Below are 57,671 nucleotides of genomic sequence, written 5' to 3'. Positions count from 1 at the left end.
GCCAGCGTCGCTTCGATCTCGATTTCATCGGCGCCGAAGGCATGCACATCGACGTCGCTGGCCGGGTAGTTGCTTCGTTCCAGCTCCGCTTCAAGCAAGGCGAACACGGCGGTTTGCTGGGAGCGGCGGGCGATGACGTAGACGATATTGGTGACTTCCGCCGAGACCACGTCCAGTGGCTGACGGTTGATGTTGTTGACGATCGGCCGCAGCAAGGTGTTGGCGGCGAGGATGAACAGTGTGCCGAGCACGGCTTCGGCGAGCAGGTCGGCACCGGCACAGGCGCCGACCGCTGCGGAGGTCCACAGGGTCGCGGCGGTGTTGAGGCCACGCACGTTGCCCTCTTCGCGCATGATCACCCCGGCGCCGAGAAAACCGATGCCGGACACCACGTAGGCGACCACACGCACCGCGCCTTCGGCGCCGGCGAGACGGTTGGCCATATCGACGAAAATCGCTGCACCGACGGCGACCAGCACATTGGTGCGCAGGCCCGCAGTGCGTTGCCGGTACTGGCGCTCGAAGCCGATCAGACCGCCGAGAATGAACGCGGCGCTGAGGCTGACCAGGGTGTCGAGCAGCGAATCGAGGTTGAGGTTGTTGATGGCTTGCATAAAAAATCCTTGAAAACACGCGATCCCTGTAGGAGTGAGCCTGCTCGCGATAGCGGTGTGTCAGTCACCGCAATATTGACTGAAACACCGCTATCGCGAGCAGGCTCACTCCTACAGGGGGCAGCATTACTGCCAGCCGAACCGGCGGATGTAGAAACCTTTCACTGCCTGGGTCAGCGCCATGTACGCCAGCAGGATCACCGGCAGGAACACGAAGTACAGCGACGGCAGCGCTTGCAATTTGAAGTAGTGCGCCAGCGGCCCCATCGGCAGGAAGATGCCGACCGCCATGATGATCCCGGTCATCACCAGCAGCGGCAGGGCTGCACGGCTTTGCAGGAACGGAATCTTCGGCGTGCGGATCATGTGCACGATCAGCGTCTGGGTCAGCAACCCGACCACGAACCAGCCGGACTGGAACAGCGTCTGGTGATCCGGGGTGTTGGCATCGAATACGTACCACATCAAGGCGAACGTGGTGATGTCAAAGATCGAACTGATCGGGCCGAAGAACAGCATGAAGCGCCCGACATCGCCCGGCTGCCAGCGTTGTGGTTTTTTCAGCATGTCCTCGTCGACGTTATCGAACGGAATGGCAATCTGCGAAATGTCGTAGAGCAGGTTCTGCACCAGCAGGTGCATCGGCAGCATCGGCAGGAACGGAATGAACGCACTGGCGACCAGCACCGAGAAGACGTTGCCGAAGTTGGAACTGGCGGTCATCTTGATGTACTTGAGCATGTTGGCGAAGGTACGCCGCCCTTCGAGTACGCCCTCCTCCAGCACCATCAGGCTCTTTTCCAACAGGATGATGTCGGCCGCTTCCTTGGCGATATCCACTGCGCTGTCCACGGAAATGCCGATGTCGGCAGTGCGCAGCGCTGGCGCGTCGTTGATGCCGTCACCCATGAAGCCGACCACGTGGCCATTGCCTTTGAGGATGCGCACGATGCGCTCCTTGTGCGACGGCGTCAGTTTGGCGAAGACGTTGGTGGTTTCCACTGCCACTGCCAGTTCGGCGTCACTCATGCGCTCAACGTCATTGCCCAGCAGTAATCCCTGTTGCGCGAGACCGACTTCGCGGCAGATCTTCGCGGTCACCAGCTCGTTGTCGCCGGTCAGCACTTTCACCGCCACGCCATGTTCGGCCAGGGCCTTGAGCGCTGGCGCGGTGCTTTCCTTCGGTGGATCGAGGAACGCCACGTAACCGATCAGCGTCAATTCCTGCTCATCGGCCAGGCTGTAAACTTCACGACCCTCCGGCATCGAGCGGGCGGCCACCGCCACTACGCGCAAGCCTTCAGCGTTGAATGCTGCGGTGACCTGACGAATCCGGGTCAGCAATTCATCGCTCAAGGCTTCATCGACCTCGCCGTGACGCACACGGCTGCACACTGCCAACACTTCTTCCACGGCGCCTTTGCAGATCAGTTGATGGGGCTGGCCACGGCCTTCGACCACCACCGACATGCGCCGACGATTGAAGTCGAACGGGATCTCATCGACCTTGCGAAACGCCGTGCCGACTTTCAGTTCGCGGTGGATTTCCACGTGTTCCAGCACCGCGACATCCAGCAGGTTTTTCAGGCCGGTCTGGTAGTAGCTGTTGAGGTAAGCCATTTCCAGCACGTCGTCGGAATCGGCGCCCCAGACATCGACATTGCGCGCGAGGAAGATCTTGTCCTGGGTCAGCGTGCCGGTCTTGTCGGTGCACAGCACGTCCATCGCGCCGAAGTTCTGGATCGCGTCGAGGCGTTTGACGATGACTTTTTTCCGTGACAGAAACACCGCGCCTTTGGCCAGCGTCGAGGTGACGATCATCGGCAGCATTTCCGGGGTCAGGCCGACGGCAATCGACAGTGCGAACAGCAACGCTTCGGTCCAGTCACCCTTGGTGAAACCGTTGATGAACAGCACCAGCGGCGCCATGACGAACATGAAACGGATCAACAGCCAGCTGACTTTATTCACGCCTTGCTGGAATGAAGTGACCGCGCGATCAGTGGCGCCGACACGCTGCGCCAGCGCACCGAAATAGGTGCTGTTGCCAGTGGTGAGAATCACCGCCACCGCTGTGCCGGACACCACGTTGGTGCCCATGAACAGGATGTTGTCCAGTTCCAGCGGATTGCGCGTGTCGCGATCAGCCTGACGCGGAAACTTCTCTACCGGCATCGATTCGCCGGTCATCGCCGCTTGGCTGACGAACAGATCCTTGGCGCTGAGCACCCGGCAATCGGCGGGAATCATGTCACCGGCCGAGAGCACGATCAGATCGCCCGGCACCAGTTGTTTAATCGGCAATTCGCTGCGCGGCGCGTCACGGCGCATCACCGTCGCGGTGTTGCTGACCATGGCTTTCAGCGCGTCGGCGGCCTGGTTGGATTTGCTTTCCTGCCAGAAGCGCAGCAGCGTCGACAGCACCACCATGGAGAAAATCACCACGGCGGCCTTGAGGTCTTCGGTCAGCCACGAGATCACCGCCAACAGGGTCAGCAACAGGTTGAACGGGTTTTTGTAGCAGTGCCACAGGTGAATCCACCATGGCAGCGGCTGCTCGTGTTCGACTTCGTTGAGGCCGTATTGCGCACGCAGCGCATCGACTTCGAAATCGGTCAGACCATCGGAATACGTGCCGAGTGACGACAGCAATACACCGCTGTCGCAATGCGCGGCATCGACCAGAGTGTTGGCCAGCGTGGGCGGGACTTCACGGCTGACCGTGGTGTCGTTGATCGATTCCAGCAGCGCCAGGCGACGGAAGTGCCGGGCGATGTGGCGGGTCCGCAGGAAGCCTGCGAAAAATTCCTTGAGCGTAAGTTTCATGGCTGTTGCCCCTATGGTCAGCCGGGAAACCGTCAAGCAGGTACGGCCGCGCCTCGTCCGCCGGAAAAACCGGCACGGCAAGGCCTGGCGCGCCGGTCAGAAAAGACAGGCGTGTCGATAGGGCTGCGATCGCGACAGTGAAGTCGAAACCACGCTCTGTTCAGCGTCGATGAGAAGGACGTCTAGACATGACCACTGACGGGCCATGCACGGGATGCCGCTGCTCGCTTTTACGGCGAGACAACGACAGAGAAAGTCTGCGCGTTATCTTGCCGAGAATCTGCCGGTTACCGAGACCGGCCGACAACTGTCACTCGAACAAGTACCCACTGTGGGTCTCCGCTATTGATGAAAACGCGCGAAGCTTACGCCCCGATGTCTGCAGAGTAAACCCGCAAAAGGAGGTGTGTCGGGGAATGTGGCGGGTGTTCAGGAAGGGTTCAGGATTGTGAAACTCTGGTGTTTTCGAGAGCCCCATCGCGAGCAGGCTCACTCCTACATTGGTCCTGCGTACACAGAACATTGTAGGAGTGAGCCTGCTCGCGATAGCGGTGTATCAGGCGCCGCTGATCTTAGCTGGCGGTTGCTAACAACAGATCCGCCATCGACCGATGCCCACGGTTCTTGCCATGTTCATACAACGAACCGGCAATCTCGTCCGCGCGAATCGGCAGCACCGACAGCAACGTATCGCTCAGACCATGGCTGGCCTGGCAGAAGCCCTGCATGTAGAGGCCAGCCTTGCAGCGCTCGTCGGTGATCAGTTTGTAGTTGCGATCGACTTCGAAGTCACCCAGGTACTCTTCGAGCGGCGCCAGCAGTTTGCGGTGCATCTGCCGCTCGTAACCGGTGGCCAGTACCACGGCGTCGTAGTTGCGCACGGTGACTTCGCCAGTGGCGTTGTTGCGCACGGCCAGTTCGATACCGTTTTCGGTGGCGGTGGCTTTCTCGACGGTGGTCAGGGTGCGGAACGCGTGACGGGCAATCCCCGAGACCTTCTGACGATAGAAGATGCCGTAGATACGCTCGATCAGGTCGATGTCGACCACCGAGTAGTTGGTGTTGTGGTACTCGTTGACCAGACGCTCACGCTCGGCGCTGTTCTGCTGGAACACCAGATCGGTGAACTCCGGCGAGAACACTTCGTTGACGAACGGGCTGTCATCCGCCGGTTTCAGGGCCGAACCACGCAGGATCATGTCGACCTGCACCGACGGGAACGAATCGTTCAGATCGATGAAGGCTTCCGCCGCGCTCTGGCCGCCACCGATGATCGCGATGCTCATCGGCTGATTGTTCACGCACGGTTGCTTGGCCATTTGCGACAGGTATTGCGAATGGTGGAAGACGCGGGTGTCGCCCTTCAGCGCTTTGAACGCCTCCGGGATCCGCGGGGTGCCGCCAGCGCTGACGACAACCGAACGCGTGGTACGCACAAATTGCTGACCATCGCTGCCACGGGAAATCACCCGCAGCGCTTCAACCTGATGGTTGTGCAGCACCGGCTCGATGGTCAGCACTTCTTCGCCGTAACGGCTTTGTTCGGTGAACTGCGCGGCGACCCAGCGCAGGTAGTCGTTGTACTCCATGCGGCAAGGATAAAAGGTGCCGAGGTTGATGAAGTCGACCAGACGACCGTGGTACTTCAGATAGTTGACGAAGGAATACGGACTGGTCGGATTGCGCAGGGTCACCAGATCCTTGAGGAAGGAAATCTGCAACTCGCTCTGGGTCGACAGGGTGTTGCCGTGCCAGCTGTAGTTGGCCTGCTTGTCGAGGAACAGTACATCCAGCTCGCCGTGGGTCGGCCCGCGCTCTTGCAGAGCGATAGCCAGCGCCAGGTTCGAAGGGCCGAAACCGACGCCGATCAGGTCGTGAACGATGGGCGATGCAATTGCCTGAGTCATTTCCAGTGTCCTCTGGATGAACCCCTCAACAAGGGGCAAGGAGAGCCTAAGTGACCTGACTGGCCTTGAGCAGGACAGCAGGTCGTCTGTTGAGTAGGAACGAGGACAGTGAAATAAAATTTAACGCGGACGGCTCAATGGGCATCCCATTGCTTGATGCGCAGTCGGCAATGCTTCATGGCATTGACGATGTGCTTTTCCACCAGAGCCTTGGAAATGCCCAGCTGCTGAGCGATTTCCGGGTGTGACAGGCCTTCGATCTTGCGCAGCAGAAAACTTTCGCGACACAGCGGTGACAACTCGGCCAGCGCGCGCTGAAGCATCTCCAGGCGCTGGCCATGATCGAGGGTGCCGTGGGGCGACGGGGTGAAATAGCGCTCTTCATTATCGAGCACCTCGAGTGATTCGACCTGGCGCAAAGCGTTGCGGCGATGGTCGTCGATGACCAGATTGAGCGCGGTGCGGTAAAGAAAGGCCCGGGGTTGCTCGATCGGTGTGTCGCTGGAACGTTCCAGCACCCGCAGATAGGCGTCATGCACCACATCTTCGGCAACCTGACGGTTGCCAAGCTTGGCGTTCAGGAAACACACCAGCTCCCGATAGTAGTTTTCCAACATGACTCCCGGCCGCAAACCTGCGGGTTCTGTCCTTGAGCTCACTGAGTTACCGCTGCGCGAAACGCAGTAGCAAGATAGTGGCAACTTGAGGTGCGTAATTTATAGTAATTCTCATATAGATTTAAAGTGGTGTTTGTCGTTGACCGATAAATAGTCCTGCTCTATAGCTGTAACTTCGTGTGTCCGCAGTTAAATTCCCCTGCACTTCCATCGTTTACAGGACAGCTCCCCGTGTCTGTCGCACCTTGCGACAGCGTTCAGTGCTGCCCGAACCTGTGTGCCAGCCGAACGACGGGCCGATTTCCACTGGCCGGAACCCTGCATGAAACGTCCCCGCCCCGCCCGACGCGCCCTGCTCGTAGTCCTCTGTCTGATCCCCGTTGTTGGCTATGCCGCGTGGCAAATGATGCCGCCGGGCCGGGATAAATTCGCCACCGTGCAAGTGTCGCGCGGCGATATCGAAAGCAGCGTTACCGCGCTCGGCACCTTGCAACCACGCCGTTACGTGGACGTCGGTGCGCAGGCGTCCGGGCAGATCCGGAAAATCCATGTCGAAGTCGGCGACGTGGTCAAGGAAGGCCAGTTGCTGGTGGAGATCGACCCGTCGACGCAACGAGCCAAGCTCGACGCCGGGCGCTTCTCGATCGAAAACCTCAAGGCGCAATTGCAGGAACAACGTGCCCAGCACGAATTGGCGCAACAGAAGTATCAGCGCCAGCAGAATCTGGCGGCCGGCGGGGCAACCCGCGAGGAAGACGTGCAGACCGCCCGCGCCGAACTGAAAGCCACGCAAGCGCGCATCGACATGTTCCAGGCGCAGATCCGTCAGGCCGAAGCCAGCCTGCGCAGCGATCAGGCCGAGCTCGGCTACACACGGATCTATGCGCCCATGGCCGGCACCGTGGTCGCCCTCGATGCCCGCGAAGGCCAGACCCTCAACGCGCAACAGCAGACGCCGCTGATCCTGCGCATCGCCAAGCTGTCACCGATGACCGTTTGGGCCGAGGTTTCCGAGGCGGATATCGGCCATGTCAAACCGGGCATGACCGCTTATTTCACTACCCTCAGCGGCGGCAACCGGCGCTGGAGCAGCACCGTACGGCAAATCCTGCCGGTGCCGCCAAAACCGCTCGATCAGACCAGCCAGGGCGGTGGCAGCCCGGCCAGCAGCAGCAAAAGCGGCAGCGCCCGGGTCGTGCTGTACACGGTTTTGCTCGACGTCGATAACGCCGACAACGCGCTGATGGCGGAGATGACCACCCAGGTATTCTTCGTCGCCAATCAGGCCAGGGATGTCCTCACCGCCCCGGTGGCGGCCCTGCAAGGCAGCGACAAAGCCAACCAGCAGACCGCGCAGGTGGTTGCCGCCAACGGCAAAATCGAATCCCGCGAAGTGCGCACCGGTATCAGCGATCGGCTGAAGGTGCAGATTCTCGATGGCCTGAGTGAAGGTGATCACCTGCTGATCGGCCCGGCTGATGGCAACGGGGGTTAAATGCAAACGCCCCTGATCGACCTGCAGGACATCCGCAAATCCTACGGTGGCGGCGACGCGCCGGAAGTTCATGTGCTGCGCGGTATCGACCTGTCGATCCACGCCGGCGAATTCGTCGCGATTGTCGGTGCCTCCGGTTCCGGCAAATCGACGCTGATGAACATCCTTGGCTGCCTCGACCGACCGACGTCTGGCGAATACCGCTTCGCCGGGGAAAACGTCGCTGGCCTCGACAGCGACGAACTGGCGTGGCTGCGCCGCGAAGCCTTTGGTTTCGTGTTTCAGGGTTACCACCTGATTCCGTCCGGCTCGGCTCAGGAAAACGTCGAAATGCCGGCGATCTATGCCGGCACTCCGGCCGCCGAGCGCCACGCCCGCGCCGCCGCCCTGCTCGACCGCCTCGGCTTGGCATCACGCACCGGCAACCGCCCGCATCAGCTCTCCGGCGGTCAGCAACAACGGGTGTCGATTGCCCGCGCCTTGATGAACGGCGGCCACATCATTCTTGCCGATGAGCCAACCGGCGCCCTCGACAGCCACAGCGGCAAAGAGGTCATGGCGCTGCTCGACGAACTGGCCAGTCAGGGCCATGTGGTGATCCTCATCACCCACGATCGCGAAGTGGCGGCGCGCGCCAAACGCATCATCGAAATCAGCGACGGCCTGATCATCAGCGACAGCGCCAAAGACAACCCCGAAGCCCAGACCAGCGCCAACCCCGGCGCCTTGCAAGCGGTCGACTTGCGCAAGCGTCTGAGCGAAGGCGCCGAAGCCACCGGCGCGTGGAAAGGCGAGCTGGTGGATGCCTTGCACGCGGCGTGGCGCGTGATGTGGATCAACCGCTTCCGCACGGCGCTGACCCTGCTCGGCATCATCATCGGCGTGGCCTCGGTGGTGGTGATGCTCGCAGTCGGCGAAGGCAGCAAGCGTCAGGTCATGGCGCAAATGGGCGCGTTCGGCTCCAACATTCTTTATCTCAGCGGCTCGGCACCGAACCCGCGCACACCGGCAGGGATCATCACGCTGGACGATGTCCGCGCGGTGGCGAGCCTGCCGCAAGTGCAGCGGATCATGCCGGTCATCGGCGCCGAAGCCGGCGTGCGCTACGGCAATGTCGACCATTTGAGTTACGTCGGCGGCAATGACACCAACTTCCCGGCCATCTTCAACTGGCCGGTGGTTCAGGGCAGCTACTTCACCGAGAAGGACGAACAGAATGCCTCGGCCGTGGCCGTGATCGGCCACAAGGTCCGCAACAAATTGCTCAAGGACGTCGCCAACCCGATCGGCCAATACATCCTGATCGAAAACGTACCCTTCCAGGTCGTCGGCGTCTTGGCGGAAAAAGGCGCCAGCTCCGGCGATTCCGACAGTGACGACCGCATCGCCGTGCCTTACTCGGCGGCCAGCGTGCGCCTGTTCGGCACGCGTGACCCTGAATATGTAGCGATTGCCGCTGCCGATGCGCGCAAGGTCAAGCAAGCAGAGCACGCCATCGAACAACTGATGCTGCGCCTGCACAACGGCAAGAAGGACTTCGAGCTGACCAACAACGCCGCAATGATCCAGGCCGAAGCGCGCACGCAGAACACCCTGTCGCTGATGCTCGGTTCGATTGCCGCGATTTCGCTGCTGGTCGGCGGCATCGGCGTGATGAACATCATGCTGATGACCGTGCGCGAGCGGACTCGCGAAATCGGTATCCGCATGGCCACCGGTGCGCGTCAGCGCGATATTCTGCGCCAGTTCCTCACCGAAGCCGTGATGCTCTCGGTGGTCGGCGGCATCGCCGGGATCGCCCTGGCGCTGATCGTCGGCGGTGTATTGATCCTCAGCGAAGTCGCCGTGGCGTTTTCGTTGATCGCGGTGCTCGGCGCCTTCGGCTGCGCCCTTGTGACCGGTGTTGTCTTCGGCTTCATGCCGGCCCGCAAAGCTGCCCGGCTCGACCCGGTCACGGCCCTTACCAGTGAATGATCGACCTATGAAACCGCGCCTCAGTTTATTGACCGTGTGCCTGATCCTCAGTGCCTGCGGCAGTCCCGTGCAGCGCCCCGACAGTGGCGTGCAAGCGCCTGCTGCCTGGCAATCGCCGCACCACGCGAGCATCACTCGCAACAACCCGCAGTGGTGGACCCAGTTCGGCAGCCCGCAACTGGATCGCCTGATCGAACAGGCGCGCGTCGGCAGCTTCGATCTTGCCGCTGCGGTGGCCCGAGTGCGCCAAGCGCAGGCCAGCACAGTGATTGCCGGCGGCTCGTTGCTTCCAGAGGTCAAGGCCGGGCTCAATGCCAATCGGCAGAAACTGTTGCGCGGCAATGGCTACAGCCAGCTGGATGCCGACAGCAGCAACAAGGCTGTGGACTACTTCGATGCCAGTTTGAGCGCCACGTATGAGATCGATTTCTGGGGCGGCAAACGCGCCTCCCGCGACAGTGCGCAATTCACCTTGCAGGCCAGCGAGTTCGATCGGGCAACCGTCGAACTGACCCTGCTCAGCAGCGTCGCCAGCACTTATGCGCAAACCTTGTCATTGCGCGAGCAGAGCCGCATCGCCGAACTGAACCTGGCCAACGCAAAGAGCGTGTTGAAACTGGTGCAGACGCGCTTTGATTCGGGTTCGGCCACCGCACTGGAACTGGCGCAGCAGAAAAGCCTGGTCGCGGCCCAGCAACGGCAATTGCCGCTGGTGCAACAACAGGCGCAGGAAGCCTTGATCAGCCTCGCCGCCCTGCTCGGCCAACCGGTACAGCAGTTGGCGGCCAACCAGGAATCATTCGATCGCCTGCAATGGCCGGGGATTGCCAGTGGCGTGCCCAGCGATTTGCTCACCCGCCGCCCCGACATCGCCCGCGCTGAAGCGCAACTGGCCGCCGCCCGGGCCGACGTCAAAGTCGCCCGCGCCGCCATGCTGCCCGCCATCACCCTGACGGCGCAGATAGGCTCGGGGGCCAACCAGTTCGACGACTTGATCCGCAGCCCCTTCTACAACCTGACTGCCGGACTGCTCGCGCCGGTCTTCAACAACGGCCGCCTGAGCGCTGAGCGCGACAAGGCCACGGCGCGTCAGGAGGAACTGCTGCAGAGCTATCGCGGCGCGATCATCAACGGTTTTGCCGACGTCGAAAAAGCCCTCAACAGCATTCGCGGCCTCGATGAACAACGCCAGTGGCAGAGCGAAGAACTGAATCAGGCGCAGACCGCGTTCAACATTGCCCAGAGCCGTTATCAGGCGGGTGCCGAAGATTTGCTGACCGTGCTGGAAACCCAACGCACGCTGTATGCGGCGCAGGACCTGAACGTGCAACTGCGGCTGTCGCGGATGCAGGCGAGCATTGCCTTGTACAAGGCGCTTGGGGGTGGGTGGCAGGCTTTGTAATTGCGCAGCCTGTCAGGCCGTTTTCGCGAGCAGGCTCGCTCCCACATTTGACCGAGTTCCTTCAGCAGGAATGAGATCCAGTGTGGGAGCGAGCCTGCTCGCGAAGAACGATGACGCGGTCTCAAGCCGAAGTTTGTTTCGGCTTGAGATTGCGCGCATACCACGGTCGCTGCGGCACGCGGCGGAACAGATTGGCGAGTTTCTGTTCGTCTTCGCCGAAGGTGATGCGCAGCGCCAGCTTCATGGTTTCCGGATCCATCTCCACCGACCTTCCCACCTGCAAACCCGGCGTGGTGCTGCAACCGTGGGTGTCCGGCCCCAGCCACGGATCCGCGACTTCGACCCAGCGACCTGGGGCAAACCACTTGACGCCGTTAACCTCAAGGCGCGTGACCTGACCGGGATGGAAGCGCTCGTGCGCCCGATACCAATCCTCGACACGATCATCGATCCAGCCATGGAAATGCCAGAACACCGGATTCACATGGGAAGAGAACGGGTCGCCGAGAAAGTCGTTTTCCGGGGCGAACCAGCGCGCGGCGAAGTCGTCGAGATCCCGCGCCATAGGTACCGGCTGACCGTTGGAAGGGTCGCGCGGCACCGACGCCCAACGCATGTGCAGCCAGTCGTGCAGGCCCAACTCAACCTCTGAACCAAACTGACCCAAAGTGAGCTTCGACAAATATTGCGGATCGCGGTACTGCGATTCCCAGACTTCAAAATTGCTTTGATAGGTCTCGGCGGTTTTCAGATCGCTGACCCACTGGGTGTATTCGTCATCTTCGGCCGCCAGCCAGGTTGGCGGCAGCGCCGTGCCATCGTGGTTGTCGAAGTAGCGCGCGAAGCCCTGGCGGTCGCGGATCAGCTCCGGTTGCGGCAATGGGAAGAACTGCCACGACGGCAGATCCATCATCGAGCGCGCCGTGCCGAGCATGTGCCGGTGCATGAAAAAGAAGTCGATGCCGGAGCCGTTGCGATCCTTGTGCACACCGCGGGCGTCACGCTCCTTGTCACGCGGACCAGGCTGCCAGCCCAAGCCGCGTAACGCGTTTCGCTTGTCCTCGGACAGGGTGTGCCACTTGTCACGGGTGGCGTGCCAGACCTGATGGAACAGGCGATGTTCGGGCGACACCAGCCACGCCAGCAACGGCGCATTCAACGGGGTGCGCTGGCGCGCTTCGGGGAACAGGCATTTCACCGCGATAAAGCGATTATCCTCGGCCGGCAAGGCCAATGGCCGGTCAAGACGCTGCACCGTACCACTGAGGGTGCCGCTGCCGGCATTGCCGAAGTCAGCCCAGACTTCATCGAGGATCATGTTCAGTTCGTAATCGACGCGACCGTCAGTGCCGAGCAACCGCCAACTGAGTTTCGAGGCCTCTGCCCCGGCCAGATCGCCAAGAATTCGGTAACGAGGTGTTTCGTCACTGCGCAAACGCTCGGCGGTGTCGAGAAAGCCGTTCACGCCCCGGCCCTTCTGGCCGATGTCGAGAAACACTTCCAGCCCCTGCGCCGGCAAGCCATCCAGGCCGGCGTCAGGGCCAACGAAACGGATCTTCCAGACCCCGCGCAAGGCGTTGGCCAAGCGCTGCCCGGCCACGTCAGCGACATCGAAAGACGCCTCACCCGGAGTAATCGTCGGGTCAGGCTTCGTCCATTCACGGTGCCCGAAATAAGCCGCAGGCACGGCAGCGCCAGTCAACGCCAGGCCTGCCATGAACCATCGTCGAGAAATCCTCATTGCCCTACCTGTGTCAGCCATGAAGCAGGCTTTATCCAAGCTAGAACGTTTGCTGCGCGGGTAAATTTATGGGGGTTGCGATCTTTTAACCCGGCGACCTAAATTCCACGGCCATTCACTCGTTCTTCCCAGATAGCAAAGGCCTCTGCGCCTGCACCTCGACGGCGAACCTGACTGAGATGGCAATGACAAAACCACGTTCGAAAAAGGCTCTTTTCATTGGCCTGCCGCTGGCTCTGGCGATCAGTGCCGGCGCTGCTTTCGCGGTCTGGGATATCTGGTTCAAGGACAATCCCGGCTATCCGCACAAGGTCATGCAGCAGGCCGAAGCGCTGCACGAACACATGCTCTCGTTCGACAGTCACATCACCGTCACCCAGGATTTCGGCACCACCGGTAACGAAGTCGACAAGGACGGCAGTGGCCAGTTCGATCTGGTCAAAGCCAACCGTGGTCGCCTGTCCGGTGCGGCGCTGACGATTTTCGGCTGGCCGGAAATCTGGAACGGTGCCAACGCGCCGCACAAACCCACCGCCGGTTTCGTCGACGAAGCACGCAATCAGCAGGAAATCCGCTACAAGATCATTTCCGGCATGGTCCGCGACTTTCCCAACCAGGTCGGGATCGCCTACACCCCTGCCGATTTCCGCCGCCTGCACGGCGAAGGCAAGTTTGCGATTTTCATCAGCATGCTCAACGCCTACCCGCTCGGCCACGACCTCAACCTGCTGGATCTGTGGACGGCGCGGGGTATGCGCATGTTCGGCTTCAGCTACATCGGCAACAACGACTGGGCTGACTCGTCGCGGCCGCTGCCGTTTTTCAATGATTCGCCGGACGCCCTCGATGGCCTGTCGGATCTGGGCAAGCAAGCGGTCAAACGCCTCAACGACCTGGGCGTGATCATTGATGTCTCGCAGATGTCGACCAAGGCCCTGGAGCAGGTCGCGCAACTGAGCCGCACACCGTTGGTGGCGTCGCACTCGGCACCACGGGCGATGGTGGACATCCCGCGCAACCTCAGCGACAAGGAATTGCAGCTGATCAAGAACAGCGGTGGCGTGGTGCAGATCGTCGGCTTCTCGCAGTACCTGCGACCGCTGACCCAAGGCACCCAGGACAAGCTCAACGAACTGCGCAAACGCTACGACCTGCCGCCGCTGCCAAACCTGGCCATGGCGCTGATGCCGGGCGACCCGATCATCGCCGCATGGTCCGAGCAGAAGTTCGGCGAGTACGCCGGCCAGCTCTACGCCATCCTCGAAGAGGAACCGAAAGCCAGCCTCAAGGACTTGGGCGACGCCATCGATTACACGGTGCGCAAGATCGGCATCGACCACGTCGGCATCAGCTCGGACTTCAACGAAGGGGGCGGCGTCAAAGGCTGGGAGAACGTCGGCGAGATTCGCAACGTCACCGCTGAACTGATTTCACGCGGCTACTCCGAAGCCGACATCGCCAAGCTCTGGGGCGGCAACTTTCTGCGCGTCTGGGATCAGGTCGAGAAATCTGCCAAACCGGCGCTGGCCAGTGCTCGTGATGCGGTCAAGCCATGAGCAACCGTCGTGACTTCTTGAAGCAGGCCGGGATTCTCGCCGCGGCACTGCCATTGGGTGCGAGCCTGCCAAACGTCGCCGCCGCCGCGCCCGCAGCGCCCGCGACAACACTGCCGCGCGACAAGTGGGGGCAGTTGCAGCAGTTGTTCAATCAGGATCCTGACTACCTGCACTTTTCCAACTTCCTGATCACCACCCACCCGAGACCGGTGCGCGAGGCGATTGAAATGCACCGCGCCGCCCTCGATAAAAACCCCGGGCTGGCGATGGACTGGGACGTCGGTGTGATCGAACAGCGCGAACACGATGTACGCGTCTGGGCCGGCCAATACCTGCAAGCCGATGCCAGGCAAATCGCACTGACCGGCAGCACCACCGAAGGTCTGACGATGATTTATGGCGGTGTGCACGTGCGCGCCGATCAGGAAATCCTCACCACCGAACACGAGCATTACGCCACCCACACGATTCTGGAACTGCGCAGCGAACGCGAAGGCACCCAGGTGCGCAAGATTCGCCTGTTCGACGACCCGCAAAGGATCAGTGAAAAAGAATTGCTGGCCAACATCGACCGCAGCATCCGCCCGGAAACCCGCGTACTCGGCATGTGCTGGGTGCATTCGGGCAGTGGCGTGAAACTGCCGCTCGGCGCCATCGGCGCGCTGGTCGACAAACACAACCGCGGCCGCAGCGATGCCGACCGGATCATCTACGTGGTCGACGGTGTGCACGGTTTTGGCGTCGAGGACCTGAGTTTCCCGGCGATGAATTGCGACTTCTTTATCGCTGGCACGCACAAATGGATGTTCGGCCCGCGCGGCACCGGCATCGTGTGCAGCCGCACGCCGGAAGTGAAATACGTCACGCCGATCATCCCGACCTTCTCCGAGGCCGAGCACTTTTCCACGACGATGACGCCGGGCGGTTACCACGCCTTCGAACACCGCTGGGCGCTGACCGAGGCGTTCAAATTGCACCTGCAACTGGGCAAAGCCGAGGTGCAGACGCGCATTCACGCGCTCAACAGTTACCTGAAAAAACGCCTGCTGCAGCGCCCGCAGATCGAACTGGTGACGCCGTTGAGTGCGGAATTTTCCGCAGGCTTCACCTTCTTCCGGGTCAAGGGCAAGGACAGCGACAAGATCGCCGCGCACCTGATGGCCAACCGCGTGGTTGCCGATGCCGTGGCCCGTGATGTCGGCCCGGTGATCCGCACCGCCCCCGGTTTGCTTAACAGCGAAGCGCAGATCGACCGCCTGCTGGACATCCTCGACCAGGCCCTGTGAAGCCGATCCTTTTTTCCTTTTAGCGAGACGCGAAATGAACAGTGAGTTACCTCGTTTTTCCTTGAAAGTCCTGCCTGCCCTGGTGCTTGCCGCCCTCGCCGCCGGCCTGTTGCCGAGCGCCGCTCAGGCCGCAACACCACCCGCGCCGGGCAAAGTGTTCAAAGACTGCAAGGATTGCCCGGAAATGGTCGTGCTACCGACCGGCACCTTCACCATGGGCACCCCGGAAGACGAAGTCGGCCGCGAGCCTGACGAAGGCCCGATGCACCCGGTGACGTTCGCCAAACCCTTGGCCATCAGCCGCTTTCAAGTGCTCAAGGGCGAATGGTTCGCCTTCCTCAAAGACACCGGCTACCAGATGCCTGACGGCGATGACCGCCCGGGTCGTGCCTGCAAGGCCGGGATCCCGGACTACCAGGGCAGTGATCCGCGCAAGCAATACACCGACCGCCACCCGGCCGTGTGCATGGACTTTGCCGAGGTCAATGCCTATGTCGCGTGGCTGTCGAAAAAGACCGGCAAGCAATACCGCCTGGTCAGCGAATCCCTGCGCGAATACGCCGCCCGTGGCGGCACCAGCGGCCCGTTTCCTTTCCCGTTCGATGAAGGCAAGGAATACAGCATCGCCAAACACGCCAACACCTATGGTGCTGCCGATGGCTACAACTTCACCGCCCCGGCTGGCAGCTTCGCGCCCAACGCCTTTGGCGTGTACGACATGCACGGCAACGTCTACGAATGGACAGCCGACTGCTACAACGAAAACTACGTCGGCGCACCGAGCGATGGCAGTGCCTGGCTGACCGGCAAGTGTGAATTCAAGCGCATCCGTGGCAACGATTGGGGTGAGGCTCCGGTGTTTTCTCGCTCCGGCAACCGCAATGCACTGGTGCCCGGTGATCGCGGCGACTGGATCGGCTTCCGGGTTGCCCGCGATCTGTAACGACCACGCCGCTTAAATTAACCCCCCCTCCAGTCGTTTTACAGGTGGGCGCGCTCCAAAGCGACGCGCCCCCGCCCTCAACGTCACCCAGGTGAAGGCCGCCACCGATGCCGGCCTTCGTCGTTCTTACAAGCAGGGAACCTCCATGAGCAAACCAACACGCGGGGTGATCAATGAATTGTTCACCCTGCTCAAACCCTTTCGTCTGATTGTTGCCGGCTCGATCCTGCTGGGCATGGTCGGTGGCCTGAGCGTTACCGTGCTGCTGGCGACGATCAACAATGTCCTGCATGCCGAGGGCGGCCTGACCAACACCGTGGTCGCCGCGTTCGCCGGGTTGTGCCTGCTGGCACTGGTCAGTTCGATTTTTTCCGATATCGGTACCAACTACGTCGGCCAGAAAATCATTGCCAAGCTGCGCAAGGAGCTGGGTGAAAAAGTCCTCTCGGCGCCGATCGAACAGATCGAGCGCTATCGCAGCCATCGTCTGATTCCGGTGCTGACTCACGATGTCGACACCATCAGCGATTTCGCCTTTGCGTTCGCGCCGCTGGCTATTTCCCTGACCGTGACACTGGGCTGCATGGGCTATCTGGCGATGCTGTCGTGGCCAATGTTTCTGATGATGGTCGTGGCGATCATTATCGGCACTGTTGTTCAGTACATCGCTCGTGGCCACGGCATCAAGGGGTTCATGGAGGCCCGCGATTCCGAAGACGAACTGCAAAAGCACTACAACGCGATTGCCGAAGGTGCCAAGGAGTTGCGCATTCATCGCCCGCGCCGGCACCGCATGTTCGTCTCGGGTATCGAGCACACCGCCGACAAGATCTGCGACACGCAGATTCGCTCGGTGAACATTTTCGTGGTCGCGAAAACGTTCGGTTCGATGCTGTTCTTTGTCGTAATCGGTTTGGCGCTGGCCCTGCAGTCACTCTGGCCGAGCACTGACAAAGCGGTGATGAGCGGCTTCGTGCTGGTGCTGCTGTACATGAAAGGGCCGCTGGAGCATCTGATCGGCACGCTGCCGATTGTCAGCCGCGCACAGATCGCCTTCCGCCGTATTGCCGAGTTGTCGGAGCAGTTCTCCTCGCCAGAGCCGCACCTGCTGCTCAGCGATCAGGGCAACCGCAAAACCCCGGTGCACAGCCTCGAACTGACCGACGTCGCCTACAGCTTCCCGGCCGTCGAAGGCGCCACGCCATTCCGCCTGGGCCCGGTCAACCTGAAGATTGATCAGGGCGACATCATTTTCATCGTCGGCGAAAACGGTTGCGGCAAGACCACCCTGATCAAGTTGCTGCTGGGACTTTACGCGCCACAGCAGGGTGAAATCCGCCTCAACGAGCAAGTGGTCACCGCCCTCACCCGCGATGATTACCGACAATTGTTCACGACGATTTTCGCCGACTACTACCTGTTCGACGACGTGGTGCAGGGCGACACGCATATCCCCGAAGACGCCAACCAGTACCTGCAACGCCTGGAGATCGCGCACAAGGTCAGCGTGCGTGACGGCTCGTTCACCACCACCGATCTGTCGACCGGTCAGCGCAAGCGTCTGGCATTGGTCAATGCGTGGCTGGAGGAACGTCCGGTACTGGTCTTCGACGAGTGGGCCGCCGATCAGGACCCGACCTTCAGAAGAATTTTCTACACCGAACTGCTGCCCGACCTGAAGCGTCTGGGCAAAACCATCATCGTCATTTCCCACGATGACCGCTATTTCGACATTGCCGACCAGTTGGTGCGCATGGAAGCAGGAAAAGTCATTACGGAACTGCAAACGGCGTAAATAGCCACGATTCTCATTCTGGTTTTATGAGCCTCGTGCGTCTAATTAAGAATCGATAACAACTACAACCCAATTAAAACCTGCAAGAGTGAAACACGATGCCAGCAATTCCGGGGATTCCACGTTTTACCAAGGCGCTGATCATGCGTCGCATGTTGCAACCGGGCTTCAGTGCCACTGCTTTCAGCATGGCCCTTGCCTTGCCGTTCAGCGCGCATGTCCAGGCTGAAGAAGTCAGTTTCAATATTCCTGCGCAATCGCTGGCAAGTGCACTGCAGGCGTTGGGCACGCAATCGAACATGCAGGTGCTGTACAGCGCCGATGACGTGCAGGGCTTGCGCAGCCAGCCGGTCAGCGGCCGGTTGTCGCCGTCGCAGGCGCTGTCGCAGATGCTGGTGGGGACCGGCGTCATGTTCACCGTACAAGGCAACACCGTCACCGTGCGCGCCCGGTCCTCCGGTAACTCGCTGGAACTGGGTGCGACCAACATCAATGGCAAAGCCGTGGAATCCGCTTACGGCCCGGTCGATGGTTACGTCGCGACCCGCAGTGCCACCGGCACCAAGACTGACACGCCGATTCTCGAAATTCCGCAAACCATCAACGTCGTCACCGCCGAACAAGTACAGACCCAGGGTGCACGCAACCTGACCCAGGCCCTGCGCTACACGCCCGGCCTGAACGTCGGTGGCTTCACCGACCGCAACGCCATCGCCGACGAAATCACCAGCCGTGGCTTCGCGCCGACCCCGCTGTACCTCGACGGCGCCTACCTGCCGTACGCCGGTAGCCTGGGCGGTGCTCCGCAGATCGACCCGTACACCCTCGAGCGTATCGAAGTGCTCAAGGGCCCGTCGTCGGTGCTCTACGGTCAGAACCAGCCGGGCGGCATCATCAACATGGTCTCCAAGCGTCCGACCACCGAGCAGCGCAGCCAGGTCAAACTGGGCGCCGGCAGCTACGACCGGGTCAATGGCGCATTCGACACCAGCGGCCCGATCGACGATCAGAAAGAGTTCACCTACCGCGTCATCGGCGTTGGCAAGAAAGGCGGCCAACAGGTCGATCACACGCACAGCGAGCGCATGTTGCTGGCGCCCAGCCTGACCTGGACACCCAACGACGACACGTCCCTGACCCTGCTCGCACAGATCCAGCGTGACGACGGACTGGAAGACTATCAGGCGCTGCCGATGATCGGCTCGCTCAAGCGCGGCCCGAACGGCGAGCGCATCGACCGCGAGTTTTTCTCCGGCGACACCAAATACAACGACTACAAGCGTGACCAATACGTCTTCGGCTACGACTTCACGCACAATTTCACCGAAGATCTGAAGTATCGCTCCACCGCGCGTTACACCGACGTACGCGATGACTACAAGGGTTTCTACCTGCGCAGCTTCGTCACCGATGACGCCGGCGTGACCGATTACACCCGCGCCAATCGGGTCAAGCTGAACTGGAAACAGCACAACACCGCGTACACCGTCGATAACAACCTGGAATACAAATTCAACACCGGTGCGCTGGAACACACCACGTTGATGGGCGTCGACTATCGCCATTTCAACCGCAAGTACGACGGCTACAACGCCTATAACGTGTTGCCGATCAACCTGTATGGCGAAAACAACAACTACGACACCAGCAGCGTCACGCCACAACTGGACACCAAGTGGGACAACACCATTCGCCAGACCGGTGTGTACCTGCAAGACCAGATCAAACTGGACAAGTGGATCCTGACCATCGGTGGCCGCCAGGACTGGGCCGAAGTGGAAAACAAGGACCTGCTGGCGCGTACGGTCGAAGAGAAGCGTGACCACAAGTTCACCAGCCGCGTGGGCCTGACGTACGTCACCGACTTCGGCCTTGCGCCGTACGTCAGCTACTCCGAATCGTTCCTGCCAACTCTCGGCACCGCAGCACCTGAACGCGGTGGCAAGGGCTTCGAGCCGACCGAAGGCCAGCAGTACGAAGTGGGTGTGAAATACCAGCCGTTCGACCAGACCCTGATCACCGCCTCGGTGTTCCAGATCAAGCAGAAGAACGTGCTGACCGGCGACACCGATTACCCGCAGTACCAGGCCCAGACGGGTGAAGTACGTTCGCGCGGCGTCGAACTGGAAGTCAAATCGACCTTCGACAACATCGACGTGATGGCTGCCGCCAGCTACCTCGACTCGTTCTACACCAAAGACACCTGGGGCAACAAAGACAACCGCAGCGAAGCTCAGGCGCCGGTCTCGGCACTGGTCTGGGCCAACTACCACTTCACCCAGGCTTCGCTCAACGGCCTGACCTTTGGTGCCGGCGCACGCTACACCGGGCGCAAGCCGGGGGATGCGGCCAACTCGTTCGACGTGCCGTCCTACGTTGTCTACGACACCACCGTCAGCTACGACATGGGCAAACTGTCGCCTAGCCTGCGCGGTGTGCAAACCAGCCTGAACGTGCAGAACATCTTTGACCGTGAGTACATCTCGGACTGCAACTACTCGTTCGGTTGCTACTACGGCCAGGAGCGCGTTGCATCGGTTGAAGTGTCTTACGACTGGTAAGCCACCCCACCGACAAAAAACCGGGCGATTGCCCGGTTTTTTTATGCCCTGAAACCGCTCTTTGCAGGAGCTGCCGAAGGCTGCGATCTGTTGATCTTCAAGAGCAAAGGATCGCAGCCTTCGACAGCTCCTACAGGGGATGTGTTTAATGTGACAAGGCTGTGCGCAGGCTTTGGGTGAGTTGGGTGTAGACGTTATCGATGTCCGGCACCACGCTCTGCAAACGCAGGAAGTCGTGAATCAAACCGCTGTACTCGATCAGTTCCACGGTGACGCCCTGCTCTTGCAGACGCCGGGCATAGGCGCGGCCTTCATCCAGTAACGGATCGTGACCGGCCAGGGCAATCACCGCAGGGGGCATGCCTTGGTAATCCGTTGCCAGCAACGGCGAGAAGCGCCAGTCGAGACGATCCACCGCGTCGTTGGCGTAGTGCCGGTAGAACCACTCCAGTGTCTCGCTTTCCAGCAGATAGCCTTCGCCGAACAGCTCGGTCGAGGGGCTGCTGGTCGAGGCGTCCGTTACCGGATAGCAGAGCAGTTGCAGACGAGGCGTAACGGCCAGAGAGGCGGGATCGCGCGCCGATTGCAGAGCCAATACTGTCGCCAGTGTCGCGCCGACGCTGTCGCCACCGAACGCCACGCGCGTGATGTCCAGACCTTCAGCCGCAGCGTGCTGCGCCAGCCACGCCAAGGCATCGGCACCATCCTCGAGCGGCGTTGGAAACTTGTGTTCCGGGGCCACGCGATAGCCCACCGACAACACCGCACACGGCGTCCGGGCGCAGAACTCGCGGCACACGCCATCGTGGGATTGCAGACTGCCGACCACATAACCGCCACCGTGGAAATACACCAGCACCGGCAGCGCCTCGGCCTGCAGATTGGCGGGACGGTACAGGCGCAATTCCAGGCCGGCACCGTCACGCGCTGTAAACGGCAGCGTCACGACACTGACATCCGCCGGCGCGCCCCAGCGCAACTGCTCCGTGGTGCGCTCGAAAGCCTCCCGGGCCTGAGCTGGCGTCGACAAATGAAACGGGCCGGGGCCATCGGCCTGGCTTTCTTCGGCCAGGTCGAGGAAGGCATTGAGTTCCGGATGCAGGGACATCGCAGGTTTCCTTATGAAATAGCCACAGACAAAAGAGGAGCCGCAAGGGCTCCTCTGTGTATAACGATGGATCAGGCCCAATACTTAGGCCGCTTGTGCGACACAGTGCTCGATCAGCGCCTCCAGTTCTGCCTGATACTCGCGCATCAGCTGTTCGACGGTCTCGGCGCGGTAACGGCGAGTGCTGTAAATACAGCGCAAAGCCAAGCGCCCGTCATACACCTGCCCCACTACTTCCAGCCAGTTACCCAATGCAGCGTGCGGGCTGTAGCAACTGCCGTAACTTTCTGCCGCCGGCACCAGCATGGCCTTGTCGTCGAAGCTCTGGTCAAACTGCCCGAGGTAGTTGAAGGTCACCCGTGCCTGCGGTGCCTGACTCAATGTTTCAGCCATTTGCCCGCCGCTCATGTGACGCAGCACGCCATAGCCCAGACCTTTGTTCGGCACCGCCGCCAATTGTCGCTGCACGGCACGCACCGAGGTGCCGATGTCGGCGTTCTCGCCCGGTGTCAGACGCACCGGGAACATGCTGGTGAACCAGCCCAGACTGCGGCTCAGGTCGATGTCTTTGACCAGATCCTCACGACCGTGGCCCTCAAGTTGAATCAGCACCGAAGACTGCTCACTCCAGCGGCACAACACCCGGCTCAACGCCGCTAGCAACACGTCGTTGATCTGCGTCTGATACACCGCCGGCACTTGCTTGAGCAGTTGCTGGGTGTGCTGCTCCGACAAGCCCAAATGCGCCACCGACTGGTATTGCACCTGATTCTTGCCGCGCGGGTTATCGCACGGCAACTCGCTGCCGGGCTGGTCGATCTGCGCCAGCCACCAGGCTTTTTCCTCCGTCGGGTAATCCGCCGCATAGGCTTGCAAGCCTTCGGCCCAGGCGCGATAGCTGCTGGTGCGAATCGGCAGGTTCGGCGAACCACCGGCGCTGTACGCCTCGTAAGCCACCTGCAAATCCTGCAACAGCAAACGCCATGACACCGTGTCGATGACCAAGTGATGAATGACCATCAGCACACGGATTTCGCCATCAGGCAACGTCACGTGCGCCGTGCGCCAGACCGGCCCATTGTGCAGATCGAGGCTGCGTTGCACTTGCTCGGCGTACAGTTCCAGCTCGGCTTCATCAGCCACTTCGTGCTGCCACAGCAGCGCTTCGTTGGCCCATTGCGCCTGCATGTCCGCCAGCGGTTGGTAATGCTGATAATGCCGCCCGCCAACATCGCTGAAGCGCAAGCGCAGTGCATCGTGTTGCTGCATCATCGCGCGCAGGGCCATTTCCAGCGCTGGCAGATTCAGCGCTTGCCGCGCACGCAACATCAACGCCTGGTTGTAGTGATGCGGCTCGCTCATGCGCTGATCGAACAGCCATTGCTGGATCGGAATCAGGTTGAACTGCCCTTCCGCCGCCACCTGCGTCACGTCTTCAACCACGCTCGCCACAGCGCTCGAACGCTGTTCGAAAATCGCTTCGATGGTCTGCCCACGCATCAGGTCGCGCAGTTTCAGATCCAGCTTCAACTCCGCGTGGTTACGCACCCGCGAAACCACTTGCAGGCTGAGGATCGAGTCGCCGCCCAGTTCGAAGAAGTTGTCGGTAATGCCCACCCTCTCGACTTGCAACACATCGGCCCAGACCTCGGCCAGCAGTTGCTCGTCACGGGTGCGCCCGGCCACATATTCCGCGCCCTTGAACTCGGGTTCCGGCAAGGCCTGGCGATCGAGTTTGCCATTCGGCGTGACCGGTAGCGCGGCGAGACAGATCACCTGCGCCGGCACCATGTAGTCCGGCAGTTGCGCACGCAATTCGGACTTGAGTCGATCACCGATGGCCACACCCTGCGGCGTCACCACATAACCGATCAGTTGTTTGCCCGACGCACTGTCACGAGCGATCACCAAGGCATCGCTGACATCGGCGAGCTGACGCAGACTGGCTTCGATTTCGCCGAGTTCGATCCGGAACCCGCGCACCTTGATCTGATGGTCGATGCGCCCGACGTAATCGAGCACGCCGTCAGCACGCTGGCGCACCAGGTCACCGCTGCGATACAGACGCTCACCCGGCTGGCCGAACGGATCCGGCACGAAACGCTCGGCGCTCAGGTCCGGACGCTGGTAGTAACCACGGGCGATGCCCTGGCCGCCGATGTACAGTTCGCCGGCAATGCCCGGTGGCAGCGGATTGAGATCTTCGTCGAGCACGTACAGCGCACGCTCGCCGACAGCACGTCCGATCGGCGCGTAAGCCGCTTCACAGCGCTCGCTGACCGGCACCTTCCACAGCATCGGTGTGACCACGGTTTCGGTCGGGCCATAACCGTTGGTGAAGAATTGCGGACGTAACGCGGCTTTCACTTGCTCGAAGGTTTGATCCGGCACCGCGTCGCCGCCAAAGCAATATACGCGCACCCGCGGTGGCGCCAATTGGCTGTGTGCGGCGTATTCGGCCAGTTGTTTCAGGTAGGCCGGTGGGAAACAGGCAATCGTGATGCCGTGCTGATGCAGGGCCTCGAAGGTCTGTTCCGGTGTCCACAGGCTGGCATCGCGGATCACCAGCGTGCCGCCGCTGAACAGCGTGCTCAGCCAGCGCTCGTGGGCGCCGTCAAAGGCAAACGACATGAAATGCAGCTCACGGCTGTGCTCGTCCATGTCGTACAGCTCGGCGATGGCCTGGCAATGCATGCTCATCGGCCCGTGCGCCACCGCGACGCCTTTCGGCCGCCCGGTCGAACCGGAGGTGTAGATCAGATAGGCGAGGTTGCCGGCGAGCAAACCGCTGAGCGGAGCTGTGTCGCGGTAAGCGCTGTCGTCGAACTCATCGATAGCCAGACGCGCCAGCCCTTCGACCACCGGCAAGCGCTCCTGCACCTGCGTGTGGGTGAGCAGCAGCGCCATGGCCGAATCTTCGATCATGAACGCCAGTCGCTCCGGCGGATAATCGATGTCCAGCGGCACATACGCCGAAGCGCTTTTCATCACCGCCAACAATGCCACGACCATCTCGACCGAACGTTCCAGCGCCACACCGATGACCACTTCCGGCCCGGCACCCAGTTCGATCAGGCGATGAGCCAGGCGGTTGGCGCGACGCTCCAGTTCAGCGTAATTCAGCGTAGCGTCACCGCAGACCAGCGCCGTGGCCTCAGGCCGCGACTGGGCATGGCGGGCAATCAGCTCAGGCAGCAACTGCGCCTGATAACTTGCGCCAGGCGCGGCGCTCCATTGCTCAAATGCTTGCCATTGTTGCGCGGACAAACGCTGCAGGTTGCCCAGACGCTCGCTCGGCGCGACGATCATGGCTTCAAGGGTGTCTTCCAGGGTGCGCCGGATCTGCTCCACCGCTTCCAGGCTGAACGCATTGCGCAGGAACAGATATTCGATCGACAGCTGTTCGCCGAGATTGACCGCCAGGTCCATCGGGAAGTTGGTGACGTCATGATTGCGCGACTCGCCGAAGCTCAGACCACTGTCCTGCTGCTCGCCCAGACGTTCGTCGATCGGGTAGTTCTCGAAGACGATGATGCTGTCGAACAAGCCCTGCCCGCCGAGTCCCGACCAACGCTGAATGTCCGCCAGCGGTGCATGGGAAAACTCGCGAATATCAGTGTTGTAAGCCTGCAGTTGCTGCAGCCACTGATCCAGCGGCTGCTCCGGGCGCAGGGTCTGAATCACCGGCAAGGTATTGATGAACAGGCCAAGAATATTGTCAGCGTTGGCCAAACCGGCCGGGCGCCCCGAAACGGTCGCGCCGAACACCACGGTGTTCTGCCCGGTAAAGCGTTGCAGCAACAGCAACCACGCCCCCTGAATCAGGGTGTTCGGGGTGATTTGCAGAGCACGGCAAGCCTGCTGCAAGCGCGCGGTTTGCGCCGCGTCCCAACGTGAATATATCGCCTCGTGCCCCGGCAGTTCTTCGACATGCCGCGGGAACATCGCCTGATTCAGCGACGTCGCCTGTTGCAGCGGCTCGAGGCGGTTGCGCCAGAAACCTTCCAGCGAACCCTGATCCTGGCGTTGCAGCCATTCGATGAATTCGCGATAGCGGCCATTGCGCCCTTGCACCTGGCCGTGGCTGTAGAACTGCATCACCTCGCCGAACAACCGCGAACTGCTCCAGCCGTCCATGAGGATGTGGTGGCAGGTCCAGATCATCTGGTAGCGATCGTCTTCCAGACGCAGCAGCAGGACGCGCTGCAACGGCGCCTGGCCGAGGTCGAAACCGGCCAGATAATCGGCGGTCGCCCGCTCGGTGACGGCCTCCTCGCTGATGTCTTTTGTACGCCAGTCTTCCACCGTCAGTTGCAATTCGACCTGACGATGGACGATCTGCACCGGGGTATTCGAGCCTTCCGGGAAGTGGAAACTGGTGCGCAGAATATCCTCGCGCCCGATCACATATTGCCACGCCCGGGCAAAGCGCTCGGTGTCCAGACCGTGCACCGGCAGGCTGATCTGGTTGATGTACAAACCGGAACTGTCGTCGGCCAGGGTGTGGAACAGCATGCCGTCCTGCATCGGCGACAGCGGATAGATATCCTCCACTTGCGCCACCGGCACCGGCAGTCGATCCAGCTGCGGCTGGGTCAGACACGTCAATGGGAAGTCGGACGGTGTCAGGCCCAAATGTTCCTGCGTGCAGCAATGTTCGATCAATTGCTCCAGCGCCACCGCGTAGGCATCCGCCAGTTGCTGAATCACCGCTTCGTCGAAGACATCGCGGCTGAACGTCCAGTCCAGCGACAATTGCCCGTTGAACACCCGGCCATCGATGGTCAGCCAGTTGCTCAGGGCGACGTCGTCGCCGTGCCCGGCCCCGCTGCCCTCTTCACTCGGTACGAACAGCGCCTGCTCATCGAAATTCTGGTCGAACTGGCCGAGGTAGTTGAAAGTAATCCGCGCTTGCGGCAATTGCGCCAGACGTTGCTGAACAGCGTCCGCGCCGAGGTAGCGCAACACGCCATAACCCAGGCCTTTTTCCGGCACCGCGCGCAGTTGTTCCTTGATGCGTTTGATCGCCTCGGCCGGTTGTTTCGCCGGGGTCAGCAGCACCGGGAACAGGCTGGTGAACCAGCCCACCGTGCGGCTCAGGTCGACGCCGTCGAACAGTTCTTCGCGACCATGACCCTCAAGCTGCACCAGGCACGCCGGTTGCGCAGTCCACTGGCAGATCACCTGCGCCAGAGCGCTGAGCAACAGGTCATTGACTTGCGTGCGGTACGCCGACGGCGCCTGCTTGAGCAGACGATGGGTCTGTTCGGCATCCAGCCGCGTGTTGACCGAACGGCCATGCACCGACGCCTGACTGCCCTCGGGACGACTGCGCGGCAACTCCGGCAAGGCCTGATCGAGTTGACGACTCCAGTAGTCGAGTTCCTTGTTCAGCGTTTCGCTGTGCGCATAGGCCTGCAACTGCTCGGCCCAGGCTTTGAACGCGGTGGATTTCGCCGGCAGCGCCACCGGCTGGTTTGAATTCAGTTGACGATAGGCGGTTTGCAAATCTTCCAGCAACACTCGCCACGACACGCCGTCCATCACCAAATGGTGAATCGCCAGGTGCAGACGCTCGCTGCCGTCCTGCACCGCCATCAACGTGCAGCGCAGCAACGGCCCGTTTTGCAGATCGAGACTGCGTTGGGCTTCATCGGCGATGGCGACAATTTCATCAGCGCCCTCGGCTGAGCGTTGCCAGATTTCCGGCACCTGCTCGGCCGGCGCCTGATGGCTGGCCTGCCATACGCCATTGCTCGCCTGCACAAAACGCAGGCGCAAGGCATCGTGATGCGCCACGACATGCGCCAGCGCCTGCTGCAAGTGTGCGACGTTCAGCCCTTCGCGCGGCGTCAGCATGACTGACTGGTTCCAGTGCTCGCGGTGCGGGATATCGCTGGCGAAGAACCATTGCTGCATCGGCACCAGCGGACTGTCGCCGGTGACCGGGCCTTGATCGATCAACGCTTCCTCGGCGGCCGTGGCCACGCGGGCCAGCGCTTGAATGTTCTGATGCAGAAACAGGTCTTTCGGGGTCAGGCCAATGCCCTGCTGACGCGCGCGGCTGACCACTTGAATCGAGTTGATCGAGTCGCCACCGAGGGCGAAGAAATTGTCCGCCGTACCCACCTGAGCCACGCCGAGCACCGCTTGCCAGATCTGCGCCAGCGCTGTTTCGATCGCATTGACCGGGGCGACAAAATCTTGCTGGGCTTCGGCCACATCAGGCGCTGGCAATGCCTTGCGGTCGAGCTTGCCGTTGGGGCTCAGCGGCATGCTCTGCAGCAGGGTCAAGTGCGCAGGCACCATGTGCTCCGGCAAGGTCTGGCGCAAATGCGCCTGCAGGGTTTCACGCATCGATGGCCAATCCGTCGCGTCGATTTCCGTGGCGACGACATAACCACTGAGGACTTTGCCGCTGCGGCTGTCCTGCGCGACGACCACCGCTTCACGCACGGCGTCGTGCTCCAGCAGGCGCGCTTCGATCTCACCCAGCTCGATGCGGAAACCACGGATTTTCACCTGATGGTCGATACGACCGATGTAATCGATCACGCCATTTGGGCGATAGCGCGCCAGATCGCCGGTGCGATACAGGCGCTCGCCGGCCACGAACGGACTGGCGACAAAGCGTTCGGCGGTCAATTCCGGGCGACGGTGGTAGCCGCGCGCCAGGCCTTGGCCGCTGAGGTACAGCTCGCCATTGACGCCGCTCGGCACCGGGTTGAGTTCGGCGTCGAGAATGTAGGTCATCAGGTTGGCAATCGGCTCGCCGATCGGCACCGCATCGCGACCTTCATCGCGGCAGGTCCAATGGGTCACGTCGATCGCCGCTTCGGTCGGGCCGTAGAGGTTGTACAAACCGGCATTCGGCAACTTGGCGAAGACCTGTTGCTGCGCATCGATCGGCAACGCTTCACCGCTGCAGACAATGCGGGTCAGGCTGGTGCAGCGGCTGACATTGGCATCCAGCACAAACGCTTGCAGCATCGACGGCACGAAATGCAGGGTAGTGATCGCTTCGCGCTCGATCAGGCTGACCAGTTTCGCCGGATCACGATGGTCGCCCGGTGCAGCGACGACCAGACGTACGCCGGTCATCAGGGGCCAGAAAAATTCCCACACCGACACGTCAAAACTGAACGGCGTTTTTTGCAGCACGCTGTCAGCGCCGCGCAGCTCATAAGCCTGCTGCATCCAGCACAAACGGTTGGTCAGCGCGCCGTGGCTGTTGCCGGCGCCTTTCGGCTTGCCGGTGGAGCCAGAGGTGTAAATCACGTACGCGAGGTTTTGTGCGCTCAGCGCCAGCGTCGGATTGCTCGACGCAGCATCGCCGAGCCAGGCGTCATTGGCGTCGAGTAGCAGCGTCTGCACATGCTCTGGAATCGGCAAGGTCTCGACCAGCGCCTGTTGCGTCAGCAACCATTGGATGCCGCTGTCATCGATCATGTACGCCAGACGTTCGGTCGGGTACTCCGGATCCAGCGGCACGTAAGCGCCACCGGCCTTGAGAATGGCCAGCAAGCCGACGACCATTTCCAGACTGCGGTGCACCGAGATGCCCACCAGCACATCCGCGCCAATGCCCCGCGCAACCAGGGCATGGGCCAAACGGTTGGCCCGCTCGTTGAGCTCACGGTAAGTCAGCGACTGCCCTTCGAACGTCAACGCCACCGCGTGCGGAGCACGCTCGACCTGCGCTTCGATCAGATGATGCACCGGCTGCTGATTCGGGTAGTCGGCAAACGTGTGGTTCCAGTCTTCGACGATCACTCGGCGCTGCGCCGCGTCGAGCATCGGCAGTTCGCCAACGCGTCGGGTCGGCTGCGCGACGATCGCGCGCAACAGATTGAGGAAATGCTCGCCGAGACGAGCGATGGTCGAAGGTTCGAACAGATCGCTGGCATACGACAGCGCCGCACTGATGCCTTCATCGAACTCGAAGGTGTCCAGCGTCAGGTCGAACTGCGCGGTGCCGGCGTCCCAGGTCAGTTCTTCGAGGCTCAGGCCTGGCAACGTCGAAACGGCGCGACGCGCATCGCTGGCATGGTTGAACATCACCTGGAACAACGGTGTATGACTCAGGTTACGAGCGGGTGCGAGCAATTCCACCAGTTGTTCAAACGGCAGGTCCTGATGCGCCTGCGCCCCCAAAGCACGCTGCTTGACCTGATCAAGCAACTGATCGAAACGCAGGTTGCCGTCGATGTCAGCCTTGAGCACTTGCGTGTTGACGAAGAAGCCCAGCAGGCGCTCGGTTTCCACGCGATTGCGGTTGGCGATCGGCACGCCGACGCGAATATCGTTTTGCCCGGTGTAGCGATGCAACAGGGTCTGGAACCCCGCCAATAACAGCATGAACAACGTGGTGTTGCGCTCTTTGGCCAGACGCTTGAGACCTTCCGCCAGCGCCGGTTCCAGGCTGATCGGCAGGCGCGCGCCGCGATAGCTTTGTTGCGCCGGACGCGGATGATCGGTGGCCAATTCAAGAATCGGCTGCTCGCCGCCCAACTGCGCTGTCCAGTAATCCAGTTGCCGTTGCTGCTCCCCCGCCTCCAGCCATTGCCGTTGCCAGTGGCCATAGTCGGCGTACTGGATCGGCAACGGTGCCAGTGCAGCCGGTTGACCCTGACTGAAACCGGCGTACAGCTGCATCAGGTCATCGACCATGATTTGCATCGACCAGGCATCGGAAACAATGTGGTGTTGGGTCAGGATCAGCACATGGTCGTCAGCGGCCAATTGCAAGAGTTTGACCCGCAACAGCGGCCCACGCTGCAAATCGAACAGTCGCCGGGTTTCGGCTTCGATCAAGCTGCGCAGGGCTGGCGCGTCGAGCGCGGCGTCGACCGATGTCATCGCAATGGTGACGGGGGCAGCAGCCTCGATGACTTGCACTGGACGTTCGTTGTCCAGCACGAAGCGGGTACGCAAACTTTCGTGACGTTCCACCAGCGCATCGAAACTCTGTTGCAGCGCCGCTTGATCCAGCTCGCCGCGTAAACGCAGCGCCGCCGGAATGTGATAAGCGCTGCTGGTCGGGTCCAGTTGCCAGAGGAACCACTGACGCTGTTGTGCGTAAGACAAGGCCAGCGGCTGCTCGCGCGGAACGCGACTGATCGCCGGCTCTTGCTCGGCAGATGCCGGGTCCATCGCCTCGACAAACCCTTGCAGGCTGTTGTGGGCGAACAGCAAGCGCAGCGGCACCTGAATCTCTAGTTGCTGACGAATGCGCGACACCACTTGCGTGGCCAGCAGCGAATGACCGCCCAGTTCGAAAAAGTTGTCGCTCAGACCAACGCGCTCGACCTTGAGGATTTGCGCCCAGATCGCGGCCACGGCCTGTTGCACCGGCGTCTCTGGTGCCACATAGGTTTTGCGCCATTGGCTGGCGTCGGGTTTGGGCAACTGTTTGCGATCGAGCTTGCCGTTCGGCGTCAGCGGGAAACGCGCCAGCAGCACCATGTGCGCCGGCACCATGTAATCCGGCAGATTGACCTTGAGGCGTGCATTGAGGCTGTCGCGCAAGCGGCTCTGTGCGTCGGCATCGAGTGTGCTCAGATCAGCGCTCGGCACCACGTAAGCCACCAGCGCCTGACCACCCGGAGCATCCTGCGCCAGCACGGCCGCTTCGCGCACGGCGTCCTGTTCGAGCAGGCGCGCTTCGATCTCGCCCAATTCAATGCGGAAGCCACGGATTTTCACCTGATGGTCGATCCGGCCGAGATATTCGATGATGCCGTCGGCACGCTGACGCGCAAGGTCGCCAGTGCGGTACAGACGCTCGCCCGTCGCGGAATAAGGGTGCGGCACAAACCGTTCGGCCGTCAGCGCCGGACGCTGGAAGTAACCGCGCGCCAGGCCTTCACCGCCGATCAGCAACTCGCCGGCCACGCCATAAGGCACCGGCAGCAAATCGGCGCCGACGATGTACAGCGTGGTGTTGTCGATCGGGCCGCCCAGCCACGGTTGCGCATCTTGCGCGCGCAGCGGATGCAACGCCGACCAAATCGTGGTTTCGGTCGGCCCGTAGAGGTTCCACACTTCACCGCCGAGGGCGAGCATGCGCACCGCCAGTTCCTGAGGCAGCGCTTCGCCGCCGCACAGGCACTTGCAACCGCGCAGCTGTGCGGCGTTTTCGTTGTCGAGCAGCATGCGCCAGGTCGACGGCGTCGCCTGCACCACGTTGACCTGCTCGGCAGTCATCAGCGCCAGTACCGCGTACGGATCCTGCGCGACCTCCTGACCGGTCAGGACAATGCACGCGCCGACCATCAGCGGAACGTAGATTTCCAGGCCAAAAATATCGAACGAGAACGTGGTCAGCGACAGCGCACGATCCTGCGCGACCATGCCCGGGGCCTTGGCCATGCTGGCGACGAAATTGGTCAACGCCGCGTGGCGAACCATCACCCCTTTCGGCTGGCCGGTCGAGCCGGAGGTATAGATCGCGTAGGCAAGATGTTCGGCATGCAGACGTGTCGGCAGATCCTCGCAGGCAAAGCCGTCGAGCCAATCGCCCTCCTGATCCAGCACCAGCGTGGTGACCGTGGCCGGGACGGGCAACTGGCTGAGCAGCGAGCCTTGCGTCAGCAGCAAATCGATGCCGCTGTCGTCGATCATGTACGCCAGACGATCCTGCGGGAATGCCGGATCCAGCGGCAGATAGGCGCCGCCCGCCTTGAGAATCGCCAGCAGGCCCACCAGCATGTGCGTGCTGCGCTCGACCGAAATACCGACCAGCACATCTGCCGCGACACCGAGGGTTTGCAGCTTGCGCGCCAACTGATTGGCCCGGGCATTGAGCTGGCCGTAGCTCAAGCGCTGGCCATCGATCACCAGCGCCGGGGCATCGGGAGTGCGCGCCGCTTGTACTTCGAACAGTTGATGAACGAAGCCCTTTTCAGGTGCCGGCACGACGCTGCGGTTGCCGTCGTTGAGCTGCGCTTGATGTTCGGCGGCGCTCAGCAGCGGCAGTTCGCCGATGGACTGCGCAGGATTGGTGACAATCCCGCGCAGCAGGTTCTGCCAATGCCCGGCCATGCGCGCAACGGTGTCGGCGCCAAACAGATCAGTGGCGTAGATCAACGCCGCCGACAGGCCATCGCTGTGCTCGACGGTTTCCAGGGTCAGGTCGAACTGCGCGCTGTGGCTGTCCCAACGCAAGCCCTCGACTTTCAAACCGCCCACCGGCGCCGCAGTCGACAAGCCTTGGGTCTGGTGATTGAACATCACCTGGAACAGCGGACTGTGACTGAGGTTGCGCTCGGGTTGCAGCGCTTCGACCAATTGCTCGAATGGCAGATCCTGATGCGCCTGCGCGCCCAGCGCAGTCTGCTTGACCTGTTGCAGCAACGCGCTGAACGGGTCCTGACTGTCGACCTCGCTCTTGAGGACTTGGGTGTTGACGAAAAAGCCGATCAGGCGCTCGGTTTCCACGCGGTTGCGGTTGGCCGTCGGCACGCCGACGCGGATGTCGTTCTGACCGCTGTAGCGATGCAGCAAGGCCTGGAACGAGGCCAGCAGGATCATGAACAGACTGACCCCTTCGCGCTGCGCCATCTGCTTGAGGCCACTGGCCAACGCGGCGTCGATGTCCAGTTCCAGACGGGCACCGCGATAGCTCATGACCGCCGGGCGGGCAAAATCGCTCGGCAATTCGAGTACCGGTTGCTGACCGCCGAGGCGCGCGACCCAGTATTCAAGTTGACGCTCACGCTCGCCCGCTTCCATCCAGTGGCGCTGCCAGATCGCATAGTCGGCGTACTGGATTGGCAATTCGGGCAACAGCGGCGCCTGGCCTTGAATGAACGCGGCGTAACCTTTGACCAGTTCCTCGACCATCACCTGCATCGACCAGCCATCGGAGACGATGTGGTGCAAGGTCACGATCAGCACATGATCGTCGGGCGCCAGTTGCAGCAGACGTGTGCGCAGCAATGGCCCTTGTTGCAGGTCGAACAGTTGCCGGGTTTCTTCTTCGATCAAGTGGCGCAGTTGCGTGTCGTCCGGCATCTGCGCCAGCACTTGCGCTTGCAGCTGCACCGGCGTAACCGCGTGGACTTGCTGCACGGCGTGCTCGCCGTGCAGCACGAAAGTAGTGCGCAGACTGTCGTGGCGCGCCACCAGCGCATGGAAACTTTTCTCCAGCGCAGCGACGTCCAGCGGCCCGCGCAGACGCAGGGCCGTGGGCATGTGGTACGCCGCGCTTTCCGGATCCAGCTGCCACAGGAACCATTGGCGTTCCTGGGCGAAAGACAACGACAAGGTGTCGAACTCGGCACTGACAGGCGGAATCGGCAGGTTCGCCGGGGAAACGTCCTCTTCGAGCATCTTCTGCAAGTACAAGCGACGTTTTTCCAGCGGCAGCGTTATGAAGCGCCTGGCAATACGTTGTGCGACAGCGGTGTCCATCAAACCTCCTCAAATTCATCAAGCAGCGCTTCAAGCTTGCTCAATTTCGACGTGCTCATTTGCTCGCCGGACTGCTCGAGTTGCGCGACAAACGCACCCAGCACCGGGAATTGGAATATCAGTTGCGGCGTCAGCTTCAGGCCCAGTTCAAGTTGCAGGCGCGAGACCACGTTGACCACCAGCAGCGAGTGCCCGCCGAGTTCGAAGAAGTCGTCAGCCAGCCCGACCTGCTCGATTTTCAGCACGTCCTGCCAGATCGCTGCGACCTTGCATTCGAGCTCGCTTTGCGGCGCCAGATAGACCGACTGATGGGCGCGGGTGTCCGGTGCCGGCAAGGCCTTGCGATCGAGTTTGCCGTTAGGCGTCAGCGGCAATTGGTCAAGGAAGACCAGGTGGGTCGGCACCATGAAGTCCGGCACCTGACGGGCCAATTGCGCCTTGAGTTGTTCTGCTAGAGATGTCGGATCAAGGCTGTGGTCGTGGCTGACCAGATACGCAACAAGATTCGGCCCGCTCAGCTCTTCCCGCGCCAGCACCACCGCCTCACGAACCTCGGGCAATGCTTGCAGGCGTGCTTCGATTTCACCCAGTTCGATGCGCAGACCGCGGATTTTCACTTGATGGTCGATGCGGCCGATGTACTCGATCACGCCATCCTCGGCATAGCGCGCCAGGTCGCCGGTGCGGTACAGACGACCGCCGAAACCGGCGAATGGATCAGGAATAAAGCGTTCGGCGGTCAGCGCGCCGCGCTGGTGATAACCACGGGCCAGCGAGTCACCGGCGATGTACAACTCGCCAGTGGCACCAATGGCGCAAGGTTGCAGCGCTGCGTCCAGCACATAGGTGCGGACATTGTTGATCGGACGACCGATCGGCATGATTCGCGCATCATCTTCAACCGTGCGCGGTACGGCGTGGCTGCTGGTGTCGATGGTCGCTTCGGTCGGGCCGTAGAGATTGCGCAACTCGCCGTCGAACAGCGCCAGCACTTGACGCGAAAGGTGCGCACTCAGGGCCTCGCCACCGCACAGCAACAGGCGCAGCGAGGCCAGTTGTTCACGCGTCGCCAGCGGCAACAATGCTTGCAACAGCGACGGCGCCATTTGCAGCACGCTGATACGCAGGCGTGCGACGTCGGCCCACAGCGTGGTCAGGTCGAGATTGAATTGTGCCGAGGCCAGCACCAGTTGCGCACCGTTCATCAGCGGCAGCCAGAATTCCCAGACCGACGCATCGAAGCTGATCGCGGTTTTTTGCAGGACGCGATCCGCCGGCGTCAGTTGCAGGCATTCCTGCATCCACTGCATGTGGTTGCTCAAGCCGCCATGACGCAAGGTCACGCCCTTCGGCTTGCCGGTGGAGCCGGAGGTGTAGATCACGTAGGCGAGGTTCTGCTCATCGATCAGCACCTGCGGATCGCGCTCGCTGTAAGCGTCCAGCCAATGCGCTGGCTGATCGAGCAACAGCGTGGTCACCGCGACATCGGCAAAACGTGGTTGCAGGCTGGTTTCAGTCAGCAGCAAGGCAATGCCGCTGTCCTCGACCATGTAGGTCAGACGATCTTGTGGATACGCCGGATCCAGCGGCACGTAAGCGCCGCCAGCCTTGAGGATCGCCAGCAGGCCAACCACCATCTGTACGCTGCGCGACATCGCCAGACCGACCAGAACGTCAGGGCCGACGCCGCGCTCGATCAAGGCATGAGCCAAACGGTTGGCCTGAGCATTGAGTTGCGCATACGTCAGCGTGGCCTGCTCGGTCACCAGCGCCACGGCGTCCGGGGTCAGGCGTGCCTGCGCTTCGATGCATTGCTGCACCTGACGGCGCTCGGAGGTTTCGACGGCCGTGGCGTTCCAGTTGCGCAACAACAGCGTGCGCGTGACATCGCCCAGCAAGTCGATCTCGCCGAGGCTGCGGCCGGCCGGCGCGCTCACCATCTGCGCGAGCACGTGTGCCACCTGTTCAGCCAGGCGCTCGACGGTGTGTGTAGGGAAAGCAGCGTGGGCATAAGTAAAGTGCAGACTCAGGGTGTCATTGTGATTAACGGCCAGGGTCAACGGGAAATTAGTCTGTTCCTGATTGTCCACGGTGCCGAAGCTCAACCCTGACGGTGCCTGCTCTTGCAGCGCGTCCGACAACGGGTAGTTTTCGAACACCAGCAAGGTGTCGAACAAGCCCTCACCACCCTGCCCGGCCCAGCGCTGAATCTCGAACAGCGGCGTGTGCTCGTGCTCGCGCAGGGCGACGTTTTGCGCCTGTACCTGTTGCAACAGCGCCGACACTGACTGCTCCGGACGTGGGCTGGCGATGACCGGCAAGGTGTTGATGAACAGGCCGATCTGTTGCTCGATGCCTTTGAGCTCGGTCGGGCGTCCCGAGACCGTGGCACCGAAGGCCACGGTGGCATGCCCGGTGTAGTGCTGCAGCAGCATCAGCCAGGCAGCCTGGATGACGGTGTTGAGGGTGACTTTCTGCGTACGCGCGAATTCGCTCAGGGCTTGGGTCTGCGCTGTGTCCAACCAGTGATAGTGACTGGCGTGGCTGCTGGCGAACGCCGCTTCGTCAACGTCGAAACGGGTTTCGGCGAGACGGGTCGGCGCCTCGAACGAACGCAGCTGCTCCAGCCAGAACGCTTCACTGACCTTGGCATCGCGCCCTTGCAGCCAACTTATGTAGTCGCGGTAGCGCCCGGCCTGACGCGGCAAGGTCTGACCGTCATAACGCTGCAGCACTTCGCCGAGCAACTGCGAATTGCTCCAGCCATCCATCAGGATGTGGTGATGGGTGTAGATCAGGTGATAACGCTGCGCGCCGGTCTGCACCAGCACCAGACGCAACAACGGTGCGCAGGCCAGATCAAAGCCCTGCGCCAGTTCTGCCGAAGCCAGGTCAGCGAGTGCTGACGTGACATCGGCGCGAGCGCTCCAGTCCAGCGACGTGAATGGCACGTGCACCTGTTTGTGCACCACTTGCAGCGGCCGCTCACTGCCCTGCCAGATAAAACTGCTGCGCAGAATATCGTGGGCATCGACGGCGGCCTGCCAGGCATTTTCGAAACGCTGTGGATCGAGGCCTTCGATGTCCAGGCACATCTGGTTGATGTAATGCCCGCTGCCGTTTTCATAGAGGCTGTGGAACAGCATGCCCTGCTGCATCGGCGCCAACGGATAGATGTCATCCACCGCACGCGCCGGCAGCGCCAGACCATCGAGCTGCGCCTGAGTGAAACCGGCCAGCGGGAAGTCCGACGGCGTCATGCCCTGATTGCTCGGGTCGCAGCAATGCGCGATCAACAGCGCCAACTCAGCGGCGTAGTCATCGGCCAGTTGCTGGACCAGCGCCGGATCGAATTGCTGGCGACTGAACGTCCAGCCCAGATTCAACGCGCCGTCGAACACCTGACCATTGAGGGTCAGCCAGTTGCCGAGCGTGGTCAGTGGGCTCTGCTCATCGCCGGCGCCTTCGCTGGCAGGGCTGAACAACGCGCCCTGCGCTTCATCGAAACTGCCGTCGAACTGGCCCAGGTAGTTGAAGGTGATGCGCGGTGGCGGCAGTGCCTGCAACGCTGCGCGGGTGGCGTCGTCACCGAGGAAACGCAGCGCAGCAAAACCGACACCTTTGTCGGGAATTGCGCGCAAGCCCTGCTTGATCGACTTGATCGAATCGGCAAGGTCAGCCGCCGGGGTCAATTTCACCGGAAACAGACTGGTGAACCAGCCCACAGTGCGGGTCAGGTCGATATTGGCGAACAACTCTTCGCGGCCATGACCTTCCAGCTCGATCAAGGTGCTGGCGTGCCCGCTCCAGCGGCAAATCACCCGCGCCAGCGCGGTCAGCAACAGATCGTTGACCTGCGTGCGATACGCCGCCGGGGCTTCTTGCAGCAGTTGTCGGGTCAGTTGCTTGTCCAGTCGCGTATCGACGGTGACGGCCTGATTGTTGAGCGCGCTCGCCTCAGGATCGAGGCACGGCAGGTCGCCGTGCACGTCGCTCAACTGTGCCTGCCAGTAGGCCAATTGTTCTTGCAGTTCAGCGCTGCGGGCGTGGGCCTGCAACTGTTCGGCGAAGGCTTTGACCGAACTGGTCTTGGCCGGCAGTTGCAAGGCCTGCCCGGCGTGCAATTGGTTGTAAGCGGTTTGCAGATCGTCGAACAGAATCCGCCACGACACGCCGTCCACCGCCAAGTGATGGATCACCAGCAACAGCCGTTGAGTGCCATCGGCAAGGTTCGCCAACACCCCGCGCAACAACGGCCCGGCTTGCAGATCGAGACTGCGCTGGGCCTGATTGGCCAGGGTTTCCAGCGCCGCTGCATCGGCGACTTCGCGCACCCACAGCAGGTTTTCCGACGCCGCTTGACGGTACTCGGCGCGCCAGCCTTCAGCGCTTTCGCTGAACGACAGACGCAAGGCATCGTGATGCTGCACCAGTGCCTGCAAGGCTTGTTCGACAAGCTCGGCTTGCAACGCGCTGGCCGGTTTCAGCAGTACCGACTGGTTGTAGTGGTGACGCTCGGGAATCGCCTCGGCGAAAAATGCTTGCTGGATCGGCAGCAACAGCGAGGCGCCCTGAACCGGGGCCTGATCGATTGCTTGCGCGTCGGTACCGGTCTGCGCCACCGAAGCCAGCGCCTGCACGGTCTGGTGCTGGAACAGATCTTTCGGCGAGAAACGAATGCCCGCCGCGCGTGCGCGACTGACCACTTGAATGGATATGATCGAGTCGCCGCCGAGTTCGAAGAAGTTATCGGTCAGGCCGACACGCTCAAGCTTCAGCACGTCCTGCCAGATCGCCGCGATCTGTTGTTCCAGCTCGCTTTGTGGTGCGACGTAATCCTGTTGCACCTGACTGGCGTCTGCTTGCGGCAGCGCTTTGCGGTCGAGTTTGCCGTTGGCGGTGAGTGGCCATTGTTCGAGGAACAACAGGTGCGTCGGCACCATGTAATCCGGCAGATCGGCCTTGAGTTGCGCCTTGAGTTGCTCGCGCAAATCGGCTTCGTTGTCGACGTTGTGCGCGGCAATCACGTAGCCCACCAGTTGCTGACCGCTCGGCCCGTCCTGCGCCAGCACCACCGCTTCGCGCACGGCGTCGAGGGCATTCAGGCGTGCTTCGATTTCGCCGAGTTCGATACGGAACCCGCGGATTTTCACCTGATGGTCAATACGCCCGACGTATTCGATCACACCGTCGCAGCGGTATTGCGCGAGGTCGCCAGTGCGATACAGACGCGCGCCGCTCTCGCCGAACGGATCGGGAATAAAGCGCAATGCGGTGAGGTCGCCACGGTTCAGATAACCGCGTGCCAGACCGGCACGGCCGACGTACAACTCGCCGATGCAGCCCTTGGCCACCGGGTTCAGTTCACCGTCGAGCACGTACCACGACAGGTCGGCGATAGGTTCGCCGATCGGGCTGTTGGCGTCATGCTCAAGATCCGCCACCGACAACGGACGGTACGTCACGTGCACGGTGGTTTCGGTGATGCCGTACATGTTGATCAGTTGTGGCGCCGAGTCACCGAAACGCTCGAACCACGGGCGCAGGGATTTCACGTCCAATGCTTCGCCGCCGAACACCACGTAGCGCAAGGCATTCGCCCGCGTATCGGCGCAGGCCACGTGCATCAATTGCTTGAACGCCGATGGCGTCTGGTTGAGCACGGTGACCCCGGCGTTGCACAGCAGCTCATGGAATTCCTGCGGCGAACGGCTGACGTCGTACGGCACCACCAGCAACTCGCCGCCGTGCAGCAACGCACCGAAAATCTCCCACACCGAGAAGTCGAACGCGTAGGAATGGAACAGGCTCCAGACGTCCGTCGGGCCAAAACCGAACCACGGCTCGGTGGCTTCGAACAGGCGCAGGATGTTCTGGTGCGGCAGCAACGTGCCTTTGGGTTTGCCAGTGGAACCGGAGGTGTAGATCACGTAGGCGAGGTTCGACGACGCCATCGTCACCTGCGGATCGGTGTCGGCGAAGGCGCTGACGTCGCTGTCCAGCAGCAAGGTCTTCACACCTTCTGGAACTGGCAATTGACCGGCCAGCGCAGCCTGGCTCAGCAGCAACTGAATGCCGCTGTCCTCGATCATGTAGGCCAGACGATCCTGCGGATAAGTCGGGTCGAGCGGCACGTACGCACCGCCGGCCTTGAGGATCGCCAGCAGGCCGACGATCATTTCCACGCCACGCTCAGCGGCCAGACCGACCAGCACGTCCGGGCCGACGCCGAGGCCGATCAACTGATGGGCGCGGCGGTTGGCCTGACGGTTGAGTTCGCCATAGCTCAGGGTTTGCTCGTTGAAACGCACGGCGATTGCATCGGGACGCAGGCGCGCCTGCTCGGCGATCAACTGATGCGCGCAGGCTTCGCTCGGGAAACTGCGTGGATTCGGGTTCCATTGGGCGATGTTGTGTTGCTGCTCGCTGGCGTCGAGCAACGGCAATTCGCCGATGCGTTGCTGCGGGTCGGCGACGATGCCGTGCAGCAAGTTCAGCCAGTGCCCGGCCATGCGCTGCACGGTGGCGGCGTCGAACAGATCGGTGGCATAGGTCAGCGCAGCGCTGAGTTGGCCGTCCGCTTCAAGGGTGTCGAGGGTCAGGTCGAACTGTGCGGTCTGGCTGTCCCAGTCCTGCGCTTCGATGACCAGACCCGGCAACGCCGGCAGCGCCTGAGGCCCGGCACTCTGGTGGTTGTACAACACCTGAAACAGCGGGCTATGGCTCAGGTTGCGTTCCGGACGCAGCGCCTCGACCAGTTGTTCGAACGGCAGATCCTGATGCGCCTCGGCACCGAGTGCGGCGTGTTTGACCTGCGCCAGCAGTGCACTGAAGCGCTGCTGTGGATCGACCTCGGCCTTGAGCACCTGGGTGTTGACGAAGAAGCCGATCAGATTTTCGGTCTCGACCCGATTACGGTTGGCAATCGGCACGCCGACGCGAATGTCCGACTGGTTGCTGTAGCGATGCAACAGGCTCTGGAACGAGGCCAGCAAGACCATGAACAGCGTGCTGCCCTCGCGCTGGGCCAGTTGCCGCAGTTGCTGGCTGAGCAGCGGCGGCAGGTCGATGGCCAGACGTGCGCCAGCAAAACTCTGCCGCGCCGGACGCGGACGATCGGTCGGCAATTCCAGCAGCGGTTGCTCACCGCCGAGTACGCCGGTCCAGTAATCGAGCTGGCGCTCACGCTCGCCGGCCTCCATCCACTGACGTTGCCACAGCGCATAATCGGCGTACTGAATCGGCAACTCAGCCAACTCGACCGTTTGGCCCTGGCTATACGCGGCATAGCGTTGAATCAGCTCCTGCACCAGCAGTTGCATCGACCAGCCATCGGAGACGATGTGATGCTGGGTCAACACCAGCACATGTTCTTCGCGCGCCACTTGCAACAAACCGACGCGCAGCAGCGGGCCGTTTTGCAAATCGAACGGCTGGCTGATCTGACGCTGCACATACGCCTGAGTCTGCTCGGCAGCAGTGCCTGAAGTGCCGTCGAGAATGTCCGGCACCAGCAGCGGTGCCTGTTGCGCGTGAATCACCTGGAACGCTTGTTCATCGATCTGCACAAAGGTCGTGCGCAGGCTCTCGTGACGCTGAATCAGCTCGGCAAAACTGCGTTGCAGCGCGTTCAGATCCAGCGCGCCGTGAATGCGCAGCGCCGCCGGAATGTGGTACGCCGCGCTCGCAGGTTCCATTTGCCAGAGGAACCACTGACGCTGCTGGGCAAACGACAACGGCAGTTGTGCTTTATCACGCGACGCCCGAGGAATATCTGTTGGCTTGGCCACCTGGGTTTGTTCCAGCGCGCCAACGCAGGCTTTGAGGCTGGCATTTTCGAACAATTGGCGCAGTTGCAGATTCAGCCCAAGGGTCTGGCGGATGCGCGAAACCATTTGCGTGGCCAACAGCGAATGGCCGCCGAGTTCGAAGAAGTTATCGGTCAGGCCAACACGTTCGAGTTTGAGCACGTCCTGCCAGATCGCTGCGATCTGTTGTTCCAGCTCGCTTTGCGGTGCGACGTATTCCTGCTGAACCTGACTGGCATCTGCTTGCGGCAGCGCTTTGCGGTCGAGTTTGCCGTTGGCGGTCAGTGGCCATTGTTCGAGGAACAACAGGTGCGTCGGCACCATGTAATCCGGCAGATCGGCTTTGAGTTGGGCTTTCAGTTGTTCGCGCAATTCGGCGTCGTTGTCGACGTGGTGCGCGGCAATCACGTAGCCGACCAGTTGCTGACCGCTCGGCCCGTCCTGCGCCAGCACCACGGCTTCGCGCACGGCATCGAGAGCATTCAGGCGTGCTTCGATTTCGCCGAGCTCGATACGGAAACCACGGATTTTCACCTGATGGTCGATACGCCCGACATATTCGATCACACCGTCGCTGCGGTATTGCGCGAGGTCGCCAGTGCGATACAGACGCGCCCCGCTCTCGCCGAATGGATCGGGAATAAAGCGCAGCGCAGTGAGGTCGCCGCGATTCAGATAACCACGCGCCAGACCGGCACGGCCGACATACAGCTCACCGATGCAACCCTTGGCCACCGGGTTCAGTTCGCCGTCGAGCACGTACCACGACAGATCAGCAATCGGTTCGCCGATCGGGCTGTTGGCGTCCTGCTCAAGATCCGCCACCGACAACGGACGGTACGTCACGTGCACGGTGGTTTCGGTGATGCCGTACATGTTGATCAGTTGCGGGGCGGTATCGCCGAAGCGTTCGAACCACGGGCGCAGGGATTTCACGTCCAGCGCTTCGCCGCCAAACACCACATAACGCAAGGCGTTCGCCCGCGTATCGGCGCAGGCCACGTGCATCAATTGCTTGAACGCCGACGGCGTCTGGTTGAGCACGGTGACCCCGGCGTCGCAGAGCAATTCATGGAATTCCTGCGGCGAGCGGCTGACGTCGTACGGCACCACCAGCAATTCACCGCCGTGCAACAGCGCACCGAAAATCTCCCACACCGAGAAATCGAAGGCGTAGGAATGGAACAGGCTCCAGACGTCCGTCGGGCCGAAACCGAACCACGGCTCGGTGGCTTCGAACAGACGCAAAATATTCTGGTGCGGCAGCAAAGTGCCTTTAGGTTTGCCGGTCGAACCGGAGGTGTAAATCACGTAGGCGAGGTTCGACGACGCCATCGTCACCTGCGGATCGGTGTCGGCGAAGGCGCTGACATCGCTGCCCAGCAGCAAGGTCTGCACACCATGTGGCACCGGTAGTTGACCGGCCAACGAGGCTTGGCTCAGCAGTAGTTGAATGCCGCTGTCCTCGATCATGTAGGCCAGACGATCCTGCGGATACGTCGGGTCGAGCGGCACGTACGCACCGCCAGCCTTGAGGATCGCCAGCAGGCCGACGATCATTTCCAGACCACGCTCGGCAGCCAGACCAACCAGCACGTCCGGGCCGACGCCGAGGCCGATCAACTGATGGGCGCGGCGGTTGGCCTGACGGTTGAGTTCGCCGTAGCTCAGGCTTTGCTCGTTGAAACGCACGGCGACCGCGTCAGGCCGCAGACGCGCCTGCTCGGCAATCAGTTGGTGCGCGCAGGCTTCGCTCGGAAAGCTGCGCGGATTCGGGTTCCACTCGGTGATGTTCTGTTGCTGCTCGCTGGCGTCGAGCAACGGCAGTTCACCGATGCGGTGCTGCGGGTCGGCGACGATGCCGTGCAGCAGGTTCAGCCAGTGCCCGGCCATGCGCTGCACGGTGGCGGCGTCGAACAGGTCGGTGGCGTAACTCAGAGTTGCCGCCAATGCACCGTCAGCTTCGTGAGTGTCGAGGGTCAAATCAAACTGCGCGGTGTGCGAACTCCAGTCGAGGCTTTCGACGTGCAGACCCGGCAGTTGCAGGGCCTGCGCCGTAGCGCCGCCCTGATGGTTGAACATCACCTGAAACAGCGGGCTGTGGCTTAACTGCCGATCCGGTGCAAGGGCATGCACCAGTTGCTCAAACGGCAGATCCTGATGCGCCTGCGCGCCCAACGACGCCTGTTTGACCTGCGCCAGCAACTCCAGGAACGGCATGCCGCCCTGCACCTGAGCATTCAGCACCTGGGTGTTGACGAAGAAGCCAATCAGCCCTTCGGTTTCGACCCGATTACGGTTGGCCACCGGCACGCCGACGCGGATATCCGCCTGGCCGCTGTAGCGGTGCAACAAGGCCTGGAACGACGCCAGCAAGACCATGAACAGGGTCAGGCCCTCGCGCTGGGCCAGCTGTTTCAAGCGTTCAGTCAGCTCGCTGCCAACGCGCAGATCCAGACGCGCACCGCGATAGCTTTGCGCTGCCGGGCGCGGACGATCCGTGGGCAATGGCAGAACTTCGCCGCCATCGCCCAGACGCTCGGTCCAGTACGCCAGTTGCCGCTCCAGCTCACCGGCCTCCATCCACTTGCGCTGCCAGATCGCGTAATCGGCGTACTGGATCGGCAAAGGCGCGAGGTTGGCTGGCTGACCACTGCTGTGCGCGGCGTAGAGTTTGACCAGATCATCGACCATGATCTGCGCCGAAGCACCGTCGCAAATAATGTGATGCTGGGTCAGCACCAACACATGATCATCCGGCGCGATTTGCAGCAGCTTGACCCGCAGCAGCGGGCCCTGTTGCAGGTCGAACAGCGTGGCGATTTCAGCGTCGATCAACGCTTTGAGGCCCGCGTCATCCACCGGCGTGTCCAGCACCTGCGCAGTCAGCGGCAGGCTCAGTCGCGCTTGAGCCACCTGAATCGGACCATCCGGGCCATCGACGAACACCGTGCGCAGCACTTCATGGCGTTCCAGCAAGGCATCGAAGCTGCGCTGCAACGCCAACAGATCAAGAGCACCGCGCAAACGCAACGCTGTCGGCACGTGGTAAGCCGCGCTGTGCGGATCGAGCTGCCAAAGGAACCACTGACGCTCCTGTGCGAACGACAGGCCAATGCTCTCGAACTCATCGCGCACCGGCGGAATCGGCAACGCCGCAAAGCTCATGTTCTTGCTCTGCATTTTTTGCAGAAACGCTTGCCGTTGGGCGAGCGGCAAACGGATGAATCGCTGAACCAGAGACAGGTTATCAAGCAGAGTCATTTTCAAAGGGTCTCCAGGTCTGCCAGGAAATCATGCATCTCACTCAGGTCTTCGCTGGAGTGAGGGGTCAGGTGAACAGCCAGTTGCTCGGCGTACTCGCGCAGCGATGCGGTGCGGAACAGCAGGTCCAGCGGCACTGCCGCACCTTGCTCCAGTTGCAGTCGCGCCGTGGCCTGAGTCGCCAACAGTGAATGTCCACCCAGTTCAAAGAAGTTGTCGTCGCGCCCTACCCGTTCGAGCTTGAGCACGTCTTGCCAGATATCCGCGACGCTCTGTTCCAGCGCACCGTCCGGCGCCACGTAGGTGCGCAGCAGTTGATTGGCGTCCGGCAGCGGCAAGGCCTTGCGGTCGAGCTTGCCGTTGGGGGTCAGCGGGAAATGCTCCAGCAGCATCCAGTGCGCAGGAATCATGTAATCGGGCAGCAAAGGTGCGAGTGCCGATTTCAGCGTGTCGCGCAGGACTGCGGGGTCGGCATCCTGCGGATTCGCCGCAATCAGGTAGGCCACCAGTTGCAAGCCACCCGGGCCTTCCTGCGCCACCACCGCCGCTTCGCGAATCGACGCCTGAGCCAACAGGCAGGCTTCGATTTCGCCCAGCTCGATGCGGAAACCGCGGATCTTCACCTGATGGTCGACACGCCCGAGGTACTCGATCACCCCGTCAGCGCGATACCGCGCCAGGTCACCGGTGCGATACAACCGCGCACCGTTGCCGAACGGATCGGGCAGGAAGCGCTCGGCGGTCAGCGCCGGCCGGTCGTGATAACCCCGCGCGAGGCCATCGCCACCGATCAGCAATTCACCGATCACACCGGCCGGGTTCGGCGCAAAGTGTTCGCCGAGAATATGCAGCGTGGTATTGGCAATCGGCCCGCCGAGGTACGGCTGGCGCTGCTCGGTCGTCAGTTGATACGCCGCCGACCAGATCGTCGTTTCCGTCGGCCCGTAAAGGTTCCAGACTTGCCCGGCGACAGCGAGCAGGCGCGCGGCCAGATCCTCGGCCAGCGCTTCGCCGCCACACAGGCATTTGCGCCCCGCAAGCCGCGCAGCCTGCGGGTGATCGAGCAACATGCGCCAGGTCGACGGTGTCGCTTGGACGACGCTGACCTGTTGTTGCTCGATGATCTGCAGCAGCGCCTCCGGGTCGTGCGCACTCTGCTTGTCCACCAGCACCACGCAGGCTCCGCTGAACAGCGCGCCGTACAGTTCAAGCCCGAAAATATCGAACGAGAACGTGGTCAGCGACAGCACCCGGTCAGTCGCCACCAGCCCCGGCTCACGGGCCATGCTCGCGACGAAATTGACCAGTGCCTCATGACGCACCATCACGCCTTTCGGCTTGCCGGTGGAGCCCGAGGTGTAGATCGCATAGCTGAGGTTGTCACCGTCGACCGGCACCTGCGGATTGGCCGCCTGTGCAGCGCTGATCGGCTCTTCGAGGGAACCCGGCACCAGCGTCTGCACACCGGCCGGAATTGGCAGCACTTGCAGCAACGAGGCTTGAGTCAGCAACAACTGCAAACCGCTGTCTTCGATCATGTGCGCCAGACGATCGCTCGGGTATTGCGGATCCAGCGGCACGTAAGCGCCACCGGCCTTGAGGATCGCCAGCAAGCCGACAATCATCGCCACGCCACGCTCCAGCGCGATGCCGACCAGACGATCCGGGCCAACCCCTTGGGCAATCAGGCGATGGGCCAGACGGTTGGCCTGCGCATTGAGCTCGGCGTAGGTCAGGCGCTGTTCAGCAAACACCAGCGCAATCGCGTCTGGTGTCTGATCCGCGCGCGTTTCGATCAAGCGGTGGATGCAACGCGCTTCAGGCCAGGCCGCTGCGGTGGCATTCCACGCCAACAATTGCTGATCGGTTTCGGCGGCGTCGAGCAGGTTCAAGTCACCCAGTGCACGCTCGCTGCCGTCAATCATTTGCAGCAACAAGCGTTGCAGGTGCAGGCCCATCTGCTCGACCGAGGCCGCGGCAAACTGTGCGCACTGGTAGCTGAATTGCACCGCCAGCTCGGCACCGAGGCTGACCGACAGGGTCAGCGGATAGTTGGTTTGCTCGAGGTTATCCACGGCACCGAAACGCAGGCCTTGCGGCGAGCTTTGTTCCAGCGCTTGGGAAATCGGGTAGTTCTCGAACACCAGAATGTTGTCGAACAGCGCCTCACCGCCCAGCCCGGCCCAGCGCTGAATGTCGAACAACGCGGTGTGTTCGAACTCGCGCAACGCCAGGTTTTGCGCCTGTACACAGTGCAACCAGTCACCGAGGCGCTGCTCCGGACGCGGGCTGGCGATAACCGGCAAGGTGTTGATGAACAACCCGATCTGCTGTTCTACACCGAGCAGATCCGCCGGACGCCCCGACACCGTCGCGCCGAACGCCACGCAGGATTTGCCGCTGTAACGCTGCAACAGTAGCAACCACGCCGCTTGCACCAGCGTGTTGACCGTGACTTTCGCATCGCGGGCAAAATCGCTCAGACGCTGAGTCTGTGCCACGTCCAGTTGCACCCGATGTTGCGCATAAGCCTGAGGCTCGACGCCTTGCGTCGGTGCCGCAAACACCTGCGCCAGGCGCACCGGCTCATCCAGTTCACGCAATTGATCGAGCCAGAAGGCTTCTGCGGCAGCGGCATCCTGTCGCTGCAACCAGGCAATGTAATCGCGATAACGCCCGTTCGGCCGCGCCACCGCTTCAGCGCTGTAATGCAGCAACACTTCGCCGAGCAACTGCGCACTGCTCCAGCCATCCATCAGGATGTGGTGGTTGGTGTAGATCAGGTGATGACGGTTGGCCGCGGTGCGCACCAAGACCAGACGCATCAGCGGTGCAGCACTCAGATCCAGACCTTGCGCGCGCTCCGCATCGGCGAGGTTTTGCAGCGCAGCGTCCAGATTCGCCCGAGCGCTCCAGTCGAGCACGCGGAATGGCACCTCCAGATGGCGCTGCACAACTTGAACGGGTTGATCCAGATCGCCCTGCCAGAAGAACCCGGTGCGCAGAATGTCATGGGCATCGACCACCGCTTGCCACGCGGCGCGGAAACGCTGCGGGTCGACGCCATCGACGTCCAGACGCATCTGGTTGATGTAGTCGCCACCGCCCTGTTCAAGCAAGGTGTGGAACAGCATGCCCTGCTGCATCGGCGACAGCGGGTAGATGTCGTCGACGGACTGCGGCTGTTGCACCAGCACGTCCAGCTGCGACTGGGTCAGCGTCGCCAGTGGGAAGTCCGACGGCGTCACGCCACGGTTGGCGCTGTCGCAACAATGCGTGATCAGCGCGGTGAGTTCTTGCAGGTAATCGTCGGCCAGACGCTGAATCGTCGCCGGGTTGAACATCTCGCTGCTGAAGGTCCAGCTCAGATCCAGCTCGCCGCCGAACACTTTGCCGTCCAGCGCCAACGGGCTGCCCAGCGGGCCGGCCATGTTCACCTCTTCACCGCCGGATTCGCTGGTCGGCACGAACAAGGCGTCGTCGCCAGCATCGAAGCTGCCGTCGAACTGACCGAGATAGTTGAAGGTCAGGCGCGGTTTCGGCAGGGCTTGCAACGCTTGCTGTGCAGCGGCGTCGCCAAGGTGCGCGAGAGCGCCGAAGCCGATGCCTTTGTTGGGGATCGCGCGCAGTTGCTCCTTGATCTGTTTCAGCGAAGCGCCGAGGTCGGCAACCGGCACCAAACGCGCCGGGAACACACTGGTGAACCAGCCAACGGTGCGGGTCAGGTCGACGTTGTCGAACAAGTCTTCGCGACCATGACCTTCCAGTTGCACCAGCACACTGTCGTCGCCGGTCCAGCGCACCATCACCCGCGCCAGCGCGGTCAGCAGCAGGTCGTTGACTTGCGTGCGGTAGGCCGCCGGGGCTTCCTGCAACAGTTGCCGGGTCAGGGTTTTATTCAGTTGCGTGCGGATCGATTGCGCCTGATTGTGTTGCTGACCGGCGTGCGGGTTGTCGCAAGGCAACTCAGTCGAGGCGCCTTGCAGCTGTTGCTGCCAGAAACCCAGTTCGGCCTGCAACGGCGCGCTCGCGGCATAATCCTGCAATGCCTCGGCCCAGGCTTTGACCGCACTGGTTTTGGCCGGCAGTTGCACGGCTGCGCCGGACAGAATCTGCCGATAAGCGCTTTGCAGATCTTCGAACAGGATCCGCCACGACACGCCATCCACCACCAAGTGGTGAACCACCAGCAGCAGTCGTTGAGTACCGTCGGCAAGGTTCGCCAGCACCGCGCGGATCAGCGAACCGTCACTCAGTTGCAGGCTGCGCTGCGCCTGATTGCCCAGCGCCTCAAGCGCCGCCAGATCAGCGACCTCGACTTGCCACAGAACGGTTTCGCCCGCTTGCGTCGCGACATCGCGATACTGCGCCGACCAGCCGTGCGCCTGCTCGACAAAATCCAGACGCAGGCTGTCGTGATGCGCCACCAGCGCATCCAGTGCCTGCTCCAGCACCTGCGCGTCGAGCGCCTGGGACGGTTTGAGCATCACCGACTGATTCCAGTGGTGACGATCAGGAATTGGCTGCGCGAAGAACCACTGATGAATCGGCAGCAACGCCGTTGCGCCGGTCACCGGTTGTTGATCGATCAGTTGCAGCGGCTCGCCGCTTTGCACCACGGCGGCCAGTGCCTGAATGGTCTGGTGCTGGAACAAGTCTTTCGGGGTAAAGCGCAAACCGCCCTGACGGGCCCGGCTGACCACTTGAATCGAGATGATCGAATCGCCGCCCAGCTCGAAGAAGTTGTCGCTGAGGCCGACGCGCTCGAGCTTGAGCACGTCCTGCCAGATCGTCGCCAGTTGCTGCTCCAGCGCACTTTGCGGCGCGACATAGACTTGCTGCAATTGGCTGACATCCGGTTTGGGCAGATTCTTGCGATCGAGTTTGCCGTTCGGCGTCAGTGGCATGCGCTCCAGGCGCAACACGTACGCCGGGACCATGTGCGCTGGCAACGTGGCTTTGAGCTGCTCACGTAGTTGCTCGGCAAAATCTTCGCGCGGCGAATCGCTGACCACGAACGCGACCAAGCGTTTGCTGCCGGCGCTTTCCTGCGCCACGACCACCGCTTCGCGCACGCCATCCAGCGCCTGCAGACTGGCTTCGATCTCGCCGAGTTCGATGCGGAAACCACGGATTTTCACCTGATTGTCGATACGTTCCAGGTAGTCGAACGTGCCATCGACACGCTGGCGCACCAGGTCGCCGGTACGATAGAGCACGCCACCGCGGCGGCTGAACGGGTCAGCGACAAAACGTTCGGCGGTCATCGCCGGACGATTGAGATACCCCCGCGCCACACCGCTGCCGCCCAGATACAACTCACCGGCCATGCCTTGTGGCAACAGGTTGAGATCGGCATCCAGCACATAGGCGCTGCGATCACCGATGCGGCTGCCGATCGGCGCATACGCGGCGCCGCACGGTTCGTCGCGAGCGGCCTTCCAGATCAGCGGCGTGACCACGGTTTCGGTCGGGCCGTAGCCGTTGATGATGTACTCGGGATTCAGCGCACGTTTAACCCGCTCGAAACTGGCATTCGGCACCGCATCACCGCCGAAGCAGTAGATGCGCACCTTGGGTGGATTGCCGACGCGCTCGGCGTGTTCGGCCAGTTGTTGCAGGTACACCGGCGGGAACGCGACCACGGTCACGCCGTGTTCGATCATCGCGTTGTAGGTCTGCTCAGGTGTCCACAGGCTGTCATCGCGAATCAGCAGCGAGCCGCCGTGGGTCAGGCTGGTCAACCAGCGCTCGTGGGCACCGTCGAAGGCGAACGACATGAAGTGGAATTCGCAATCGCTGTCGCGCATTTCATAGCGCTCACCAATCGCCAGACAGTGCATGGCCAGCGGCCCGTGGCTGACGCTGACGCCTTTCGGGTTGCCGGTGGAACCCGAGGTGTAAATCACGTACGCCAGGTTGTGCGGATCCAGTGCAACGATCGGTGCCTGCGTCGAATGCGCGCTGAGGTCGAGGTGATCGAGTTCCAGCACGGTCAGTGCGTCCGCGATCGGCAATTGCGCGGTCACCCGCGAATCGGTCAGCAACAGCGCCAGACCGGAATCCTCCATCAGGTACGCCAGACGCTCGCGCGGGTAACTGGTGTCCAGCGGAACGTAGGCGCCACCGGCCTTGAGCACCGCCAGCAACGCGACGATCAGGCCCTCGCTGCGTGGCAGCGCAACACCGACACGCACTTCGGCGCCAACGCCGCGGGCCACCAGTTCATGGGCGAGACGGTTGGCGCGGGCGTCGATGTCGCCGTAGCTGAAATGTTGGCCGTCGAAAATTACCGCGGTGCGATCCGGCTGTTGCGCCGCCAGGCGCGCGTAACGCTGATGCACGGCGAGGTCGACCGGGTACGCCTGCGGTTGGTTTTCGAGGATCTGCCGGGCGTGTTCCTCAGCCGTTGCCAAGGCGATTTCACCGAGGCGGCGTTCGGCAGATTCGGCGAACTGCTCCAGCAGATGCAGCAGTTGCGCGCTCAGGCGCTCGACAGTCGCGACACTGAAATGCGCCTGATCAAAACTCATGTGCAGCGCCAGGGTTTCGCCCAGCGTTACGCCAAGAGTCAGTGGGTAATGAGTCTGATCCTGGTTGGCCACTTCACCGAACACCACGCCTTGCGCGGTGCCGTGTTGCAGCGCCTCGGAAATCGGAAAGTTTTCGAACACCAGCAGCGTGTCGAACAACGACTCGCCGCCCTGCCCGGCCCAGCGCTGAATGTTGGCCAGCGGCGTGTGTTCGAACTCGCGCAGGCTGAGGTTCTGCGCCTGCACCGCGGCCAGCCATGCGGCAACGCTTTGATCGGGACGCGAACCGGCGATCACCGGCAGCGTGTTGATGAACAGGCCGACTTGCTGCTCGATGCCGACCAGTTCCGCCGGACGCCCGGCGACGGTGGTGCCGAACGCCACGCAAGCACTGCCGGTATAGCGCTGCAACAGCAGCAGCCACGCGGCTTGCACCAAGGTGTTGGCGGTGACTTTCTGCTGCCGGGCAAACTCGTTCAGGCGTTGCGTACGCGGTGCGTCGAGCGAGTAATGCTTGAGCGCGTGCCCGCGCTCGACACGCACCTCACCGCCGCCCGCCGCAGCTTGCGCAAGCACGGTTGGCTCATGGAAGTCGGCCAGTTGCGCCAGCCAGAACGCTTCGCTGACAGCGCCGTCCTGACGTTGCAGCCACTGGATGTAATCGGCGTAACGGCTCAGCGGGCGCGGCGGTTGCTGGCCAGCATAACGCTGCAGCACTTCGCCGAGCATCTGCGCGCTGCTCCAGCCATCCATGAGGATGTGGTGGTTGGTGAAGATCAGGTGATGACGCTGATCGGTGACTTGAATCAGCGTCACCCGCAGCAGTCCGGCCTCGGTCAGATCGAAGCCCTGAGCGAGATCGGCAGCCGTGAAATCCTCGAGCGCCTGAGCAATGTCGGCGCGCTCACGCCAGTCGAGCAGCGTGTACGGCAATTCGAGGCGGCGATGGATGATCTGCAGTTGTTCCTGCAATTCTCCCTGCCAGATGAAACCGCTGCGCAGGATGTCGTGGGCATCCATGGTCGCCTGCCACGCGGCGCGGAAACGCTCGGGATCGAGGCCGTCGACATCGACACAGAGCTGGTTGATGTAAGTGCCGGTGCCCTGCTCGTACAAGGTATGAAACAGCATGCCCTGCTGCATCGGCGACAACGGATAAATGTCTTCGATGCCGGCGGCCGGCACCGCGATCGCATCCAGTTGCGCCTGAGCGATGTGCGCCAGCGGGAAGTCCGACGGCGTAATGCCCATGGTTTCCGGCAGGCAGCAATGGCTGATCAGCGCTTGCAGTTCAGCGGTGTATTCGTCGGCCAGACGGGCGATGGTCGCCTCGTTGAACTGCTCACGGCTGAAGGTCCAGCGCAGATCCAGTTCACCGTCGTAGACCTGGCCTTCGACGCCCAGCCAGTTGTCCAGCGGTGCATCGAGACTTTGCTCAAGCCCGGCACGTTCACCGGCCGGGCTGAACAGTGCGCCGTCCTCGGCATCGAAACTGCCGTCGAACTGGCCGAGGTAGTTGAAAGTGATACGGGGCAACGGCAGCGCCTTGAGCGTGGCTTGCGCCGCATCGTCACCGAGGTAACGCAGCACGCCAAAACCGAGGCCCTTGTTGGGGATGGCGCGCAGTTGTTCCTTGATCTGCTTGATTGTGCCCGGCAACGAATCGGCCGGGGTCAGGCGTACCGGGAACAGGCTGGTGAACCAGCCGACGGTGCGGCTCAGGTCGACGTCGTCGAACAGGTCTTCGCGACCGTGACCTTCCAGTTGAATCAGCGTGTCGGCCTGCCCGCTCCAGCGGCAGATGACCCGCGCCAGCGCGGTCAGCAACAGGTCGTTGACCTGGGTGCGATACGCCGCCGGCGCCTGTTGCAGCAGTTGCTGGGTGAAGGTTTTGTCGAGGCGGCTGTGCAGCACCTGAGCGTGGCGAGTTTGCCGGCTGCCATGCGGGTTGTCGCAGGGCAGATCCAGTGCTGCGCCGGCGAGTTGTTGCTGCCAGAAATTCAGTTCGGCCTGCACCGCGTCAGTCGCCGCATAGGCTTGCAGATGCTCGCCCCAGGCTTTGTACGAACTGGTTTTGGCCGGCAGTTTGATGCTCGTGCCTTGCAGTGCTTGCTGATAAGCCTGTTGCAAATCTTCGAGCAGAATCCGCCACGAAACACCGTCCACTGCCAAGTGGTGTACAGCCAGCAACAGGCGCTGACTGCCATCGACGACGGTCGCCAGTACGGCGCGCAGCAGCGGGCCGTTTTGCAGATTCAGGCTTTGCTGGGCCTTGGCGTAAAGCGCTTGCAAAGCATCAGCGTCGAGACGGTCAGCCGTCCACAACAGCTCAGGCTCCGCCGCAACCGGCGCGATGTCTGCACGGCAACCTTCGGCGCTGTCGATGAAACGCGAACGCAGCGCATCATGCTGCACCAGCAAGGTATTCAGTGCCTGCAACAGTGCTTCGGCATTGAGGGTCTGATGACTGCGCAGCAGCACCGCCTGGTTCCAGTGGTGACGCTGGGGAATGTTGTCGGCGAAGAACGTTTGCTGGATCGGCAGCAACGGCATTTCACCGCTGACCGGACTTTGATCGATGCTCACGCCGGCGTTGCCTTGCTGGGCGACGCTGGCCAGACCTTGCACGGTCTGGTGCTGGAACAGGTCGCGTGGGCTGAAATGAATCCCGGCCTGACGCGAACGGCTGACCACTTGAATGGAGATGATCGAGTCACCGCCCAGCTCGAAGAAGTTGTCGGTCAGACCGACCTGTTCAAGCTTGAGCACGTCCTGCCAGATCGCCGCGATTTTCTGTTCCAGCTCACTGCGCGGCGCGACAAAGGCCTGCTGCATCTGGCTGGCGTCCGGCGCCGGCAAGGCCTTGCGATCGAGTTTGCCGTTGGGGCTCAGCGGCAATGCGCCGAGGAACAGCAACTGCGTCGGCACCATGTAGTCCGGCAGGCTGTCCTTGAGCTGCGCCTTGATCGCTTCGCGCGCGGCGCCTTGGGCTTCAGTTGAAGCCGCAATCAGGGCGGTGTCTTTCGGCACCACGTACGCCACCAGTTGCAGGCTGCTGCCGCCCTGCACTGCCAGCACCACCGCTTCTTTGACGGCATCGAGTTCTAGCAGACGGGCTTCGACTTCGCCCAGCTCGATGCGGAAGCCACGGATTTTTACTTGATGGTCAACGCGACCGACGTATTCGATCTGGCCTCGGGCGTTGAAACGCGCCAGGTCGCCGGTGCGGTAAAGACGTGCACCCGTGGCGGAAAACGGATCGGGAATAAATCGCTCAGCGGTCAAGTCCGCACGCTGGAAGTAACCGCGCGCGAGTAATTCACCGCCAATCAGCAACTCGCCGACCGCGCCAATCGGCGTCGGTTGACCGTCAGCATCCAGCAGATAGGCATGCCGCCCCGGCAACGGCTGACCAATTGGCATGGTCAGCGGCAGCGGCTGACGAGCGAACACGTAATCGCTGCAATCAAGGGTGGTCGCAGTAACGGTGGCTTCGGTCGGGCCGTAGGTATTGAGCAACTTGACGTGCTCCAGCCCGGCGAGACGCCAGGCTTGCACACCTTCCGGCGGCATCGCCTCACCACCGCTGTGCACCTGGCGCAGCGCGGCGTAATCACGCGGGCCGGCAGCGGCGAACTCTTTGGCGATCATGTTCCAGTAGGCGGTGGTCAAGTCCATGACCGTGATGCCCTGCTCAACGATATTTCGGTACAGGGTTTCGCTGTCCCAGACTTCGTTGCCGCGCAACACCACCGAGGCGCCGCAGGTCAGCGGACCGAACAGTTGTTCGCCGAAGGCATCGAAGTTGAACGTGGCAAATTGCAGCGCGCAATCGGCAGCGCTCAAGCCGTAGTAATGCTGCGAGGCGAAGGCGTGTTTGCTCAGCGCCCCGTGACTGATGCCGACGCCTTTAGGGCGGCCGGTGGAGCCGGAAGTAAACATCACATAAGCGAGGTTATCCGCCCACACCGCGCGTTGCGGATTGCTTTCGTCGGTGAACGCCCATGCCTCAGCTTGATCGAGGCACAGGCTGCGCACGTTCTGCGGCACCGGCAGGCGTTCGAGCAAATGGCTTTGCGTCAGCAGCAAACGACTGCCGCTGTCTTCGATCATGCACAGCAAGCGATCGCGCGGGTATTGCGGATCCAGCGGCACATACGCGCCGCCAGCCTTAAGCACGGCGAGAATGGCGACGATCAGCTCCAGCCCGCGATCAAGCGCAACGCCGACCAGCACTTCCGGGCCGACGCCCTGCGCCAGCAACGTACGGGCCAGACGGTTGGCGCGGGCGTTGAGCTGTGCATAAGTCAGTTGCTGAGCATCGAAAATCAGCGCGATGGCATCCGGCGTCTGCGCGGCTTGCGCTTCGAATAGCTCATGCACCGGGCGCTCGCTCGGCCAGACCGTGTCGTGACGGCCCCAGTCCTGAGTCAGTTGCTCAAGCTCCTGCGCTTGCAGCAAACCGATCTCGCCAACCCGCTGCTGCGGATCGCTGGCGATGCTGTGCAGCAGGTGTGTCCAGTGCCGCGCCATGCGCTCGATAGTTGTGCCATCGAACAGATCGCTGGCGTAGGTGAACGCGGCGTGCAGTTGACCGCCCTTTTCATAGGTGTCCAGGCTCAGGTCGAACTGGGTGCTGCGGCTTTCCCATTCGATCACGCCAAGTTCCAGACCGCTGCCGACCTTGAGGGTGGTGACGTCAGCGACTTCCGGCTGGTGGTTGTACATCACCTGAAACAGCGGGTTGTAACTCAGGCTGCGCTCCAGTTTCAGCGCTTCGACCAGCCGTTCGAACGGCAGATCCTGATGCGCCTGGGCACCGAGCGCGGTTTCCTTGAGCGCACTGAGCAGATCAGCGAATGCGGTCTGACCGTCGAGCTGTACGCGCAGCACCTGAGTGTTGACGAAGAAGCCGATCAGACCTTCGATCTCGCGGCGGTTACGGTTGGCGATCGGCACACCGACGCGCAGATCGTTTTGCCCGGTGTAACGGTGCAGCAGAATGTTGAAAGTGCCGAGCAACAGCATGAACAGCGTGACGCCGTGCTGGCGCGCCACGCCGCGCAATTGCTCGACCAGTGCCGCGTCCACCACATGCTCATGGCGGCGCCCGCGATTGCTCGGCAATACCGGGCGCGGCCGGTCGAGCGGCAGCTCCAGCACCGGGTGCTCATCGCCCATTTGCGCCAGCCAGTAATCGAGCTGCCGCTGTTGCTCGCCAGCCTCCAGCCAACGCCGCTGCCACAGTGCGTAATCGCTGTACTGCACCGGCATTGGCGGCAACTCGGCCACTTGCCCCTGATCATGGGCATCGTAGAAACGGCAGAATTCGTCGATCAACACGTTCATCGACCAGCCATCGGAAACGATGTGGTGCAGGGTCAGCAGCAACACATGTTCCTGCTCGGCCAGATGCAGCAGACGCACACGCAGCAGTGGGCCGTTGGCGAGGTCGAACGGCAGCAGCGATTGCTCTTCGGCCGCCGCGGCCACGCGCAGTTCGCGCTCGGCGGCCGGCAAGGCGCTGAGGTCGATGCGCTGGATATCCAGCGGTTGTTGCAGCGGCACCTGCAGCAGGCTGTCGTCGGGCTGCTGCTGGAACACCGTGCGCAGGGTTTCGTGACGTTCGATCAGGCTGGCGAAAGCCTGCTCCAGCGCTGACTGGTTCAGCCGCCCGCTCAGGCGCACCGCGGCCGGCAGGTTGTACGCGCCGCTCTGCGGATCCAGATGCCAGAGAAACCACATGCGTTGCTGGGCATAAGACAGCGCCTGCCGATCCTCAGCCTCGACCCCGGCCGGAATCGGAAACCGGGAAAAATCCACCCCT

Annotated in this window: 17 protein-coding genes (2 of these 17 only partly in view); 8 read left to right on the top strand and 9 right to left on the bottom strand. The window is 61.9% G+C overall.

Annotation, left to right across the window (positions count from 1 at the left end; all coding sequences use genetic code 11):
* The 4 genes from VY732_RS09860 to VY732_RS09845 form a co-directional block, all read right to left on the bottom strand.
* Window positions 1-614: the 5' portion of an MgtC/SapB family protein gene (locus VY732_RS09860; RefSeq protein ID WP_007913384.1), read on the bottom strand. The gene continues 103 nt to the left of window position 1, outside the view; the window shows 614 of its 717 coding nt (coding positions 1-614); the start codon lies at window positions 612-614; its stop codon lies beyond the left edge, outside the window.
* Between the two features lie 126 nt (window positions 615-740).
* A complete protein-coding gene (gene mgtA, locus VY732_RS09855; RefSeq protein ID WP_331695289.1) occupies window positions 741-3,440 on the bottom strand; it encodes a magnesium-translocating P-type ATPase in 2,700 nt (899 codons plus the stop codon).
* 572 nt (window positions 3,441-4,012) lie between these two features.
* Window positions 4,013-5,347: a lysine N(6)-hydroxylase/L-ornithine N(5)-oxygenase family protein gene (locus tag VY732_RS09850; RefSeq protein ID WP_116030990.1), complete on the bottom strand. Its 1,335-nt coding sequence runs from the start codon at window positions 5,345-5,347 to the stop codon at window positions 4,013-4,015.
* A gap of 134 nt (window positions 5,348-5,481) precedes the next feature.
* Window positions 5,482-5,964, bottom strand: a complete 483-nt coding sequence (locus VY732_RS09845; RefSeq protein WP_116030988.1) for a sigma-70 family RNA polymerase sigma factor — start codon at window positions 5,962-5,964, stop codon at window positions 5,482-5,484.
* 322 nt (window positions 5,965-6,286) lie between these two features.
* On the opposite strand from VY732_RS09845, the gene VY732_RS09840 reads away from it, so the two are divergent.
* Genes VY732_RS09840 through VY732_RS09830 form a run of 3 tightly spaced genes read left to right on the top strand, consistent with a single transcriptional unit; the run spans window position 6,287 to window position 10,835 of the window.
* Complete coding sequence (locus VY732_RS09840; protein WP_331695288.1) at window positions 6,287-7,459, top strand: efflux RND transporter periplasmic adaptor subunit; 1,173 nt, start codon at window positions 6,287-6,289, stop codon at window positions 7,457-7,459.
* A complete protein-coding gene (locus VY732_RS09835) occupies window positions 7,460-9,433 on the top strand; it encodes a MacB family efflux pump subunit (RefSeq protein ID WP_077571892.1) in 1,974 nt (657 codons plus the stop codon).
* 7 nt (window positions 9,434-9,440) lie between these two features.
* Window positions 9,441-10,835, top strand: a complete 1,395-nt coding sequence (locus tag VY732_RS09830; protein ID WP_331695287.1) for an efflux transporter outer membrane subunit — start codon at window positions 9,441-9,443, stop codon at window positions 10,833-10,835.
* 121 nt (window positions 10,836-10,956) lie between these two features.
* Here VY732_RS09830 and pvdP read toward each other — a convergent pair whose 3' ends face one another.
* Window positions 10,957-12,576 carry a pyoverdine maturation tyrosinase PvdP gene (pvdP, locus tag VY732_RS09825; RefSeq protein ID WP_331695286.1) on the bottom strand — a complete coding sequence of 540 codons (1,620 nt, stop codon included), beginning with the start codon at window positions 12,574-12,576 and terminating at the stop codon, window positions 10,957-10,959.
* Between the two features lie 185 nt (window positions 12,577-12,761).
* Between pvdP and pvdM the strand changes: the two genes are divergently transcribed.
* The 5 genes from pvdM to VY732_RS09800 all read left to right on the top strand — a co-directional run bounded on the left by pvdM (window position 12,762) and on the right by VY732_RS09800 (window position 20,717).
* The gene (gene pvdM, locus VY732_RS09820) at window positions 12,762-14,132 is read left to right on the top strand and encodes a pyoverdine-tailoring dipeptidase-like protein PvdM (protein ID WP_331695285.1); all 1,371 of its coding nucleotides are present in this window, start codon (window positions 12,762-12,764) and stop codon (window positions 14,130-14,132) included.
* Window positions 14,129-15,418 carry a pyoverdine-tailoring periplasmic protein PvdN gene (gene pvdN, locus VY732_RS09815; RefSeq protein ID WP_331695284.1) on the top strand — a complete coding sequence of 430 codons (1,290 nt, stop codon included), beginning with the start codon at window positions 14,129-14,131 and terminating at the stop codon, window positions 15,416-15,418. The genes pvdM and pvdN overlap by 4 nt, the downstream gene beginning before the upstream one ends.
* A gap of 34 nt (window positions 15,419-15,452) precedes the next feature.
* A complete protein-coding gene (gene pvdO, locus VY732_RS09810) occupies window positions 15,453-16,361 on the top strand; it encodes a dihydropyoverdine dehydrogenase (protein ID WP_077571887.1) in 909 nt (302 codons plus the stop codon).
* Between the two features lie 145 nt (window positions 16,362-16,506).
* Window positions 16,507-18,156 (top strand): cyclic peptide export ABC transporter, encoded by a 1,650-nt coding sequence (locus VY732_RS09805; RefSeq protein ID WP_116030974.1) that lies wholly within the window; start codon window positions 16,507-16,509, stop codon window positions 18,154-18,156.
* 98 nt (window positions 18,157-18,254) lie between these two features.
* On the top strand, window positions 18,255-20,717 hold the full coding sequence (locus VY732_RS09800) for a TonB-dependent siderophore receptor (RefSeq protein WP_077571885.1): 2,463 nt from the start codon (window positions 18,255-18,257) through the stop codon (window positions 20,715-20,717).
* A 145-nt stretch (window positions 20,718-20,862) separates the two neighbouring features.
* Here the strand turns inward: VY732_RS09800 and VY732_RS09795 are convergent, their stop codons facing one another.
* The 4 genes from VY732_RS09795 to VY732_RS09780 form a co-directional block, all read right to left on the bottom strand.
* The gene (locus VY732_RS09795) at window positions 20,863-21,825 is read right to left on the bottom strand and encodes an alpha/beta hydrolase (RefSeq protein ID WP_331695283.1); all 963 of its coding nucleotides are present in this window, start codon (window positions 21,823-21,825) and stop codon (window positions 20,863-20,865) included.
* An 84-nt stretch (window positions 21,826-21,909) separates the two neighbouring features.
* A complete protein-coding gene (locus tag VY732_RS09790; protein ID WP_331695282.1) occupies window positions 21,910-34,239 on the bottom strand; it encodes a non-ribosomal peptide synthase/polyketide synthase in 12,330 nt (4,109 codons plus the stop codon).
* Entirely contained in the window at window positions 34,239-45,311 is an 11,073-nt protein-coding gene (locus tag VY732_RS09785; RefSeq protein WP_331695281.1) for a non-ribosomal peptide synthase/polyketide synthase, read from the bottom strand. Before VY732_RS09785 ends, VY732_RS09790 begins: the two co-directional genes overlap by 1 nt.
* Window positions 45,312-45,313: 2 nt before the next feature.
* Window positions 45,314-57,671: the 3' portion of a non-ribosomal peptide synthase/polyketide synthase gene (locus tag VY732_RS09780; protein WP_331695280.1), read on the bottom strand. 92 nt of this gene lie beyond the right edge of the window; the window shows 12,358 of its 12,450 coding nt (coding positions 93-12,450); its start codon lies beyond the right edge, outside the window; the stop codon is at window positions 45,314-45,316.

It is taken from the genome of Pseudomonas sp. ZY71 (assembly GCF_036542145.1).
GTDB lineage: Bacteria > Pseudomonadota > Gammaproteobacteria > Pseudomonadales > Pseudomonadaceae > Aquipseudomonas > Aquipseudomonas koreensis_A.
The sequence above is the reverse complement of the archived record's forward strand: the minus strand, read 5'-3'. Positions and strand labels throughout refer to the sequence as shown.

What these genes read in the sequence shown, in the direction of transcription:
- mgtA (WP_331695289.1), bottom strand. Translation starts at nt 3,440, where the DNA reads ATGAAACTTACGCTCAAGGAATTTTTCGCAGGCTTCCTGCGGACCCGC.
- VY732_RS09850 (WP_116030990.1), bottom strand. Translation starts at nt 5,347, where the DNA reads ATGACTCAGGCAATTGCATCGCCCATCGTTCACGACCTGATCGGCGTC.
- VY732_RS09845 (WP_116030988.1), bottom strand. Translation starts at nt 5,964, where the DNA reads ATGTTGGAAAACTACTATCGGGAGCTGGTGTGTTTCCTGAACGCCAAG.
- VY732_RS09840 (WP_331695288.1), top strand. Translation starts at nt 6,287, where the DNA reads ATGAAACGTCCCCGCCCCGCCCGACGCGCCCTGCTCGTAGTCCTCTGT.
- VY732_RS09835 (WP_077571892.1), top strand. Translation starts at nt 7,460, where the DNA reads ATGCAAACGCCCCTGATCGACCTGCAGGACATCCGCAAATCCTACGGT.
- VY732_RS09830 (WP_331695287.1), top strand. Translation starts at nt 9,441, where the DNA reads ATGAAACCGCGCCTCAGTTTATTGACCGTGTGCCTGATCCTCAGTGCC.
- pvdP (WP_331695286.1), bottom strand. Translation starts at nt 12,576, where the DNA reads ATGAGGATTTCTCGACGATGGTTCATGGCAGGCCTGGCGTTGACTGGC.
- pvdM (WP_331695285.1), top strand. Translation starts at nt 12,762, where the DNA reads ATGACAAAACCACGTTCGAAAAAGGCTCTTTTCATTGGCCTGCCGCTG.
- pvdN (WP_331695284.1), top strand. Translation starts at nt 14,129, where the DNA reads ATGAGCAACCGTCGTGACTTCTTGAAGCAGGCCGGGATTCTCGCCGCG.
- pvdO (WP_077571887.1), top strand. Translation starts at nt 15,453, where the DNA reads ATGAACAGTGAGTTACCTCGTTTTTCCTTGAAAGTCCTGCCTGCCCTG.
- VY732_RS09805 (WP_116030974.1), top strand. Translation starts at nt 16,507, where the DNA reads ATGAGCAAACCAACACGCGGGGTGATCAATGAATTGTTCACCCTGCTC.
- VY732_RS09800 (WP_077571885.1), top strand. Translation starts at nt 18,255, where the DNA reads ATGCCAGCAATTCCGGGGATTCCACGTTTTACCAAGGCGCTGATCATG.
- VY732_RS09795 (WP_331695283.1), bottom strand. Translation starts at nt 21,825, where the DNA reads ATGTCCCTGCATCCGGAACTCAATGCCTTCCTCGACCTGGCCGAAGAA.
- VY732_RS09790 (WP_331695282.1), bottom strand. Translation starts at nt 34,239, where the DNA reads ATGGACACCGCTGTCGCACAACGTATTGCCAGGCGCTTCATAACGCTG.
- VY732_RS09785 (WP_331695281.1), bottom strand. Translation starts at nt 45,311, where the DNA reads ATGACTCTGCTTGATAACCTGTCTCTGGTTCAGCGATTCATCCGTTTG.